General features: G+C 61.8%; 62 protein-coding genes (1 of these 62 running past the window's edge). 41 read left to right on the top strand and 21 right to left on the bottom strand.

The genetic code is table 11. The annotated features are described in order from the left end of the window. The 4 genes from TR61_RS05140 to TR61_RS05125 all read left to right on the top strand — a co-directional run. Nucleotides 1–80, top strand: partial view of a F0F1 ATP synthase subunit C gene (locus TR61_RS05140; protein ID WP_050928673.1) — the 3' end only. The gene continues 157 nt to the left of window position 1, outside the view; only the last 80 of its 237 coding nucleotides appear in the window; its start codon lies off the left edge, out of view; the stop codon is at nt 78–80. Between the two features lie 87 nt (nt 81–167). Then, nucleotides 168–695: a F0F1 ATP synthase subunit B' gene (locus TR61_RS05135; RefSeq protein WP_050928670.1), complete on the top strand. Its 528-nt coding sequence runs from the start codon at nt 168–170 to the stop codon at nt 693–695. Nucleotides 696–700: 5 nt separating this feature from the next. Further along, nucleotides 701–1,258, top strand: coding sequence for a F0F1 ATP synthase subunit B (locus TR61_RS05130; protein WP_050928668.1), 558 nt, complete (start codon nt 701–703; stop codon nt 1,256–1,258). Between the two features lie 150 nt (nt 1,259–1,408). Then, complete coding sequence (locus TR61_RS05125) at nt 1,409–1,801, top strand: DUF805 domain-containing protein (RefSeq protein ID WP_050928665.1); 393 nt, start codon at nt 1,409–1,411, stop codon at nt 1,799–1,801. A gap of 3 nt (nt 1,802–1,804) precedes the next feature. Here the strand turns inward: TR61_RS05125 and TR61_RS05120 are convergent, their stop codons facing one another. After that, nucleotides 1,805–2,572, bottom strand: a complete 768-nt coding sequence (locus tag TR61_RS05120) for a FadR/GntR family transcriptional regulator (protein ID WP_050928663.1) — start codon at nt 2,570–2,572, stop codon at nt 1,805–1,807. Nucleotides 2,573–2,677: 105 nt separating this feature from the next. Between TR61_RS05120 and TR61_RS05115 the strand changes: the two genes are divergently transcribed. The 3 genes from TR61_RS05115 (at nt 2,678) to TR61_RS05105 (ending at nt 7,082) form a co-directional block, all read left to right on the top strand. Next, entirely contained in the window at nt 2,678–3,070 is a 393-nt protein-coding gene (locus TR61_RS05115; protein WP_082181853.1) for a hypothetical protein, read from the top strand. 129 nt (nt 3,071–3,199) lie between these two features. Further along, complete coding sequence (smc, locus tag TR61_RS05110) at nt 3,200–6,655, top strand: chromosome segregation protein SMC (RefSeq protein ID WP_050928661.1); 3,456 nt, start codon at nt 3,200–3,202, stop codon at nt 6,653–6,655. 82 nt (nt 6,656–6,737) lie between these two features. Then, the gene (locus TR61_RS05105; protein ID WP_245626823.1) at nt 6,738–7,082 is read left to right on the top strand and encodes a hypothetical protein; all 345 of its coding nucleotides are present in this window, start codon (nt 6,738–6,740) and stop codon (nt 7,080–7,082) included. 308 nt (nt 7,083–7,390) lie between these two features. On the opposite strand, the gene TR61_RS05100 is transcribed toward TR61_RS05105, so the two are convergent. The 3 genes from TR61_RS05100 to TR61_RS05090 all read right to left on the bottom strand — a co-directional run bounded on the left by TR61_RS05100 (nt 7,391) and on the right by TR61_RS05090 (nt 10,465). Next, the gene (locus TR61_RS05100) at nt 7,391–8,533 is read right to left on the bottom strand and encodes a lytic murein transglycosylase (RefSeq protein ID WP_050928780.1); all 1,143 of its coding nucleotides are present in this window, start codon (nt 8,531–8,533) and stop codon (nt 7,391–7,393) included. 76 nt (nt 8,534–8,609) lie between these two features. Continuing rightward, nucleotides 8,610–9,515 (bottom strand): adenosylcobinamide-phosphate synthase CbiB, encoded by a 906-nt coding sequence (gene cbiB, locus TR61_RS05095; RefSeq protein ID WP_050928657.1) that lies wholly within the window; start codon nt 9,513–9,515, stop codon nt 8,610–8,612. Next, a complete protein-coding gene (locus TR61_RS05090; RefSeq protein ID WP_050928654.1) occupies nt 9,512–10,465 on the bottom strand; it encodes a threonine-phosphate decarboxylase in 954 nt (317 codons plus the stop codon). The genes cbiB and TR61_RS05090 overlap by 4 nt, the downstream gene beginning before the upstream one ends. A gap of 170 nt (nt 10,466–10,635) precedes the next feature. Between TR61_RS05090 and TR61_RS05085 the strand changes: the two genes are divergently transcribed. Beyond that, the gene (locus TR61_RS05085; RefSeq protein ID WP_050928652.1) at nt 10,636–10,995 is read left to right on the top strand and encodes a response regulator transcription factor; all 360 of its coding nucleotides are present in this window, start codon (nt 10,636–10,638) and stop codon (nt 10,993–10,995) included. On the opposite strand, the gene TR61_RS05080 is transcribed toward TR61_RS05085, so the two are convergent. After that, nucleotides 10,992–11,966 carry a glutathione S-transferase family protein gene (locus tag TR61_RS05080; RefSeq protein WP_050928650.1) on the bottom strand — a complete coding sequence of 325 codons (975 nt, stop codon included), beginning with the start codon at nt 11,964–11,966 and terminating at the stop codon, nt 10,992–10,994. The two genes, TR61_RS05085 and TR61_RS05080, sit on opposite strands and share 4 nt — an antisense overlap. Before the next feature lie 189 nt (nt 11,967–12,155). Between TR61_RS05080 and TR61_RS05075 the strand changes: the two genes are divergently transcribed. Next, nucleotides 12,156–12,506: a hypothetical protein gene (locus TR61_RS05075; RefSeq protein WP_050928778.1), complete on the top strand. Its 351-nt coding sequence runs from the start codon at nt 12,156–12,158 to the stop codon at nt 12,504–12,506. A gap of 293 nt (nt 12,507–12,799) precedes the next feature. Continuing rightward, nucleotides 12,800–13,252 carry a hypothetical protein gene (locus TR61_RS05070; protein WP_157440825.1) on the top strand — a complete coding sequence of 151 codons (453 nt, stop codon included), beginning with the start codon at nt 12,800–12,802 and terminating at the stop codon, nt 13,250–13,252. Between the two features lie 192 nt (nt 13,253–13,444). Here TR61_RS05070 and TR61_RS05065 read toward each other — a convergent pair whose 3' ends face one another. Continuing rightward, nucleotides 13,445–14,617 carry a MalY/PatB family protein gene (locus tag TR61_RS05065; RefSeq protein WP_050928646.1) on the bottom strand — a complete coding sequence of 391 codons (1,173 nt, stop codon included), beginning with the start codon at nt 14,615–14,617 and terminating at the stop codon, nt 13,445–13,447. Between the two features lie 100 nt (nt 14,618–14,717). On the opposite strand from TR61_RS05065, the gene def (TR61_RS05060) reads away from it, so the two are divergent. Genes def (TR61_RS05060) through TR61_RS05040 form a run of 5 tightly spaced genes read left to right on the top strand, consistent with a single transcriptional unit; the run spans nt 14,718 to nt 17,376 of the window. Then, complete coding sequence (gene def / locus TR61_RS05060) at nt 14,718–15,236, top strand: peptide deformylase (RefSeq protein WP_050928643.1); 519 nt, start codon at nt 14,718–14,720, stop codon at nt 15,234–15,236. Beyond that, complete coding sequence (gene def / locus TR61_RS05055; protein ID WP_050928641.1) at nt 15,233–15,727, top strand: peptide deformylase; 495 nt, start codon at nt 15,233–15,235, stop codon at nt 15,725–15,727. Before def (TR61_RS05060) ends, def (TR61_RS05055) begins: the two co-directional genes overlap by 4 nt. Beyond that, nucleotides 15,724–16,221, top strand: coding sequence for a peptide deformylase (def, locus tag TR61_RS05050; RefSeq protein WP_050928639.1), 498 nt, complete (start codon nt 15,724–15,726; stop codon nt 16,219–16,221). Before def (TR61_RS05055) ends, def (TR61_RS05050) begins: the two co-directional genes overlap by 4 nt. Before the next feature lie 2 nt (nt 16,222–16,223). Continuing rightward, nucleotides 16,224–17,135 carry a methionyl-tRNA formyltransferase gene (gene fmt, locus TR61_RS05045; RefSeq protein ID WP_050928637.1) on the top strand — a complete coding sequence of 304 codons (912 nt, stop codon included), beginning with the start codon at nt 16,224–16,226 and terminating at the stop codon, nt 17,133–17,135. A 4-nt stretch (nt 17,136–17,139) separates the two neighbouring features. Next, nucleotides 17,140–17,376 (top strand): hypothetical protein, encoded by a 237-nt coding sequence (locus TR61_RS05040; protein ID WP_050928634.1) that lies wholly within the window; start codon nt 17,140–17,142, stop codon nt 17,374–17,376. 94 nt (nt 17,377–17,470) lie between these two features. Here TR61_RS05040 and rnhA read toward each other — a convergent pair whose 3' ends face one another. Genes rnhA through ispH form a run of 4 tightly spaced genes read right to left on the bottom strand, consistent with a single transcriptional unit; the run spans nt 17,471 to nt 19,970 of the window. Continuing rightward, nucleotides 17,471–17,938 carry a ribonuclease HI gene (gene rnhA, locus TR61_RS05035; protein WP_050928630.1) on the bottom strand — a complete coding sequence of 156 codons (468 nt, stop codon included), beginning with the start codon at nt 17,936–17,938 and terminating at the stop codon, nt 17,471–17,473. Then, a complete protein-coding gene (locus tag TR61_RS05030) occupies nt 17,931–18,530 on the bottom strand; it encodes a class I SAM-dependent DNA methyltransferase (RefSeq protein WP_050928627.1) in 600 nt (199 codons plus the stop codon). The genes rnhA and TR61_RS05030 overlap by 8 nt, the downstream gene beginning before the upstream one ends. After that, nucleotides 18,527–18,979: a DUF3429 domain-containing protein gene (locus TR61_RS05025; protein WP_050928625.1), complete on the bottom strand. Its 453-nt coding sequence runs from the start codon at nt 18,977–18,979 to the stop codon at nt 18,527–18,529. The genes TR61_RS05030 and TR61_RS05025 overlap by 4 nt, the downstream gene beginning before the upstream one ends. A gap of 40 nt (nt 18,980–19,019) precedes the next feature. Then, nucleotides 19,020–19,970, bottom strand: coding sequence for a 4-hydroxy-3-methylbut-2-enyl diphosphate reductase (ispH, locus tag TR61_RS05020; RefSeq protein ID WP_050928623.1), 951 nt, complete (start codon nt 19,968–19,970; stop codon nt 19,020–19,022). A 178-nt stretch (nt 19,971–20,148) separates the two neighbouring features. Between ispH and TR61_RS05015 the strand changes: the two genes are divergently transcribed. Continuing rightward, nucleotides 20,149–20,961: a cobalamin B12-binding domain-containing protein gene (locus TR61_RS05015; protein WP_050928620.1), complete on the top strand. Its 813-nt coding sequence runs from the start codon at nt 20,149–20,151 to the stop codon at nt 20,959–20,961. On the opposite strand, the gene TR61_RS05010 is transcribed toward TR61_RS05015, so the two are convergent. After that, nucleotides 20,958–21,527 (bottom strand): LabA-like NYN domain-containing protein, encoded by a 570-nt coding sequence (locus TR61_RS05010; protein WP_050928618.1) that lies wholly within the window; start codon nt 21,525–21,527, stop codon nt 20,958–20,960. The two genes, TR61_RS05015 and TR61_RS05010, sit on opposite strands and share 4 nt — an antisense overlap. Nucleotides 21,528–21,663: 136 nt before the next feature. On the opposite strand from TR61_RS05010, the gene folK reads away from it, so the two are divergent. The 14 genes from folK (at nt 21,664) to recO (ending at nt 32,995) form a co-directional block, all read left to right on the top strand. After that, complete coding sequence (folK, locus tag TR61_RS05005) at nt 21,664–22,233, top strand: 2-amino-4-hydroxy-6-hydroxymethyldihydropteridine diphosphokinase (RefSeq protein ID WP_050928615.1); 570 nt, start codon at nt 21,664–21,666, stop codon at nt 22,231–22,233. A 127-nt stretch (nt 22,234–22,360) separates the two neighbouring features. Beyond that, on the top strand, nt 22,361–22,714 hold the full coding sequence (gene rpoZ / locus TR61_RS05000; RefSeq protein ID WP_050928614.1) for a DNA-directed RNA polymerase subunit omega: 354 nt from the start codon (nt 22,361–22,363) through the stop codon (nt 22,712–22,714). 19 nt (nt 22,715–22,733) lie between these two features. Continuing rightward, nucleotides 22,734–24,866 (top strand): RelA/SpoT family protein, encoded by a 2,133-nt coding sequence (locus TR61_RS04995; RefSeq protein ID WP_050928612.1) that lies wholly within the window; start codon nt 22,734–22,736, stop codon nt 24,864–24,866. 32 nt (nt 24,867–24,898) lie between these two features. Beyond that, entirely contained in the window at nt 24,899–25,564 is a 666-nt protein-coding gene (locus TR61_RS04990) for a DUF2062 domain-containing protein (protein ID WP_050928610.1), read from the top strand. A 35-nt stretch (nt 25,565–25,599) separates the two neighbouring features. After that, entirely contained in the window at nt 25,600–26,349 is a 750-nt protein-coding gene (locus tag TR61_RS04985) for a pyridoxine 5'-phosphate synthase (RefSeq protein ID WP_050928608.1), read from the top strand. Further along, on the top strand, nt 26,349–26,774 hold the full coding sequence (locus TR61_RS04980) for an ABZJ_00895 family protein (protein ID WP_050928606.1): 426 nt from the start codon (nt 26,349–26,351) through the stop codon (nt 26,772–26,774). The genes TR61_RS04985 and TR61_RS04980 overlap by 1 nt, the downstream gene beginning before the upstream one ends. Further along, nucleotides 26,767–27,396, top strand: a complete 630-nt coding sequence (locus TR61_RS04975; protein ID WP_050928605.1) for a LysE family translocator — start codon at nt 26,767–26,769, stop codon at nt 27,394–27,396. The genes TR61_RS04980 and TR61_RS04975 overlap by 8 nt, the downstream gene beginning before the upstream one ends. Further along, nucleotides 27,377–28,852: an alpha/beta fold hydrolase gene (locus tag TR61_RS04970; RefSeq protein WP_245626822.1), complete on the top strand. Its 1,476-nt coding sequence runs from the start codon at nt 27,377–27,379 to the stop codon at nt 28,850–28,852. Before TR61_RS04975 ends, TR61_RS04970 begins: the two co-directional genes overlap by 20 nt. 12 nt (nt 28,853–28,864) lie before the next feature. Next, a complete protein-coding gene (gene acpS, locus TR61_RS04965) occupies nt 28,865–29,308 on the top strand; it encodes a holo-ACP synthase (protein ID WP_050928601.1) in 444 nt (147 codons plus the stop codon). Between the two features lie 33 nt (nt 29,309–29,341). Further along, the gene (lepB, locus tag TR61_RS04960; RefSeq protein WP_050928599.1) at nt 29,342–30,178 is read left to right on the top strand and encodes a signal peptidase I; all 837 of its coding nucleotides are present in this window, start codon (nt 29,342–29,344) and stop codon (nt 30,176–30,178) included. Then, nucleotides 30,175–30,852 carry a ribonuclease III gene (gene rnc, locus TR61_RS04955; RefSeq protein ID WP_050928597.1) on the top strand — a complete coding sequence of 226 codons (678 nt, stop codon included), beginning with the start codon at nt 30,175–30,177 and terminating at the stop codon, nt 30,850–30,852. Before lepB ends, rnc begins: the two co-directional genes overlap by 4 nt. A gap of 73 nt (nt 30,853–30,925) precedes the next feature. Continuing rightward, entirely contained in the window at nt 30,926–31,834 is a 909-nt protein-coding gene (gene era, locus TR61_RS04950; protein WP_050928595.1) for a GTPase Era, read from the top strand. Next, entirely contained in the window at nt 31,831–32,160 is a 330-nt protein-coding gene (locus TR61_RS04945) for a DUF1491 family protein (RefSeq protein ID WP_050928593.1), read from the top strand. Before era ends, TR61_RS04945 begins: the two co-directional genes overlap by 4 nt. A 109-nt stretch (nt 32,161–32,269) precedes the next feature. Further along, entirely contained in the window at nt 32,270–32,995 is a 726-nt protein-coding gene (gene recO / locus TR61_RS04940) for a DNA repair protein RecO (RefSeq protein WP_050928591.1), read from the top strand. A 6-nt stretch (nt 32,996–33,001) separates the two neighbouring features. Here recO and TR61_RS04935 read toward each other — a convergent pair whose 3' ends face one another. After that, entirely contained in the window at nt 33,002–34,027 is a 1,026-nt protein-coding gene (locus TR61_RS04935; protein ID WP_050928589.1) for an SDR family oxidoreductase, read from the bottom strand. A gap of 134 nt (nt 34,028–34,161) precedes the next feature. Further along, entirely contained in the window at nt 34,162–35,850 is a 1,689-nt protein-coding gene (locus TR61_RS04930) for an acyl-CoA dehydrogenase family protein (RefSeq protein WP_050928776.1), read from the bottom strand. A 147-nt stretch (nt 35,851–35,997) separates the two neighbouring features. Between TR61_RS04930 and TR61_RS04925 the strand changes: the two genes are divergently transcribed. After that, complete coding sequence (locus TR61_RS04925) at nt 35,998–36,765, top strand: sulfite exporter TauE/SafE family protein (protein ID WP_050928586.1); 768 nt, start codon at nt 35,998–36,000, stop codon at nt 36,763–36,765. Between the two features lie 62 nt (nt 36,766–36,827). On the opposite strand, the gene TR61_RS04920 is transcribed toward TR61_RS04925, so the two are convergent. Beyond that, nucleotides 36,828–38,426 (bottom strand): phosphoenolpyruvate carboxykinase, encoded by a 1,599-nt coding sequence (locus tag TR61_RS04920; RefSeq protein ID WP_050928584.1) that lies wholly within the window; start codon nt 38,424–38,426, stop codon nt 36,828–36,830. A gap of 351 nt (nt 38,427–38,777) precedes the next feature. Here TR61_RS04920 and TR61_RS04915 point away from each other — a divergent pair, with 351 nt between their 5' ends. From TR61_RS04915 to TR61_RS04885, 7 genes are read left to right on the top strand one after another with little or no spacing between them, the layout of a single operon-like run. Further along, nucleotides 38,778–39,479: a response regulator transcription factor gene (locus tag TR61_RS04915; RefSeq protein ID WP_050928581.1), complete on the top strand. Its 702-nt coding sequence runs from the start codon at nt 38,778–38,780 to the stop codon at nt 39,477–39,479. A gap of 32 nt (nt 39,480–39,511) precedes the next feature. Beyond that, the gene (locus TR61_RS04910; protein WP_425394197.1) at nt 39,512–41,218 is read left to right on the top strand and encodes an ATP-binding protein; all 1,707 of its coding nucleotides are present in this window, start codon (nt 39,512–39,514) and stop codon (nt 41,216–41,218) included. 6 nt (nt 41,219–41,224) lie between these two features. Continuing rightward, nucleotides 41,225–41,674 (top strand): HPr kinase/phosphorylase, encoded by a 450-nt coding sequence (locus TR61_RS04905; protein ID WP_050928577.1) that lies wholly within the window; start codon nt 41,225–41,227, stop codon nt 41,672–41,674. Further along, nucleotides 41,659–42,582 carry an RNase adapter RapZ gene (gene rapZ / locus TR61_RS04900; RefSeq protein ID WP_050928575.1) on the top strand — a complete coding sequence of 308 codons (924 nt, stop codon included), beginning with the start codon at nt 41,659–41,661 and terminating at the stop codon, nt 42,580–42,582. Before TR61_RS04905 ends, rapZ begins: the two co-directional genes overlap by 16 nt. Continuing rightward, on the top strand, nt 42,579–42,971 hold the full coding sequence (locus tag TR61_RS04895; RefSeq protein WP_050928573.1) for a PTS sugar transporter subunit IIA: 393 nt from the start codon (nt 42,579–42,581) through the stop codon (nt 42,969–42,971). Before rapZ ends, TR61_RS04895 begins: the two co-directional genes overlap by 4 nt. Nucleotides 42,972–43,002: 31 nt before the next feature. Next, a complete protein-coding gene (locus tag TR61_RS04890) occupies nt 43,003–43,272 on the top strand; it encodes an HPr family phosphocarrier protein (RefSeq protein WP_050928571.1) in 270 nt (89 codons plus the stop codon). Nucleotides 43,273–43,307: 35 nt separating this feature from the next. Beyond that, a complete protein-coding gene (locus TR61_RS04885) occupies nt 43,308–44,222 on the top strand; it encodes a lysophospholipid acyltransferase family protein (RefSeq protein ID WP_050928773.1) in 915 nt (304 codons plus the stop codon). 12 nt (nt 44,223–44,234) lie between these two features. On the opposite strand, the gene TR61_RS04880 is transcribed toward TR61_RS04885, so the two are convergent. Then, a complete protein-coding gene (locus tag TR61_RS04880; protein ID WP_050928569.1) occupies nt 44,235–45,116 on the bottom strand; it encodes a 3-hydroxybutyryl-CoA dehydrogenase in 882 nt (293 codons plus the stop codon). Between the two features lie 157 nt (nt 45,117–45,273). On the opposite strand from TR61_RS04880, the gene TR61_RS04875 reads away from it, so the two are divergent. Then, nucleotides 45,274–46,077 carry a DUF6473 family protein gene (locus TR61_RS04875; protein WP_050928567.1) on the top strand — a complete coding sequence of 268 codons (804 nt, stop codon included), beginning with the start codon at nt 45,274–45,276 and terminating at the stop codon, nt 46,075–46,077. A gap of 59 nt (nt 46,078–46,136) precedes the next feature. Here TR61_RS04875 and TR61_RS04870 read toward each other — a convergent pair whose 3' ends face one another. The 6 genes from TR61_RS04870 to TR61_RS04845 all read right to left on the bottom strand — a co-directional run bounded on the left by TR61_RS04870 (nt 46,137) and on the right by TR61_RS04845 (nt 50,381). Further along, nucleotides 46,137–47,066: an electron transfer flavoprotein subunit alpha/FixB family protein gene (locus tag TR61_RS04870; protein ID WP_050928565.1), complete on the bottom strand. Its 930-nt coding sequence runs from the start codon at nt 47,064–47,066 to the stop codon at nt 46,137–46,139. Beyond that, nucleotides 47,066–47,824 carry an electron transfer flavoprotein subunit beta/FixA family protein gene (locus TR61_RS04865; RefSeq protein ID WP_050928563.1) on the bottom strand — a complete coding sequence of 253 codons (759 nt, stop codon included), beginning with the start codon at nt 47,822–47,824 and terminating at the stop codon, nt 47,066–47,068. The genes TR61_RS04870 and TR61_RS04865 overlap by 1 nt, the downstream gene beginning before the upstream one ends. A 174-nt stretch (nt 47,825–47,998) precedes the next feature. Further along, nucleotides 47,999–48,571: a cob(I)yrinic acid a,c-diamide adenosyltransferase gene (locus tag TR61_RS04860; RefSeq protein WP_050928561.1), complete on the bottom strand. Its 573-nt coding sequence runs from the start codon at nt 48,569–48,571 to the stop codon at nt 47,999–48,001. A gap of 11 nt (nt 48,572–48,582) precedes the next feature. Further along, complete coding sequence (locus tag TR61_RS04855; RefSeq protein ID WP_050928559.1) at nt 48,583–48,777, bottom strand: twin transmembrane helix small protein; 195 nt, start codon at nt 48,775–48,777, stop codon at nt 48,583–48,585. A 76-nt stretch (nt 48,778–48,853) separates the two neighbouring features. After that, nucleotides 48,854–49,687 (bottom strand): SDR family NAD(P)-dependent oxidoreductase, encoded by an 834-nt coding sequence (locus TR61_RS04850; protein ID WP_050928557.1) that lies wholly within the window; start codon nt 49,685–49,687, stop codon nt 48,854–48,856. 61 nt (nt 49,688–49,748) lie between these two features. After that, nucleotides 49,749–50,381, bottom strand: a complete 633-nt coding sequence (locus TR61_RS04845) for an SH3 domain-containing protein (RefSeq protein ID WP_050928556.1) — start codon at nt 50,379–50,381, stop codon at nt 49,749–49,751. 199 nt (nt 50,382–50,580) lie between these two features. On the opposite strand from TR61_RS04845, the gene TR61_RS04840 reads away from it, so the two are divergent. Together TR61_RS04840 and TR61_RS04835 are read left to right on the top strand one after the other, a co-directional pair. Next, nucleotides 50,581–52,917: a DNA topoisomerase IV subunit A gene (locus tag TR61_RS04840; RefSeq protein WP_050928554.1), complete on the top strand. Its 2,337-nt coding sequence runs from the start codon at nt 50,581–50,583 to the stop codon at nt 52,915–52,917. Nucleotides 52,918–53,029: 112 nt separating this feature from the next. Then, nucleotides 53,030–53,653 (top strand): hypothetical protein, encoded by a 624-nt coding sequence (locus tag TR61_RS04835; protein ID WP_216595365.1) that lies wholly within the window; start codon nt 53,030–53,032, stop codon nt 53,651–53,653. The last annotated feature ends 139 nt before the right edge of the window (nt 53,654–53,792 follow it).

The following is a 53,792-nucleotide window of genomic DNA, read 5'->3' as shown; positions in this document are numbered from 1 at the left end:
TCTTCATCGGCATCGCCTTTGCAGAAGCTCTGGGCATCTTCGCATTCCTGGTCGCTCTGCTTCTGATGTTCGCCGTCTAAGACCCTTCGGAAGTATCATCCTTACGGTCGGGCGGTGCGCATAACGCGGACCGCCCGGTGTAATGGCCCCTTCCCAAGGAGGACGACATGGCAACCGAGGCAACAGACGTTGTGGAAAAAGCCGGTCCCGGCATGCCGCAACTGGATTTCTCGACCTTTCCCAACCAGATCTTCTGGCTGGTCCTGACGCTGATCGCGATCTATCTGATCCTGTCGCGTGTGGCCCTGCCGCGGATCGGGGCCGTGCTGGCGGAACGCCAAGGCACGATCACGAATGATATCGCCAAGGCCGAAGAGCTGAAGCAGCAGGCGGTGGAGGCCGAAGAGGCCTATAACCGCGCGCTGGCCGAAGCCCGTGCCGAGGCACAGCGCATCGCCGCAGAGGCCCGCGCCGAGATCCAGGCGGATCTGGACGCAGCCATCGCCAAGGCGGATGCGGAAATCGCAGCCAAGGCCGCTGAATCGGAGAAGGCCATCGCCGACATCCGCGCAGGCGCCCTGGAAAGCGTGCGCGACGTGGCCAAGGACACGGCCGCGGAAATCGTCGCAGCGCTGGGCGGCAAGGCTGATGCCAAGACCGTCGCAGCAGCGGTCGACGCACGGGTAAAGGGGTAAGAGACATGCGGAACATTCTGGCTCTGACCCTGGTTTTCGCAGCAGGCCCCGCGCTTGCAGCCGAAGGCCCCTTCCTGTCGCTGGCCAACACGGATTTCGTGGTTCTGATCGCATTCATCCTGTTCATCGGCATCCTGTTCTATTTCAAGGTGCCGGGGATGATCGGCGGCATGCTGGACAAGCGCGCCGAAGGCATCCAGTCGGAACTGGACGAAGCCCGCGCCCTGCGCGAGGAAGCCCAGACCCTGCTGGCGTCCTATGAGCGCAAGCAGAAAGAGATGCAGGAACAGGCCGACAACATCGTCGCCGCCGCCAAGACCGAAGCCGCAGCCGCGGCGGAGAAGGCGAAAGAGGATCTGAAAACCTCGATCGCGCGTCGCATGGCTGCGGCCGAAGATCAGATCGCCTCGGCCGAGGCATCGGCGGTGCGCGAAGTGCGTGATCAGGCGATCACCGTGGCGATTGCCGCCGCGCGCGAGGTTATCGCAAAAGACCTGACCGCGGCAGATGGCAACAAGCTGATCGACGCTGCCATTGGCGAGGTCGATGCCAAACTGCACTAAGGCACGGCACATAACTGACAAAACAACCCCGGGGGCCTTGCCGCCGGGGTTTTTCTTTGCCCGTCGCGGCGCACCCCTTCAAACTGGCTCAAGGGGCTGGCAACATCCTGATGCGCGCCACGATGCAGCACAATTCGAAAGGGAAAGCCGATGAAACAAGCGGTCACACGGGTCTGGTCACGCTATGCGGTGTTCACCGGCCGGGCCAGCCGCCCGGAATTCTGGTGGTGGGTGCTGTTTGTCTTCATCCTCATGGCGCTATCCCGCGCGCTGGATGCGTGGATCGTGGTGCCCGCATTGGGCATCATACCCGGCCCCGGCGGATCCGCGCAGCCCCTGTCGGCACTGGTGTCGCTTGTGTTGCTGTTGCCTGCGATCGGAGTGGCCGTGCGCCGTCTGCACGATAGCAACCGGTCGGGATGGTGGTTTCTGCTGGTCCTGATCCCGGTGATCGGATCGCTGGTTCTGATCTATTTCTATGTCCAGCCCAGCGATAAGGGGCGCAACGGCTATGGTGAGCCCGATCCGCTGCCCGAAGAGTGACGCTTACTTCTGCAACTCCTGCTGCAGCCGTTTGCGCGCGACCCCCTCGTTCTTTTCGGATTTCTGCTTGTCGGCCAGCGCCTGCCAGACATAGCCCAGATGCACCTCGACCGCCGCGCGGGCGGCTGCGGGATCACGCGCCTGCAGTGCATCATTGATCGCCCGGTGCTGGTCCAGAAGCGCCTCGCGGGTGGTGTGCTGCTTGAACATGACCTGCCGGTTATAGAACACGCCTTCGCGCAGCAGATCGAACATCGACCGCATCATGTGCAGCATGACGATATTGTGGCTGGCTTCGATGATCGCGGTGTGAAACTGCGCATCCAGCGCCGCGTCCTGTTCCGCGTTCCGTTTGGCCTGGGCGGCGACCATCTTGTCGAAGATCACCTGGATCACCTTCAGATCGCTGTCCGACGCCATGCGCGCAGCGCGTTCTGCCGCCAGCCCCTCCATATCCTTGCGGAAGGACAGGTAATCGAACACCGCGTCGTCATGGGTGGCAAAGAGCCGGGTCAGCGCCGGAGAAAAGGCGGAACCCAGCACCTCGGCCACGTAGATGCCTGAACCGGCGCGGGTGGCCAGCAGACCCTGCTCCTGCAGTTCCGCCACCGCATCGCGCAGCGACGGGCGCGACACGCCCAGCCGTTCAGACAGCTCCCGTTCCGAGGGCAGACGCTCCCCCGGTCTGAGGATGCCCCGCAGGATCAGCCCCTCGATCTGGCGGACCACAGAGGTGGAAAGTTTCTCGGCTTGTACGGGTTCGAACGGCATGGGACCTCATTCAGTTGGTCAAAATATATGACCAGTTGAGGGTTGCCGCAAATCTTTCCATATGGGGCGCAACGCTTTGTTAACCGTGATCGGACAGGTTTCGGCATGCGATTGCATCTTGGTCTTCTCTGTCTGCTGCTTGCCGCCTGCAACACGCCCGGCCCCGGCTTTCGCGGTGTGGCCGCACAGCGCGTGACCGTTGATGGCAGCACCTTTGATGTCCGCGTGCGTGGAAAACTGGCCGAGGCGATCCGCATCAATCCGCAATACGCGCCCCGGCTTGGCCCTATCGAAGGGCGGGCGGCCAAGGCGATGGCGCAGGTCAGCGGCTGCAAGGTGAAGAAGGTCTCCGGCGATCAGGCGCAGCTTCTGGGCCAACTGGATTGCGGCGGGCGCACGGTGATCTGGTACCCCGGCCCGCCCATTACGCTGTATTGCGACGCGATCGGTGGCGTGGATCACCTGGCTTATCTTGATCTGGATTGCACGGTGGAATAGGCGGGCAAGTCGTCAATATCTTGTGGATAACCCATGGTCATTGACCAGATACAGCGGCGGAACCGTTGACAGGCCCCCATATCTGCCCCCACGCTGGTGGTTCAAACGGAATCAAAAGGGGCCGTTCCGGTGCGGTTTTCCAAACTCAGGCTGACAGGCTTCAAAAGCTTTGTCGATCCGACCGATCTGATCATTTCAGATGGGCTGACCGGCGTTGTGGGCCCCAATGGCTGCGGGAAATCGAACCTTCTGGAGGCCCTGCGCTGGGTGATGGGCGAAAACCGCCCCACCGCCATGCGCGGCGGCGGGATGGAAGACGTGATCTTCGCCGGTGCCGCCACCCGGCCCGCGCGCAACTTTGCCGAAGTGTCCCTGCATATCGACAATTCCGACCGGCTGGCGCCTGCGGGGTTCAACGACAGCGACACGCTTGAGATTGTCCGCCGGATCACGCGGGATGTGGGCAGTGCCTACAAGACCAATGGCAAGGATGTGCGCGCACGGGATGTGCAGATGCTGTTTGCCGATGCCTCCACCGGTGCGCATTCGCCCGCGCTGGTGCGGCAGGGCCAGATCAGCGAGTTGATCAACGCCAAGCCCAAGGCGCGCAGGCGCATTCTTGAAGAAGCGGCAGGGATCAGCGGCCTCTATCAGCGCCGGCACGAGGCCGAGCTGAAACTGAAAGGCGCCGAAAGCAACCTGACCCGCGTGGATGACGTGATCGAACAGCTGGCCAACCAGCTGCAGCAACTGGCCCGTCAGGCACGGCAGGCCGCGCGTTATCGCGAGATCGGAGAGGCGCTGCGGTCCTCCGAAGGCATGTTGCTCTATCGCCGCTGGCGCGAGGCCGACGAGGCGCGCTTGGCCGCGGACGAGCGGCTGAAGACCCGCACGACCGAAGCCGCCCAGGCTGAAGCGGCGGCGCGCCAGGCCAGTGCTGCGCGCACCAAGGCTGATGAGGCCCTTCCGCCCCTGCGGGAGGAAGAGGCGATCGCCGCAGCGGTGCTTCAACGCCTGATCGTGCAGCGCGACCGGCTGAATGACGAGGAAACCCGCGCCCGCGACATGATCGGCACCTTGCAAGGCCGGATCGAACAGCTGGCCAAGGATATCGACCGCGAAGGCGGGTTGAACCGCGACGCTGGCGAAACCATCGAACGGCTGGAATGGGAGGCCAAAGAACTGGCCAAGGCCGCCGATGGGCATGATGCGCGTTTGGCCGCCGCCGCGGAGGCTGCGCATGAGGCCGCCGTCACCCTGCAGAACCGCGAAACGCATCTGAGCCAGGTGACCGAAGACGTGGCGCGCCTGGCCGCCCGGCACCAATCGGCACAGCGCCTGTTGGATGACAGCCGCAAGACCCTGGAGAAATCCGAGGCCGAGGCCGAAAAGGCCCGCGCCGCCGTCACCGATGCCGAAGCTGCCTTGCGCAAGGCGACCGAAGATCAGACGCGCGCCGAAGCGGCCGAGGTCGAGGCGCAGGCGCTGGCCCAACGCGCGGACGAGGCACTGAACGCCGCCGATGCCGCCCGGACGGAAACCCAGACGCGCGAAGCAGACGCCCGCGCCCAACGCTCCGAAGCCGAAGGAGAGATGGGCGCGCTCAGGGCCGAGGTGTCGGCGCTGGCCAAGCTGGTGCAGCGCGATGCCTCGGAAGACGGGCAGGTGCTGGATCACCTCACGGTGCAGCCGGGATATGAAAAGGCTTTGGGCGCGGCGCTGGCCGATGATCTGCGCGCGCCAATGGTGGATGCGGACGGTCCGTCGGGCTGGGCCGATCTGCCGGCCTATGACCAGCATCAGCCCCTGCCGGATGGCGTGCAACAACTGGCGGCTTTCGTGGATGTGCCCGCCGTTCTGGTGCGCCGGATCACACAAATCGGGCTGGTCGATGCCGATGACGGCCCGCGCCTGCAGCCCCTTCTGAAACCCGGTCAGCGGCTGGTGTCGGTGGATGGCGACCTGTGGCGCTGGGACGGCTATCGCGCCTGGGCCGAAGATGCGCCGTCGGCTGCCGCGCTGCGGCTGGAGCAGTTGAACCGCCTCGAAGCGCTGAAACAGGAGATGGAGCGCGTGGGCGCCCGCGCCGATGCCGCGCGACTGGCCCATGAGGCGCTGACCCGCCGCCTGGCCGAATTGACCGAGGCCGACCGGGCCGCCCGTCAGGCCCGCCGCGAAGCTGATGCGCAGGTGGCCGATGCGGGCCGCGCCCTGAGCCGAGCCGAGGCCGACCGTAACCTGGCCGAGGGCCGGCTTGAGACGATGAACCTGGCCGTCACACGCCACAAGGAAGACGCCACCGCCGCCCGCCTGCAACTGCGCGAGGCCGAAAAGGCCGCGGCCGAGCTCGGTGATCTGGATGCCGCCCGGGCCGAGGTGGAAGATATCAAGATCACGGTCGAAGCCGCGCGGATGACCATGATGGCCAAACGCTCTGCCCATGACGAGCTGCGCCGCGAGGGCGAAGCGCGGGTCAGCCGGTCTCAGCAGGTCACGAAAGAGATCAGCGGCTGGAAACACCGTCTGGAAACCGCCGAAAAGCGGATCGCCGAACTGACGTCCCGCAAGGAACAATCCGAAGAAGAACTGGTCACGGCCAGCGCCGCGCCGGATCGGATCGCATCGGAACGGGATGCCCTGGCCGGAGAGATCACGCAGGCCGAGGCTCGCAAGGCCGAAGCATCGAATGCCCTGTCCGAAGGGGAGGCCGCACAGCGCGCCGCCCTGCAGGCGGAACGCGATGCCGAACGCACCGCCTCCGAAGCGCGGGAAGCGCGCGCGCGTGCCGAGGCCCTGGCCGATGCGGCAAAGGAAACCGTGGCGGCGGCGGCGGAACGGATTGCGGACGATCAGCAACTGACCCCCAACCAGTTGCTGACCCAGCTTGACGTGAACCCCGACGACATGCCCGGCGCCGATCATCTGGAGGCCGAAGTCAGCCGCCTGAAACGCCAGCGCGACGCCCTGGGCGCGGTGAACCTTCGGGCCGAGGAAGACGCGAAAGAGGTTCAGGAAGAACACGACACCCTGCTGCAGGAAAAGACCGACCTGGAAGAGGCGATCAAGACCCTGCGCAGCGGCATCGCCAGCCTGAACCGCGAAGGCCGCGAACGGCTGCTGACCGCTTTCGAACAGGTGAACAGCAACTTTGCGATGTTGTTCAAGCACCTCTTCGGCGGCGGGGAGGCCAATCTGGTCATGGTCGAAAGCGACGACCCGCTGGATGCCGGGCTTGAGATCATGTGCCAGCCACCGGGCAAGAAACTGTCTACGCTCAGCCTGCTGTCGGGTGGTGAACAGACCCTGACCGCGCTGGCGCTGATCTTTGCCGTGTTCCTGGCCAATCCCGCACCGATCTGTGTGCTGGACGAGGTTGACGCGCCTTTGGACGACGCCAATGTGACGCGTTTCTGCGATCTGCTGGACGAAATGTGCCGCCAGACCGAAACGCGCTTCCTAATCATCACGCACCACGCCGTCACGATGAGCCGGATGGACCGCCTGTTCGGTGTGACGATGGCCGAACAGGGCGTGTCGCAGCTGGTCTCGGTCGATCTGAAGAAGGCCGAGGCGTTGGTCGCATGATCCCGGCATTGTGTTGTGACAGCGGCGCGCGTCCTGTTAGGCTGCCTTTATGAAATACACATGGATATGGGCCGTTCCGGTCATGTTGGCGTCGGCTGTGATGGCACAGGACTGGAACCTGCGCGACAGCGATATGGTGCTGGATGACGCAGGCCTGGCCCAGATCGCTGATGGCGGATCGCTGACCTATTATGACGATGGTGTCTCGCAGTTTTCGGCGGGTGGGGCCTATTCCTACACATATGCCAACAATGGTGGTACGGCTTTCGGGCGGTTCCGGATAGAGGGCGACGGACGGATCTGCATCGATTACCGCAACGGGTTCTCGCGTTGTGACATGTATGTGCGCAATGATGGCCGGCTGGTTCTGCTGACCGAAAAAGGCGAGCGCTTCCCAGTCAAGATCGAGCTGAGCGTGCGCCCCTGACCGCCCCGTTTGCCGTTCATTAACCTTGTTTCAACGCGGGCCTGTCACACCGCTTCTGCCGCAACCCGTTGCGGTGGAAGGAGGTGATGAACCTGAACCAGAACTCCTTTTGGAAATGGATGGTTTTCCTGACGGCGGCAACGCTGGTCGTTGAAATCATCCGGTTCTTGTCGGGCATTTGAAGGCCCTCACGGAAAGGCCCCGCAGAGAGGCAACTCTGCGGGGCCGACTTTCGGTGATGAACACTGAAAGAATCCTTTTGGAATGTTCATAATATAGGAAATTCCTTACAAACCGTAAAGACACCGCTATAGCCGGTTCAACAGCTCGGCCGTCGGCCACGCATCCACAGCCAGGCCCAGCCGCGCCTGTTCCGCGCGCACGGCTGCGCGCGTGCCGGCGCCCAGGATGCCGTCGATATCGCCCACGTCATGGCCGCGTGCCTGCAATTTCCGCTGCAGCGCTTTCATCTGGTCGGAGTTCAGCCCCGGGTCCGGGTTGCCCGCGTCATAGACCGGCGCGCCTTCCAGCCGGGTCGCGAAATAGGCGGCCGTCAGCACATAGGTAAAGCTTTGGTTCCATTCGAAATAAACGCTGAAATTCGGATAGGCCAGAAAGGTCGGCCCCTTGCGGCCCTGCGGGATGATGATCGACGCAGGCAGGTCTGACCGGGCAAAGGCCCCGTCGCGTGGGGTAACGCCAAGGGCGGCCCATTCGCTGGCGGTTTTCGTGGTCTCAAGCCCCGTCAGGCTCCACTCCAGATCGTCGGGCAGGCTCACCTCCTGCAACCACGGCTCGCCTGCGCGCCAGCCCAGATGTTGCAGCATCTTGCCGCCCGACATCAGCGCATCCTGGGGCGAGGTCTTCAGATACACATGCCCGTCGCCATCCCCATCGACGCCGTTTTCCAGAATATCCTTGGGCAGCATCTGCACCATCCCGATTTCCCCGGCCCAGGCGCCGGTGGTGCGCGCCGGGTCGAAATCGCCGTTCTTGAAAAGCTCAAGTGCTGCAAAGATTTGCGGGCGGAACAGCTCGGGCCGGCGGCAATCATGGCTCAGTGTGACCAGCGCGTTCAGCGTGTTGAAATCGCCCTGAAACGCGCCGTAATCCGTCTCAAACGCCCAGAACGCCAGAAGCACCCCGCGCGACACACCGAACTCCCGTTCGATCCGGGCGAAGGTCTCGCCATAGCGCTCGGCGTTCTGCCGTCCGCGATTGATCCGGTCCTGCGAGATCAGGCGGCGGGAAAAGTCGATGAAGGGCCGCTGGAACACGCCCTGCGCCCGGTCCGCGTTCAGCACCTTCTGTTCGATCCGGGCCGAGGCAAAGAACCGATCCACCGCGGCGGGGTCATGGCCCAGCGACAGGGCCTCGTCCTTCAGGCCCGACAGGAAACTGGAAAAGGATCCGCCACAGGCGGCCTGCAGCGGCGTGGCCAGGCAGGTCATGACGGCAAGGGCAGGAGGGATCAGGCGCAAGGGTTGGTCCTTTCTGTCGGCACGTCCGGCGCAGACTATCGGCCCGTCAGAAAAGCGCAATCACCACCGTGGCGGCAAGCATCGCGCCCCAGGCACGCCACAAGGCTTTCACGGCCCTGTCGATGGCGTCGGGGCCAATGTCATGGGCACCGTCCTCGAACACGAAGGGTAATTCACGCCTTTCCCCGTCATAGACGCGCGGCCCCGCCAGCGCGACGCCCAGCACACGCGCCATGGCGGCTTCGGGCCAGCCTGCATTGGGGGAACGGTGCAGCCGCGCATCGTCGCGGATCGCGCCCCAACTGGTGAACAACCGCGAGGTGACCGCGATCAGCAGCGCCGTCAGCCGTGCCGGGATCCAGTTCAGCACATCGTCAAGCCGCGCGGCGGCCCAGCCGAATTCCTCGTATTTCGCGGTGCGATAGCCGATCATGCTGTCGGCGGTGTTGATCACCTTATAGGCCAGAATGCCCGGCAGGCCCCCGATCAGGAACCAGAAGGCGGGTGCCACGACGCCGTCCGACAGGTTTTCGGCCGCGCTTTCAATGGCGGCGCGGGCGATGTCGGGTGTCTCCATCTGGCTGGTTTCCCGGCTGACGATGCGCGTCACCATCATGCGCCCATCCTCCACCGACAGCCGCAACGCATCGGCCACCGCCTGCACATGCTGCACCAGCGACCGCTGCGCCAGAAGGATGGCGGCAACCACGCATTCCACCAGCGGTCCGATCAGCGACAGAAACCAGCCCAGCACGATTGCCCCGGCCAGCAAGATCAGCACCGTCTTGATCCCACCCGGCCGCGGGTCATAGCCCTGATTGTACCGTTCGTCACACCATCTGACCGCCCGGCCCATCAGAACCGCCGGATGCGGCAGGCGCGACCAAAGCCACCGGGGTTCTCCCACCGCGGCATCCAGCAGAAGGGCGGCAGAAAGGATCGCTGCGCTCATATCGCGGTCTCCAGTTGGGCGCGTTTGTCTGGCGCGGGCAGGCCCAGCCGGATCAGCGTTTTCGAATAGGGGAAGATGCGCGTCCAGATATGGCCGCGTGCCAGCCGCTCCTGCATCGCAGCAGCATCTTCGACCGCATACAGGCCAAACAGATCCGTACCGCCCACCGGCTGCGCTCCCATCCGGGTCATCACCCGATCCAGCCACGCGCGATCCTCCGAGAGCCGCGCGCGCGTGGCGTCAGCCCAGGTCAGATCCACCAAAGCCCGCGTCCCAATCCGCAGCGCAGGCCCCGAAACAGGCCATGGCCCCAGCATCTGCGCCAGCGCGGCGATGGCCTCCGGATCGCCAATGGCAAAGCCAAGGCGCAGCCCGGCAAGGCCCCAGAATTTGCCAAAGCTTTTCAGGATCACCATGCCCGGTCGTGTCGCCTGCGCGATCAGGCTGCGATCCGGGCAGATATCGCAAAAGCTTTCGTCGATCACGGTCAGATCACCTGTGATATCGGCGACCGAGAACAAATGCCCATCCGGGTTGTTCGGATGCACCATCACCCGCGCCTCTGTCGGGCCGGTATCGGTCACCTCCCAGCCCGCGGCGGCAAAGGCAGCGGCATGTTCGTTATAGGTGGGCATGGTGATCTGCACCCGCGCGGCAGGGCGTAGCAAGGGCAGCCGCGCGATCAGCGCAGACGCCCCTGGCGCGGCCAGGATCGCCGCCCCCTCCGGCACCTGCCAAAAGCGGCGCGCGGCCTCAAGCAGGGCGTCCTGCGCGCTTGCATCGGGCAGACGGGTCCAATCCGTGTCCGTTAGCCCCTTCACCGGATAGGGCACCGGGTTGATCCCCGTCGACAGGTCCAGCCAATCCCCCGACCTTCCGCCAAACCGGGCCATTGCGGCATCCAGATTGCCGCCGTGGTCGCGGGGCATGTCCGGGCTGGATGGCTGCATTTTGGGCGGTCCTTCCTGAGGAATTGGCGACTTCCCGCCGGTTGTGGGGGTATTTTTCCGGGATGTTAAGACCTGTCTCGCAGGCGTTAAGGATTTGTTAATCAATTCTGAACAAACCGTTAACAGGGAACAATATCAGGAGCGCCCGCCAGTGCTCCGAAAGTTAGAAAATGAATGTATTGATCGTAGAAAGCCAGACCGAGCTTGGCCATCTCTGGCGCCGTCATTTGGAACGGCAAGGAGCCAGCGTCACCTTGGTGCCCAGTCAGGACACCGCTATCGGCGCGCTTTACGAGCGCAATTTCGATATCATCGTTCTGGATCTGGTGCTGGAGGATGGCAGCGCCCTTGCTGTGGCCGATTTCGCCAGCTACCGCGCGCCGGACGCGCGGGTGATCTTTGTCACCAACACCACCTTCTTTTCCGACGGATCGATCTTTGCCCACAGCCCGAATGCCTGTGCCTTCGTGCAAAGCTCATCCCCGCCCGAGGATCTGGCGGCGATGGTCGAACATTACGGGGCACATTAACCGCGGTTGTGCGGCGCCGTGTAATCCAGAACCGGGTTGATCGGGATGATCCGGTGCGGATTGATGCTTTCGTGGCTGTAATGGTAATGCCGCACGATGTGATCCAGGTTCACGGTATCTGCCACGCCCGGCCACTGATACAGCTCGCGCGTATAGGCCCAGAGGTTGGGGTAATCCACGATCCGGCGGCGGTTGCATTTGAAATGCAGGTGATAGACCGGGTCGAACCGGATCAGCGTGGTAAACAGCCGCCAATCGGCTTCGGTGATCCGGTCGCCCATCAGGTAACGGTTCTCTGACAGCCGTTCTTCCAGCCAGTCGAGACTGTCGAACAGCGCATGCACAGCTTCGTCATAGGCGTCCTGGCTGGTGGCGAAACCGGATTTGTAGACACCGTTGTTCACAGTGGAGTAGATGCGTGCGTTCACCTCTTCGATGGCGTCGCGCATCTCTTCGGGCCAGTAATCGTCGGTATTGCCGGTGATCCCGTCAAAGGCGCTGTTCAGCATGCGGATGATCTCGGCGCTTTCGTTGGATACGATGGTTTCCTGTGTCTTGTCCCACAGGATCGGCACCGTCACGCGGCCGGAATATTTGGGATCGGCGCGGGTATAGATCTGATGGGCGAAGTCCGATCCGTACAAAGGATCGCCATCAGCGCCGTGGTTATCGGTGGCAAAGGTCCAGCCCTTGTCCAGCATGTCGGGATGCACCGCCGCGACGGTGATATGATCCTCAAGCCCCTTCAGCTTGCGGAAGATCAGCGTGCGATGGGCCCAGGGGCAGGCATAGGACACATAAAGATGATATCGCCCGCTTTCCGCCTTGAACCCCGGTTGACCCGACGGCCCCGGCCCGCCATCGGCGGTGATCCAGTTGCGAAACTGGGATTCCGAACGGACGAATTTCCCGCCGGTCGATTTGGTGTCGTACCATTGGTCATGCCATTCGCCGTCTACCAGTAAGCCCATCTGTCTTCTCCGTCCTTTTTCCGTGGGCTTAACATAAGCCCGTGTCCTGCGGGGCCTAGTCCCAGCCATCGCGCAACGGGTCTGCATACGTGCACAATGTGCAACAATCTCGGAGCGCCAGTGATCTTGTCATTTGATTTTTAAGGGAATCAGCGCATCTTAATGTCTGCTATCGGACGCGAGGCTGCCATGACCACCTTCCTTCCCAAAGATGTCCAGAACGATCTGGACGCGGCACGGATTGCCGGCCTCAAGAAAACATCCCGCCTGCGGATCGAAGCGGGTGGGGGGCAACATCGCGTGCTGCGCCGCTGGGCCACCGGCTTCGCGGTGGAAGCCGGGGTCGTTCCGATGCTGCGTGGTCTGGTCGATCTGTACGACGGTGCAAACCACCTTGCCCAATGCCTCATCATCGCGTCGGAGGAGGAGGCGGGCGAGATGCGCTATGAATTCAAGCGCGCGACCGAAGCCCATGACAAGGCCCCCCTGGATTTCTATCGCGCACCGGACGCGCCCATCGCGCTGCTTGGGAAAACCTGACGAAAAGGGCGCGCCGCCCGCCCTTTTGCAGTAAACATCGCGGTTTCCAATAGAACGCCGTTTGCGGCCAAGCTTTGCGGCTTGGATACCCCCGAAGATGTCTTTGAAAGGTCGTCACGCGCGGCGGCAACTATGCTGGACAAAGCTGACCTGACCCGCACGCCGGTCTGAAGACTGCTCTACCAACTGAACGGCTGCTATTCTTTCGCGAAACTCCAAACTTTTGCGGTAAGTCAAAACGGTTTCGCGCCAAGAGATGTATCCTGTTTCAAATGCTGAAGAAGGGGGAGTTTATGTCTCTGTTTAATCTAAGAATTTTCGTAACTATGCTCGTATTTGTCGGGCTTACTTCGGCAGCAAGCGCCGGCGGCGAGTTTCTTGATGGATGCCTGGCATTAAAAGGCAACGAACAACTTTTCAAAAAAACGACTGTGAAGTGGGAGGCCGAGCAGCGAGGAGAAACCGTAATCGCATACGCAACGATAAACGTTGAGGGCAAGGCAACTGTCTGTGGCATGCACATGAACAAAGGGGCAGTGCCTCAGGCCGAATTAAGGCGCATGCTCTCCAAAAGCGAGATAAAATCCGGCAAGCAAACGATGGTACGCAATCTCTCGTACTTCACGAACGCCTGTAACGAGGTTGGCTGCAAACTTTGTGCACCATGCTACATGACAACCCTGAACTGGAAGCCAGCCTATGCTCGGCCGAAATTTGTCCCAGGCGTAGACGATCCCGCCCAATGACGCTTAACCGAATGTCCGCTTCGGCCCGATTCCGTGCAAGTTCGTAGAAGCGTTATCAGACTTGGATTCCACGCGGCGATCCGCGGTTCTGCCGGCCTGAGTTTCCAGATGCCAAATGTGCGGTAAAGGGAAGCCGCCCGACCCCCTGATTTCGATAAAATTTGACCAATTGTTTCGCGCGCGAAACATTTTCTATTGCAGGTCCGAGAAGGCTTTGGCCAGCCGTTCCACCGCGTCCTCGATCCGTGCGCGGGGGGTTGCGATGTTGAAGCGCAGGAAATCCTCGCCCCCCTTGCCGAAAGACGGGCCATGGTTCACCGCGATCCGCGCGTCTTGCTGCACCCGCCGCGTGAACTCGGCCATCTCCATGCCGGTGCCGGAAAAATCGACCCAGGCCAGATAGGTCGCCTCAAGCGGCATGGAGGCCAGGCCGGGGATCGCATTCACGCCCGCGTCAAACAGCTTGCGATTGCCATCCAGATACTGAACCAGCGCGTCCACCCATTCGGCGCCCTCAGGGGAATAGGCCGCTGTCGCCATGAACAGGCCAAAGGAATTGGGCGACAAGCCCAGCGCCGCCATGCGCGCGCCGAAGCGGGCGCGCAGGTCGGGGTCTTCGATGATCACGTTGCCCGAATGGCTGCCCGCGATGTTGAAAGTCTTGGTGGTGGCGGTCATCATCACCAGCCGGTCGGTGATCGACGTATCGACCGTGGCCATCGGGATATGGGTGTGGCCCGGCATCACCAGATCATGGTGGATCTCGTCCGACACAAGGATCAGGTCATGGCGTTTGACGAAATCGGCGATCTGCTGAAGCTCGTCCCGGCTCCAGACGCGCCCCCCCGGATTGTGGGGGGAGCACAGGATGAACATGCTTTCCTTGCCGGTCATCTGCGCGTTCCAGCTGTCGGTATCCAGAAGGTAACGCCCGCCTTCGTTGATCATCTGGCATTCGACCACCTCGCGCCCGGCTGCGCGGATCACCTTGGCAAAGGCGTGATAGACCGGGGTCATCAGCACGATCCCGTCACCCGGCTGGGAATAGGCATCCACACACAGCGCCGTGCCGTTCACCAGTCCGTGGGTCGTGAAAATCCAGTCGGGCTGGATCTCCCAGCCGTGGCGGGTGGACATCCACCACTGGATCGCCGCGCGGTATTTGCTGTCATCCCCGAAATACCCGTAAATCCCGTGGTCGATCATCTCGCGGAGGGCGTCCTGCACCACCTCTGGCGGGCGGAAATCCATGTCGGCGACCCACATGGCGATGCCGTCGTCCTGCGGCACGCCATAAAGCTCTTCCATCATGTCCCACTTCACGCAGTGGCTTCCGCGGCGGTCGATGATCTCGTCAAAATTCATGGGGCTGTCTCCGGGCGCTGTTCGCAGGGCAAGCTAACGCGCTGGCGGGCGGGCGCAAGGGGCGTTGCGATATGGCGGATTAGGGCCTAAATCACCATCCATGAAACGTTCGATCCTGATCCACCCCGATCCGCGGCTGAAAACGCTGTGCAAACCCGTCGATGACCTGTCGGACGAGCTGCGCCAGCTTGCCGATGACATGCTTGAGACGATGTATGCCGCACCGGGCATCGGATTGGCCGCGCCGCAGGTGGGGGAACTGGATCGCCTGATCGTGCTGGATTGCGTGAAGCAGGACGACGCGCCGCCGCGCCCGCTGATCATGTTCAACCCGGTTGTGGTGGCGTCCTCGGACGACACCAATGTCTATGAGGAAGGCTGCCTGTCGATCCCCGATCAATATGCCGAAGTGACCCGCCCCAGAGAGGTAGAGGTCGCCTGGATCGACCGCGATGGAAATGCCCAGCAGGAAGTGTTCGACGGGCTGTGGGCCACCTGCGTCCAGCACGAGATAGACCATCTGGATGGCAAGCTGTTCATCGATTACCTCAAACCGCTCAAGCGCCAGCTGATCACGCGCAAGATGCAGAAGCTGAAACGCGAGCGGGCGCGCGCATGAGCCTGCGCGAGATCGTCAAATGGCCCGATCCGCGTCTGAGCACGCCATGTGATCCCGTGGAGGAGATCACCGACGCGATCCGCACCCAGGCCGAAGACATGCTTGAGACGATGTATGCCGCGCCGGGCCGGGGTCTGGCCGCGCCACAGATCGGGGTGATGAACCGCGTTTTCGTTACCGATGTCAGCTGGAAAGAGGGCACGCCCGATCCGCAGGTTTTCATCAATCCGGACATTCTTGAGGCCAGCGAGACAGTGGCCGAAGCCGACGAAGGCTGCCTGTCGATCCCCGGCATCACAACGCGCGTGACGCGGCCCGACCGGGTGCATCTGGTCTGGACCTCTCTGGAGGGCGCGCGGGTCAGTCAGGTGTTCACCGGCTTCGCCGCGGCCTGCGTCCAGCATGAACTGGATCACCTGAACGGCATCGTCACGCTGGACCGCCTGTCATCCGAAGCGCGGGTGGAGGCCGAAAGGGCCTATACCGCATGACCGTGCGCCCCTGTCTGCCCTGGCCCGACAAGCGCCTGCGCACGCCTGCCGCGCCGGTGGAAGAGATTACCGACGAGATCCGTGCGATCTGGCAGGACATGATCGACACGATGGAGGCGATGCCCGGCGTCGGCCTTGCCGCGCCCCAGATCGGGGTGATGCTGCGCCTTGCGGTTGTCGATGGATCGGACACGCGGGGGCGGGCGGTGCGGCTGGCCAACCCCGAGATCCTGCAGGCCTCGCCCGAGATGCGCGAACATGAGGAAGCCTCGCCCAACCTGCCGGGCGTGTCGGCGAAACTGAAGCGGCCCCGGGTCGTGACCGTGCGCTATCTGGATGAAAACGGGGTGATGACCCGGCGCGATTTCACTGATCTGGAAGCCACCAGCGTGCAGCATCAGATCGACCATCTGAACGGCAGAATGTATTTCGACAACCTGTCCAAGATGAAGCGCGACATGCTGCTGCGCCGCGCGCGAAAGGTGAAGGGCTGAGCATGCGGATCGTCTTCATGGGAACGCCTGATTTTTCGGTTCCGGTGCTTGAGGCGCTGGTGGCGGCCGGCCATGAGATCGCCTGCGTCTATTGCCAGCCGCCGCGCCCGGCGGGTCGTGGCAAGAAGGATCGCCCGACGCCCGTGCATCAACGGGCCGAGGCGCTGGGATTGCCGGTGCGGCACCCGACCTCTCTGAAACCGGCGGAGGAACAGGCGGCCTTCGCCGCGCTGGGCGCAGAGGTCGCCGTGGTCGTCGCCTATGGCCTGCTGCTGCCGCGCGCCATTCTGGATGCGCCCGCGCGCGGATGCCTGAACATCCATGCCAGCCTTCTGCCGCGCTGGCGCGGGGCCGCGCCCATCCACCGCGCGATCATGGCGGGCGATGAGCGAACCGGCGTCTGCATCATGCAAATGGAGGAAGGTCTGGATACCGGCCCCGTTTTGTTGCGCAGCGAAACATCCATCGGCGCAGAGGAGACGACGGCAGATTTGCACCACCGCCTGTCGCAGATGGGCGCGGCGCTGATCGTGCAGGCGCTGGCCAGGCTGGATGACCTGACGCCGGAGCCTCAGCCGGAGGAGGGCGTGACATACGCCCACAAGATCGACAAGGCCGAGGCGCGGGTGGACTGGACGCAGCCGGCGGTGGACGTTGACCGGCAGATCCGGGGCCTGTCGCCGTTTCCCGGTGCCTGGACCCTGTTGGACGGCGAGCGGATCAAGCTGTTGGCAAGCCGTCTTGCGGACGGATCGGGCCAGCCGGGAGAGGTGCTGGACGATGGGTTGCGCGTGGCCTGCGGCAGCGGCGCGATAGAGCTTCTGCGCTTGCAGCGCGCGGGCAAGGCTGCGCAGGATAGGGACACGTTTCTGCGCGGGCATCCCGTGCCGAAGGGCGCAACGTTCGAAGGGTAGGCAGATGTTTCTGACATTGATGGGTACGGTCGTGATCGCGGGCATCATCGGCTATGCCTCGGAAAAGACGGGCTGGACCCGGAACGGCATCATCCAATCGATCATCATCTGCGTGGGCGGTGCGTTCCTGTTTTACTTTGTCCGCATCATGTTCGGGATCAGCTTTGGCAGTCCGGGACTGAATGCCGTGATATCCTCCATCGGCGCGCTGATCATCGTTCCGTTCCATTGGCGGCGGTAGCGCCCGGTTTGAGGCGCGTCGGTGCCTGGGGCAGGCGCTGTGTTCCGTATTTTTAGCAAGAAGAAGCAGCGGGACCGTGCAGTTGAGCTGACGGTCAGCTTGATTTGGCCTTTGGTTTGAAAGGGGCCATGCCGGCCCGTGCGAGTTCATCGGCGCGTTCGTTTTCAGGATGGCCCGCATGGCCTTTGACCCATTCCCAGGTCACGTCATGTCGGGTCTGAGCCTCATCCAGGCGTTGCCAGAGCTCAACATTCTTGACGGGTTTCTTGTTCGCGGTCTTCCAGCCATTGCGCTTCCAGCCGTGGATCCATCCGGTGACCCCGTTTTTCACGTATTGGCTGTCTGTGACGATGGTGATGCTGGAGGGTCGGGCCAGCGCTTCCAGCGCGTTGATGGCGGCCAGAAGCTCCATGCGGTTGTTGGTGGTCTCGGCCTCTCCACCGTTCAGCTCGCGTTCTTTCAGGATGGTGTCGCCGTCCTTGGCGCGCATCAGCACGCCCCAGCCGCCCGGGCCGGGATTGCCGGAGCAGGCCCCGTCGGTATAGGCGAAAAGCTCAGGCATTCTTGCGGGCTTGCATGACGATCCAGGGGTCGTCGGTGCCGGCAAAGCCGACGCCGGACCCGGTCCAGTGGGTGACGGGCGTGAGGCCCACGTCGGTCAGAAGACCGGTCAGTTCGTCTTGCATGACGAAGGTATAGCGGCGGCCGAGGCGGTCGCGTGTCGAGGAGTGCCCGAGTTTCATGCCGATATGGAAAATGCCGCCCGGTCTGAGCGCTGTGGCGATGGCCTGCAGGTGATTGGGCAGTGCGGCGCGTTCCGCGTGCAGAAGCGAGAAGTTGGCCCAGATCCCGTCATAGATGCCGGTGCCGGTGAGCGCGCTGAAGGTTTCCTGCCGCGCGGTGACGCCTTCGTGGCGCGCGGCCATGTCGATCATCGACGCGCTGGCATCGGTGGCGGTGACGCGGTGCCCGGCCTGCGCGAAATAGGCCGCTGCCGTGCCCGGGCCGCAACCCAGATCAAGGATGTCAGCCGTTTCGGGCAGATGCGACAGGAAGCTGTCGGCTTGCGGTTGTGGCGCGGCTTCCTTGCCGATCCGGTCCGCGTAATCGGCTGCGCGCGCGTCGTAGACGGCGATGGTTTCCGGGTCGATCACAGGAACACTCCCACAGCGAGGCAGGCCACGACGATGCTGGTCAGAAGCACGCGCAGGCGCATCCACCATGCGGGTGTCAGGCCCCAGGTGGAGAAGGCGTAATCCAGGATCAGCAGGCCCAGGAAGCCGAAGATCAGGTTGGTGCCCGCGCTGACCGGGCCGCCTCCTGTCATGAAGAAGGCCCAGAGTGCCGGAAGGACCGACAGGGCATAACCGGTGGCCGCCCGTGCGCCGTCGGTCTTCGTGGCAAAGCCCCAGAGCACGCCGGACATGAAGCTGAGAATGACGGAGCCATAGAAAAGCTGCACATACGGCCCGACAAAGCGTGGGCCAAAGGTGCCAGCCCCCCAATTGGCCAGCGGCGCATAAAGATAGGTTGCCGCGCCCCAGAGAAAGGGGATCAGGCCGGCCAGGCCAAGGATCAGCGGGGCGGTGGGAATACGCGTCATTGGATGGGTCATCCGGTTCAGGGCTTGGCGGCTGCAGGGCTCAGGCGGGTTCGCGCAGCACGCGGGGCACTTTGAATTCGACGTTTTCGACGGCGGTTTCCACCTGCTCGACAGTCACGTCATATTTGTCGCGGAAGGCGTCGATCACCTCGTTCACCAGGTTTTCCGGGGCGGACGCTCCGGCGGTGATCCCGATGCTGGAGATACCTTCAAGCGCGCGCCAGTCGATGTCAGAGGCGCGTTGCACCAGCTGGGCATAATCGCAGCCCGCGCGCGCACCGACTTCGACCAGGCGTTTGGAATTCGACGAATTGGGCGCGCCCACCACAAGCATGGCGTCGGCCTTGGGGGCCATGGCCTTGACGGCCTCCTGCCGGTTCGTGGTGGCGTAGCAGATATCTTCCTTGTGGGGGCCCACGATATTGGGGAAGCGCGCTTGCAGTGCGGCAACGATATCGGCGGTGTCATCCACGCTGAGCGTGGTCTGGGTGACGAAGGCCAGCTTGTCGGGATCGCGGACCTCGACCGTGGCCACGTCTTCGACGGTTTCGACAAGCAGCACCTCACCGGCGGGCAGTTGGCCCATTGTGCCCACGGTTTCGGGGTGGCCTTCATGGCCGATCATGATCATCTGCAACCCGCGTTCGTGGTGGCGCTGGGCTTCGATATGGACCTTCGACACCAGCGGGCAGGTGGCGTCCACATAGATCATTTCACGCGCGGCGGCGGCGGCGGGAACGGATTTGGGCACCCCATGAGCAGAAAAGATCACCGGGCGGTCATCGGGGCATTGGTCAAGCTCTTCGACGAAAACCGCGCCTTTGTCGCGCAGCCCGTCCACGACGTATTTGTTGTGCACGATCTCGTGGCGGACATAGACCGGCGCGCCCCATTTCTCGAGCGCCATTTCAACGATCTTGATGGCGCGGTCGACGCCAGCGCAGAACCCGCGCGGCGCGGCCAGATAGACGGTGAGGGGCGGTTTGGTCATGGGCGTCTCCTTGGGGTCAAGAGGTAAGGCCTAAGCGTCCGATCGTCCAGTCCGGTTGCGCAGCAGGCAAAGCCCTTTGCGGGAATTGGGACATCTGGGATGCATTAAATGTATATCTTCGTATACTGCCCGGACGGAGGACGTGATTCTGAACCAGGCGAGGGGACGGAGCAGCCTGATGACGGAAGACAAAAGGCCGAAGCAGACCTGGCTGGCGCAGCCTGATCTGGCCACTCTGAAACAGGTTTTGTCGGTTTCGGCGATCCGTAACCTTGCGCATGAGGTGATCACGCGTCTGAACGAGCGCGACACGCATGACTGGACCGCGCCACAGAACGAGGTGCGCAAGCTGACGCATCTGCTCTGTGCGAAATACCCCTTCGCGGCCAATCGGATGATTGATCAGCTGATCGATGCCGGTGTGCCGGTCGAGCGGGTCTACCAGAATTACCTGGCGGAGGCCGCGCGGCAGCTGGGGACACGCTGGCAGCGCAACGAGGTCAGCTTTGAAGAGGTGGGGCTGGCCACGACCCGGATCTACATCATCCTGGATGCGCTGCGCCGAAAGTCACCGCCGCCGATCGCCACGCAAAGCCCCAAGATCGCTTTTGCCGCCATTCCCGGGGAAAAGCATGTTCTGGGGGTAAAGATGGCCGTCGATGTCTTCCGCAGGGAGGGCTGGGATGTGGTGCATCTGATCGACCTGGATCACGATCAGATCGTGAAGGCCGCACAGGATGTCGATATCGTTCTGGTGGGTCTGTCGGCCTCGGGGCGCAGGACGCGCGCGGCGCTGTTGCGGCTGGTGGTTGCGCTGCGCGTGGCCAGGCCCGATCTCAAGATCCTGTTGAGCGGTGAAATTGCCAAGAGCGAACCTGACTTCCTGTCTCAGGTCGGCATTGATGCCGTCGTCAAAGACGTCGAAACGGCGCTGGAGGTTGTCCAGCGCCTTCTGAAAAACGTTCCCAAGCCCCGGAAGATGGGGCGTTAGCCGTTTGCGGCGACGGCCGAGTCGTCGACATCGGTATCCCGAGGGGGACGGCCGATGACCTCTTTCAGGTCGCTCAGTTCGATGAAATTGTCGGCCTGGCGGCGCAGCTCGTCCGAGATCATGGGCGGCTGGCTGCGAATGGTCGACACGACCGACACGCGCACGCCCTGACGCTGCAGGCTTTCCACCAGCGGGCGGAAATCGCCGTCGCCTGAAAACAGCACGATATGATCGACGCGGGGGGCCAGTTCCATGGCATCGACGGCAAGTTCGATATCCATGTTCCCTTTGACTTTCCGGCGGCCCATGCTGTCGGTGTATTCCTTGGCGGGCTTGGTCACCATGGTGAAGCCGTTGTAGTGCAGCCAGTCGACCAGGGGCCGGATCGGAGAATATTCATCATTCTCCAGCAAGGCTGTGTAGTAGAACGCCCTCAGAAGCTTGCCACGACGCATGAATTCCTGCCGCAGAAGCTTGTAGTCGATGTCGAACCCCAGCGCTTTCGCAGCGGCATACAAGTTCGAACCATCGATGAACAGCGCAAGCCGTTCGTCCTTGTAAAACATCTAAACTTTCCTTCCGATAGGGAGGCGCGCAAGAGTATCCGTGAGTGTTTTGGGGACAGGCGCGCACCCAGTTCCGATAAAATAGAGCGCATTGAGTGTATCACAACCCGGTCAAACAGGCGATGGTAGGTCAGGAGTGAACGAAATTGTGTCAATTGCGCTGGTTGCCCTAGGGTCAAATCTGCCAGATCCAGAGGGTGACCCTACGTCAAATCTGAAGCGGGCGCTGATGGAGATGGCGTCTGAGGGGCTGGTGATTCGGTCGGTCAGCCGATTCTTTGAAACGCCGTGTTTCCCGGCAGGGGCTGGTCCGGATTACGTGAATGCGGCCGTGAGCGTCGGTAGCAGCCTTGATCCGCGCGGCATTCTGGAGGCGCTGCACCGGGTCGAGGCACGCATGGGCCGCACGCGGGACACGCGCTGGGGGATGCGGACGCTGGATCTGGATCTGATCGCGGTGGGTGATGCGGTACTGCCCGATGCGGAAACGGTGCAAAGCTGGATGGATCTGCCGGCAGAGGAACAGAAGCTGCGCGCGCCCGATGCGCTGGTTTTGCCCCATCCGCGGCTGGCGGATCGGGCCTTTGTGCTGACGCCGCTTGCCGATATCGCGCCCGATTGGCGCCATCCGCTGTCCGGTCTGAGCGTGCGCGAGATGCTGGCCGCGCTGCCGGATGCGGACCGGCGCGAGGTGCGCGCGATCTGAACGGGCCGAAAGCGCTGCAATTATTGGCCCATTTGGGTGTCGGGGACGTCAGATCGCGGGTTGTCAAGCATCGTCTTTGCCATTAGATAAGCGCTTTCTGGACCAGAATGATGATTGGAGTTCCCCGATGGCCCGCGTGACGGTTGAAGATTGCGTCGACAAAGTTCCCAACCGGTTCGAGTTGGTGATGCTCTCTGCGCACCGCGCACGTGAGATTTCGGCCGGTGCCGCGATCACCGTGGATCGCGACAACGACAAGAACCCCGTCGTTGCGCTGCGCGAGATCGCCGAAGAAACGCAAAGCGCCGATGAGCTGCGCGAGCGTTTGATCGAATCGAACCAGACCCAGATCGAAGTCGACGAGCCAGAAGAAGACCAGATGGCGCTTCTGATGGGTGCTGAATCCGACAAGCCCGCCGATGACGACATGTCGGAAGAGAAACTCCTGCGCGCGCTGATGGAGGCGCAAGGGCAGGGCTAACACCTCGGGTAAGGACCGCATGATCACTGCTGATGACCTGATCGCGCTGGTCCGCGCCTACAACCCCAAGACAAACGCTGAACGCATTGCCGCGGCCTATGAATTTGGCCGCGAGATGCATGAGGGGCAGTTCCGCCATTCTGGGGAGCCCTATTTCTCGCACCCCGTCGCGGTGGCGGCCATCCTGACCGAACAGCGGCTGGATGATGCGGCGATCATCACCGCGCTTTTGCATGATACGATCGAAGACACCAAGGCGTCATACTCGGAAGTGACCAAGCGCTTTGGCGACGAGGTCGCCATGCTGGTCGATGGCGTGACCAAGCTGACCAATCTGCAGCTGTCCAGCCACGAGACCAAGCAGGCCGAGAACTTCCGCAAGCTGTTCATGGCGATGTCGAAGGATCTGCGGGTGATCCTGGTCAAGCTGGCGGACCGTCTGCACAACATGCGCACGATCAAGGCGATGCGCCCCGACAAACAGGCCCAGAAGGCCCGGGAGACGATGGATATCTATGCGCCGCTGGCGGGCCGCATGGGGATGCAGTGGATGCGCGAGGAGCTTGAGGATTTGTCCTTCCGCGTGCTGAACCCGGAAGGCCGTCAATCCATCATCCGCCGCTTCATCACGCTGCAGAAGGAAAGCGGCGACATCATTCACCGCATCACCAGCGATATGCGCGCCGAACTGGCCAAATCGGGCATCGAGGCCGAGGTGTTCGGTCGTGCCAAGAAACCCTATTCGATCTGGCGCAAGATGCAGGAAAAGGATCAGGGTTTCTCGCGCCTGTCCGATATCTATGGCTTCCGGATCATCACCGACACGGAAGAGGATTGTTACCGCACCCTGGGCGCGATCCACCGCCGCTGGCGCGCGGTTCCGGGGCGGTTCAAGGATTACATCAGCCAGCCCAAATCAAACGGATACCGGTCGATCCACACCACCGTGTCAGGCCGCGACGGTAAACGGGTGGAGGTGCAGATCCGCACCCGGCAGATGCATGACGTGGCCGAAACCGGGGTGGCGGCGCATTGGTCGTACCGCGATGGTGTGCGGTCGGAGAACCCCTTTGCGGTGGACCCGGCCAAATGGATCGCATCCCTGAACGAGCAGTTCGAGGGGGAGGATGATCACGACGAATTCCTCGAAGCGGTCAAGCTGGAGATGTATTCCGACCAGGTCTTCTGCTTCACGCCCAAGGGGGATGTGGTCAAGCTGCCCCGTGGCGCGACGCCGATTGATTTCGCCTATGCGATCCACACGCGCATCGGCTCGGCCATTGTGGGGGCCAAGGTGGATGGGTTGCGCGTGCCCTTGTGGACGCGGCTGAAGAACGGGCAGTCGGTGGATATCATCACCGCCGAAGGTCAGACCCCGCAGGCAAGCTGGCTTGAGATTGCCACAACCGGAAAGGCCAAGACGGCGATCCGCCGATCCCTCCGGGAAGTAGACCGCGAACGCTTCATCAAGCTGGGGCAGGAACTGGCCCGTGCGGCTTTCGAACATGTGGGCCGCAAGGCCACCGACAAGGCGCTGGATACAGCCGCCAAGCATCTGCGGCTGGACAATCGCGATGTTCTGCTGGCCCGGTTGGGCAGTGCCGAGATCACCGGCCATGATGTCGTGCAGGCGGTTTACCCCGAACTTGCGCCCGATGAGGGCGACCAGATCTCGCCGCGCCGGGCGGTGATCGGTCTGCAGGCAGGTCAGTCTTTTGAACGCGCGCCCTGCTGTCAGCCCCTGCCGGGCGAACGGATCGTGGGCATCACCTTCCGTGGCAAGGGTGTTGTGGTCCATGCGATTGATTGCGACCGGCTGGGTGAATACGAAGATCAGCCCGACCGCTGGGTCGATCTGCATTGGCATGCGGGCACCCATCCGCCGATCTATAGTGCGACACTGGACCTGACGATTGGCAATGACGCCGGGGTACTGGGGCGTATTTGCACATTGATCGGCGAGAAGAAGGCCAATATCTCGAACTTGAACTTTGTCGACCGGAAGCCAGATTTTTACCGGCTTCTGATTGATGTTGAACTGAGAGATATCGAACAGCTTCATTCGCTGATGCTGGCTTTGGAAGCCGAAAGCGATGTGGCTGCTTTGGAACGGCACCGGGATATGGCCCCGCCCCGCGCGGTCGCGGAGTAAGCAGGGCCCAAGGCACGAGAAGGTAATCAGACTTGGTATTCAAACGCCGAGATCGTCGATCCGTGCTGCGGGTGATTGGGGAGGCGCTGTATCCCCGGGGCGGTTGGACGCGCGCGTTCCATTACGTCAAGCACCGGGTGCGGCGGCTGCCCGACAGCCCCGAGCGGATCGCGCGCGGCATCTGGGCCGGCGTCTTCGTGACCTTCACGCCCTTTTACACAATGCATTTCGTGGTGGCGGCGCTGATCGCGCGGCTTTTGCAGGGCAACATCCTGGCCTCTCTCATGGCCACCTTCTTTGGCAATCCGCTGACCTATGTGCCGATTGGCGTTGTGTCCTTGCAGACCGGGCACTGGCTGCTGGGGACCGAATTCGAAGCCAGCGACAAATCCTTTGGCGGAAAATTCGCCGATGCCGGCCGGGATCTGCATCACAATTTCATGACGCTGTTCAACGACCAGGTGCCCGACTGGCACGGTTTGTCGGTGTTTTATGACGAGGTGTTCTTTCCCTATCTTGTTGGCGGTCTGATCCCCGGCGTGATTTGCGCGTCTGTTTGTTATTACCTGAGTGTGCCCCTGATCCGCGCCTATCAGCACCGCCGCAAGGGCGCGATCAAGGCCAAGCTGGCCGCGATCAAACAGAAAGCGGCCGAGAAAAAGGCCAGCAAGGCTGACGGCAAGCGCAAAGCGGACTAGGTTTTGATCAAATTCTGACGTTTGGAGATTCGCCCATGTCCGGCCCCACCCATCTGCGCCTTGGCGTGAACATCGACCACGTGGCCACCGTGCGCAATGCGCGCGGCGGTGACACGCCCGATCCGCTGCGCGCCGCGAAGCTGGCCGAGGAGGCGGGCGCCGAGGGCATCACCGCGCATTTGCGGGAGGATCGCCGCCATATCTCGGACGCGGATATCGAAGGGTTGATGGATATTCTGACCGTGCCGCTGAATTTCGAGATGGCCGCGACCACTGAGATGCAGGCCATCGCGTTGCGCCACAAGCCGCATGCGGTCTGCATCGTGCCCGAAAAGCGGGAGGAACGGACAACCGAAGGCGGGCTGGAAGTGGCGCGCGAAGAAAACAGACTGGCCCATTTCATCGCGCCCCTGCGCGAGGCAGGCTGCCGGGTGTCGATCTTCATCGCCGCCGACAAGCGCCAGATCGAGGCCGCGCACCGGATCGGCGCGCAGGTGATCGAGCTCCATTCCGGCGCCTATTGCGACGCCCATCACGAGGGCCGGTTGGACGACCGCGACCGCGAGCTTGAGGCGATGCGCGAGATGTCGGCCTTTGCCCATGATCTGGGGCTTGAGGTGCATGTGGGGCATGGATTGACCTATGAAACCGTGCAGCCCGTCGCGGCCTTCCCCGAGGTGCGGGAGCTGAATATCGGTCACTTCCTGATCGGAGAGGCGATCTTCCGCGGGCTGCAACCGGCGATCCACGAGATGCGCCGCCTGATGGATGAGGCGCGGGCGTGATGGAGCAAAGCGGATACATTCGTTTTGCCGCCTGGTATGTCGGCGTCTCGATTGGCTTGCCGATCTTTCTGATGATCTTGCTGCAACTGACCGGCCTTGATTTGCGCTCGGCGTTTTCCTTTGTCTTCCCGATGATGATCTCGGCGGTGATGGCGGGCACGCATTACGCGCGCAGAATGGGTCGCGTGCCGACAAGCGGGGAAGCATGGGCCATCTCGGTGCGCTTGATGGCGCTTGGTTTTGCGCTGAGCGTCGGGATTATCCTTGCCCTCTTTCCTGTGACGGGCAGTTTGATCCCGACGTTGAGCCCGCTGACATGGGCAGGGGTCGCTGCATTCGTGTTGTTGGTGTTTCTGGCCTTGGCGCGGGTGTTCTTTGCGCTTGGGGCCAAGAACCATATCGACAAAGGGGCGTCGCGTGGGTGATGCGGCTGCGCTGCTGACAATGGCGGCGGCCTTCTTCGTGGTCGCTGTTGCGCCCGGTCCGGCGACATTGGGCTGTGCCTCCGTCGCGATGGCGCATGGGCGGCGCGCGGGGCTGAGCTTTGGAATGGGGCTTGGCGCGGCGCTGTTCTTTTGGGGCGTCCTTGCGGCGCTGGGGCTGGGCGCGGTGATTGCGACCAGTGCGCAGGTCATGCTGTGGCTAAAGGTTCTTGGTGCGCTTTATCTCTTTTGGCTGGCATGGAAAGCCGGGCGCTCCGCGTGGCGGGGTGAGATCAGCACTGCGGCAGAGGTGCGGTCGGGGCGATGGGTGTGGCGGGGCGTTTTGCTGAATCTGTCCAACCCGAAAGCCGTGTTTGCATGGTTGGCTACGCTGTCCCTGGGTCTAGGGCCTGAGGCCACCGCGCTGTCAGTTTCGCTTGCCACGCTGGTCTGCGGGGCAATTGGCTTTGTCGTCTATCTGCCTTGGGTATTGGGGTTCTCTCATCCGAAGGTAATGGCGGGGTATCGCAAGGTCCATCGTTGGGTCGATGCCATTGTCGCGACACTTTTTGCGGCCGCTGGTCTTGGCTTTGTTCGCTCCGCGCTTGCCCGCGCGCCTGCCTGATATGCGCGCATCGGGTGTTTTCCTGACGATTTGCCTGTTGGCCATTGGCGCGGCTTTGTACGTGCTGGAAAGCGCGCGCGCCGGGGTTGAGATCACGCAGACGCATGTGGGCGACAGCCCAGTCACGATATATGACGGCGATGGTCCCAACGTGGTTGTGGCCCATGGCTTTGCCGGGTCGCGGCAGATGATGCAGGGCTATGCCCTGACGCTGGCGCGGGCCGGGTATCGCGTGCTGGCTTTCGATTTCGAAGGGCACGGGCGGCATCCGGTGCCGATGTCTGGGGATGTGACCTCGCTCGATGGTACGACGCGGCTTCTGGTGGAGCAGACTTTGTCGGTGGTCGATGCGGCGGGACCGGGGCCTGTGGCGCTGCTGGGTCATTCGATGGCGACCGATATCCTGATCCGCGCCGCGGATGCCGCGCCTCAGTGGATCGGGCCTGTGGTGGTGATCTCTGCCTTCAGCCAGGCGGTCGATGCGACGCAGCCGCCTGACATGCTGATGATCACCGGCGCGTGGGAGGGCGGCTTGCGCGCCTTTGCCCGCAAGGCCGTGGCCATGGTGGACCCCGAGGCGGGCGAGGGCGATCTGGCCACGGCCGGAGAGGTGCGCCGCAAGACGGTTGTCGCGCCTTTGGCGGAACATGTGGGTGTGCTTCACAGCCGTCTGGGCCGGGCCGAGGCGGTTTCCTGGCTGAACACGGCCTATGGGCGGGAGGGGCAGGTGCCGGTGCCCGCGACCGGGCCGGTGACTTTGGGTCTGCTGATCGCGATTGTCGCGCTGGCGCGACCCTTGTCGCGGCTGTTGCCATACGCGCCTGATCCGGCGCGGCGGGCTCTGTCACGGGCGCAGGTCGCGGTGCTGCTGGTGGTGCCTGCCTTGGTGGCCCCGCCGCTGGCCGTGCTGGTCGATCCGCATGCGCTGCCGGTTCTGGTGGCCGATCATCTGGCGGTGCATCTGGGGCTTTTTGGCTTGATCCAACTGGCTTTGCTGTGGGGCTTCGGGGTGGGGTTTGGCCGCCTGTCCCTGCCCGGCGTGCTGGCGATCCTGATCTGGGGGCTTGGCCTGTTCGGGCTGGCGCTGGATCGTTATGCGGCGAATTTCCTGCCGATCCCCGAACGCATGGTGATCATGGCCGCGCTTTCACTTGGTGCCGTGCCCTTCATGCTGGCCGATGCGATCGTGACCGATGGCGGGCGCGCGGCGCTGTCGCGGCGGGTGCTGGCGCGGGTGGCGTTCCTGGCCTCGCTTGGGTTTGCGGTGGCGCTGGACTTCGAGGGGCTGTTCTTCCTGATCATGATTGCCCCGGTGATCGTTCTGTTTTACGCCCTGTTCGGTCTGGTGGGCCGCTGGGTTGCACAGCGACAGGGCGCGGTGGCGGCGGGCGTGGGCCTTGGCATATGCCTGGCGTGGTCGCTGGGCGTGAGTTTTCCCATGTTCGCCAGCGGATAGGAAAGGACAGGCATGATTTTGGGCGTCGGCACCGATCTGGCCAATATCGACAGGATCCAGGGCACATTGGACCGCTTTGGCGACCGGTTTCGCAACCGTGTCTTTACCGAAACCGAGCAGCGCAAGGCCGAACGCCGCCGCGATGTGGCTGGCACCTATGCCAAGCGCTGGGCGGCGAAAGAGGCGTGTTCCAAAGCGCTGGGCACCGGTCTGCGCATGGGGATTTCCTGGAAGGACATGGCGGTCAGCAATCTGCCCACGGGGCAGCCGGTGATGCATGTGACGGGCTGGGCCGCAGAACGGCTGCGCGAGATGACGCCGGAAGGTTATACTGCCATCATCCACGTGACGCTGACTGACGATCACCCTTGGGCGCAGGCCTTCGTGGTGATCGAGGCGCGACCTGACGATGAGGCCACCCCCACCTTGACTTACCCCGGCGCGGCCCGCATGTAGCCCCGAAACGTCCCAATCCAGACGGAGAGCCTTATGGCCGCCAAAGAAAAGTCCTCGGGCTTTATTGTCGAAACGATCAAGACCATCGTCTATGCCATGCTGATTGCAGGCGTGTTCCGCACGCTGTTCTTCCAGCCCTTCTGGATCCCGTCAGGGTCAATGAAGGAAACGCTGCTGGTGGGGGATTTCCTGTTCGTGAACAAGATGGCCTATGGGTATTCCTATGCCTCATGTCCGAACCTGCGCATTCCGGCGGTGGGGATCGACATTGATGCCGAGGATCTGTGCGGCTTTCTGGGTGGCGACAACACGCGGATCTGGGGCGATGAGCCGGAACGGGGCGACGTGGTCGTCTTCCGCCATCCGGTGACGGGCCGGGATTTCATCAAGCGGGTCGTGGGTCTGCCGGGTGAGCGTATCCAGATGATCAACTCGGTGCTGCATATCAACGGGGAGCCGGTGCAACTGGAAGATGCCGGGGTCTTTACCGAGGTGGTGGAGTTGCAGGGCCCCAGCCGTGTGACCCCGCGCTGTGAAAACGGCATCGTCGGGCGCGGTGGCGTTTGTGAGAAATCCCGCCAGATCGAGACGTTGCCCAACGGGCGCAGCCACAGCATTCTGAACATCGGTTTGCAGAGCTCGGACAACACGCCAGTCTTTGAAGTGCCCGAGGGGCATTACTTTTTCGTTGGCGACAACCGGGACAATTCCTCGGACAGCCGGTTCTCGACCCGTGCGAATGGGGTGGGCTTCGTGCCTTATGAGGATATCGTAGGCCGGGCGGACCGGATCCTGTTTTCATCCGCGGGGTCGTCGCTGTTTTCCTTCTGGACCTGGCGCAGCGACCGGTACTTCAAGAGGATCGAGTGAAGCTGTCGGCCGAACTCAGGGCGTTTCAGGATCGGATCGGGCACCGGTTCGCCGATCCCGCCTTGCTGGTTCGCGCGGTCACGCATTCTTCGGTCGGGACGCCCAATCGGGAAGACAACCAGCGGCTGGAATTTCTGGGTGACCGGGTGCTGGGGCTGGTGATGTCCGAGGCGCTTCTGGAAGAGGATCGCGCGGCCAGCGAAGGACAACTGGCGCCCCGGTTCAACGCGCTGGTGCGCAAGGAAACCTGTGCCGATGTTGCCCGCGAGATTGATCTGGGTGCGGTGCTGCGGCTGGGCCGGTCCGAGATGCTGTCGGGCGGGCGGCGCAAGCAGGCCTTGCTGGGGGACGCGATGGAGGCGGTGATCGCTGCCGTTTATCGTGACGCCGGGTTCGAGGCTGCGCGCGATATGGTGCTGCGGCTGTGGGGCAAGCGGATCGGGCAGGTCGAGGCCGATGCCCGCGACGCAAAGACCGCACTGCAGGAATGGGCCCAGGCGCGCGGCATGCAGCCGCCGCGCTATGTCGAGCTGTCGCGCGACGGGCCGGATCATGCGCCCGTCTTCACCATCGCGGCCCGGCTGGAAAACGGCGAAGAGGCGCGGGCCAGGGCCGGATCCAAGCGGCAGGCTGAACAGGCGGCGGCGCAGGCGCTTCTGTCGCAGGTGGAATAATCGCGCGGCGGGATGGCGGGGTTCGTTGAAATCCGCTACATCGCCGGGATGAAAGACCAAGAGTGACACCCCAATGACCACACGTGCCGGATTTGTTGCCCTGATCGGGGAGCCCAATGCAGGGAAATCCACGCTGATGAACCGCATGGTCGGCGCGAAAGTGTCGATCGTGACCCATAAGGTGCAGACAACCCGCGCGCGCATTCGTGGCGTTGCAATGGCGGGGGAGAGCCAGATCGTGTTCGTGGACACGCCCGGCCTGTTCCGGCCGCGCCGGCGGCTGGACCGCGCCATGGTGGCTGCGGCCTGGGGCGGGGCGGCGGACGCGGATATCGTGATGTTGCTGGTAGAGGCGCATCGCGGCGTCACACCAGGTGTGGAGCGCATTCTGGAAGGTCTGGGCGAGGTGGCGCAGGGCCGCACGGTTGGCCTGATCATCAACAAGATCGACAAGGTACAGTCCGATGTTCTACTGGGCCTGTCGAAGGATCTGAACGAACGGTTTCCCTTTGCGCGGACCTTCATGATCTCGGCCGAGCGGGGGCACGGGGTGGAGGACCTGCGCGACTGGCTGGCGGGTGAAGTGCCCGAGGGCCCGTGGCTGTACCCCGAAGATCAGATCGCCGATCTGCCGCTGCGAATGATCGCGGCGGAGATGACGCGGGAGAAGCTGACGCTGCGGCTGCATCAGGAACTGCCCTATCAGTTGACCGTCGAGACGGAGAATTGGGAAGAGCGCAAGGACGGCTCGGCCCGGATTGATCAGGTCATCTATGTGATGCGCGACGGCCACAAGGGCATCGTGCTGGGCAGGAAGGGCGAGACGATCAAGGCCGTCAGCACGGCAGCCCGGCATGAACTGGAAGAGTTTCTGGGGCGCAAGGTGCATCTGTTTTTGCAGGTCAAGGTGCGGCCCAACTGGCTGGAAGAGGCGGAACGGTATTCCGAGATGGGCCTGGATTTCAAAGACGGGAATACATGAGCCGTCTGACCGCACGTTTCTGGGTGGATGCCTATCTGGCGCGGCTGCGGCTGGCCGATATTCCGGGATTTGTCGTGGCACATGGCGATGACACGGGCGGTGCGGTGCTGGTCAAGCTGAACACGCTTGACGGACGCGCGGTGGCGTTCCAGCGATCCTTCGATTTGATGACCGGGGAGCGCGCCTGGGTCGTTCTGGCCGAGGGCAAGGAGACCGCCGTGGACGAGGCGGTCACACGCCAGCGCGGGTTCGATCCCGATCTGTGGGTGATCGAGGTGGAAGACCGCGCGGGCAGGCATTTGCTGGACGAGGACGGGCTGTCCTGATCCGTTGGCCGGTGTGCCTGTGGCAACTGCCGGGGTGGGGTATTTTCAGCCAGAAAGAAGCAGCAGGGCGGCTCTTGTCATTTGCGGGCGGCGCGCTGATCTTGGGCGCATGGATTGGCGTGGTCAGGGGATATTGCTGTCGGTGCGGCGGCATGGCGAAAGCTCGGCCATTATTGATGTGTTCACCGAAGAGCAGGGGCGGCATGCAGGGGTCGTGCGCGGTGGCACCAGCCGGAAGATCGCGCCCATTCTGCAGCCGGGCGCGCAGCTGGATCTGAGCTGGCGCGCGCGGCTGGAGGATCATATCGGCACCTATCAGGTGGAGTTGCTGCGCAGCCGGGCGGCTGCGGCGATGGGCGGGCGGTTGGCCCTTGCGGGGCTGAACGCGGTGACGGCGCTTGTCGGGTTTTCTCTGCCCGAACGTGAAAGCCATCCGCGTCTTTATCGCCAGACCGAGCAGCTTCTGGATTTGCTGGGGCAGGACGAGATCTGGCCGTTGGCATATTTGCGGTGGGAGCAGCGGTTGCTTGAGGAAACGGGCTTTGGCCTGGACCTGAGCCGATGCGCTGTGACCGGCGCGCAGGACGGGTTGGTTTTTGTCTCGCCCAAGTCGGGGCGCGCGGTCTCAATGGCTGGGGCGGGGGAGTGGGCGGACAGGATGCTGCCCCTGCCGCCCTGTCTGCTGGGCGAGAGCCCGGAGACAGATCAGGAAACCTTGCAGGCGCTGGAAACGACCGGCTATTTTCTGGAGACCAAACTGGCACCCGCGCTGGGCCACAAGCCGCTGCCGGAGGCGCGGGCGCGTCTGATCGCGGAGGTCCGGCGGCTGCTTTAGCGGCGCTTACACCAGATCGCGTTCGACCAGATAGGCGCCCGCTTCGCGAATGGCATCTTCCACATTGCGGAAGGAGATCCCGAGGATCTTTTCGGCCTGCGCACCGGAGGCCACATCCTTGCGCCCCAGTGTGGGTACGATCGTGCGGATGGACGGGTCGAACAGCGCCAGAAAGCGGATCAGCGCGTTGGGGGCCAGCCGTGTGGGGATCTTGCGGCTGGGGTGCTGCGCCTTGAGGATCAGGCCGAAATCCTGGAACCACAAGTATCTGTCGGCGCCAATGAAGCGTTTGCCGATGCTTTCGGGACGCTCCATTGCGCGGATATGCATGAGTGCGATGTCGCGGACATCGACGCAGGTGAAGCCGAAGCGTGGCAGAAGCGGGTCCTTGCCCTTCAGCAGGCGTTCGATGACCTGGATCGAGGTTCCGAAATTGTCGTCCAGCGGCGCGCCTTGCACGAAGGACGGGTTGATCATGGTGATCTGCATGTCAGGTGCGTCCGAGGCGTGCCAGTCCCAGACGGCTTTTTCGGCCATAGTTTTGGATTTGACGTAAGCTGTTGCGGCGGGATGGGTCACATCGGTCCAGTCGTTTTCGGTAAACTGGGTCTGGCCCGGCGCGGGATCTTTTGTGACGACGGCGGCGGTGGATGACGTCATGATCACGCGCGTTACACCAGCGGCACGGGCGGCTTTGACGGCGCGCAAAGCACCATCCACCGCGGGGCGGATCAGGTCGTTTTCATCGCGGGGCTGGGAGAGCGGAAAAGGCGAGGCCGTGTGCATCACGACATCGACGCCTTCCATCGCCTTGTCCCATCCGTCATCGGAGGAAAGATCGAGCGGCACGACGCTGAGCCGGTCCAGCGCAGACGGATCTGACAGTCGTGGCCCGAGCGCATCGCGCAATTCGCCCTCGCGCGAGAGGGAACGCGCGGATCCCTTCACGGTATAGCCCGCGTCAAGCAACTGCAGGACAAGATGTTTGGCGATGTATCCGGTCGCGCCGGTGACAAGGACTGTTTTGGACATGCGGGTCTTCCTTGGGTTGTTGGCCATCACATTGGCCTGATGGCCGTCGGGATCAAGGGCATGGTTTGCTTTGTAGGCTGTAAAGCAAAAAACCGGGCCGCTGGGGCCCGGTTTTCGTGCGGAGTTCGGGACGTTCAGGCCAGTAAGCGGCGGGCGATGACCTGGGCCTGAATCTCGGCCGCGCCTTCGAAGATGTTGAGGATGCGGGCATCGCACAGAACGCGGCTGATTTTGTATTCCAGCGCGAAGCCGTTGCCGCCATGGATCTGCAACCCGTTATCGGCAGCGGCCCATGCCACGCGGGCGCCCAGCAGCTTGGCCATGCCGGCCTCGAGGTCGCAGCGGCGGCCTTCGTCTTTCTCGAACGCGCTGAAATAGGTCAGCTGGCGGGCGACCATGATTTCCACCGCCATCATCGCCAGCTTGTTGGCCACGCGGGGGAAGTTGATCAGGGACTTGCCGAATTGCTTGCGGTCCTCGGCATATTGCATCGAGATATCAAGCGCCGATTGCGCCACGCCGATGGCGCGGGCGGCGGTCTGGATGCGGGCGGATTCGAAGGTTTCCATCAGCTGTTTGAAGCCTTTGCCTTCTTCGCCGCCCAGAAGGTTTTCGGCCTTCACGTGGAAGTTATCGAAGCCCAGCTCGTATTCCTTCATGCCGCGATAGCCCAGCACTTCGATCTCACCGCCGGTCATGCCTTCGGTAGGGAATGGGGCCTCGTCCGTGCCGGGGGTCTTTTCGGCCAGGAACATCGACAGACCTTTGTAATCAGAGGTCTCTGGATCGGTGCGCGCTAGCAGCGTCATCACATGGGTGCGCGCGGCGTGGGTGATCCAGGTTTTGTTGCCGGTGATTTTGTAATCGCCGTTCTCATCCTTGACCGCGCGGGTGCGCAGGCTGCCCAAGTCAGAACCGGTGTTCGGTTCGGTAAACACAGCCGTTGGCAAGGTCTCCGCGCTGGCGATCCGGGGCAGCCATTTTTCCTTCTGCTCATCCGTGCCGCCTGCGATGATGAGTTCCGCCGCGATTTCCGAGCGTGTGCCCAGAGAACCCACGCCGATATAGCCACGCGAGAGTTCTTCCGAGACGACGCACATGGACGCTTTCGACAGGCCGAAACCGCCATATTCTTCGGGGATGGTCAGACCGAAGACGCCCATTTCGGCCAGTTCTTCGATCACTTCCATCGGGATCAGTTCGTCGTTCAGGTGCCACTCATGGGCAAAGGGCTCGACCTTTTCGACCGCGTAGCGGCGGAATTGGTCGCGGATCATCTCAAGCTCTTCATCGAGACCGGATGCGCCGAACATGGTGTTGGCTTTCTGATCCTGCATCAGTTCGACCAGGCGCAGGCGCGCGGCCTGGGTGTTGCCCGATTGGGTCAGCGTCATCACCTCGGGTGCCATCAGGGCGCGCATGTCGTCCTGACCCAGGCCCATATCCTGCAGGCGCAGGATTTCGCCCTGGTTCATCTGGATGCCGCCATAGATCTGCCAGAGGTATTCGCCAAAGGCGATCTGGTGGATCAGCTGTTCCATTTCGCCGAATTTGCCCTGGGCGTTCAGTGCTTCGGCCCATTTCTGCATCTGGCGCAGGGATTCCAGATAGGTGGCCAGCCAGGCAAGACCGTGCGTGGCGGTCTGTGCGGCTTCGACCTGTGCGCCCGAGATGCGGCCATCCACGGTGACCGCGTCGCGGACCGTGGCCTTAGCGGTCTCGAACACCTGTTCCACGGGGGCGATCGCGCCGCCGGTCAGTGTCAGCAGATCGGGGAGGATGACCGGTTTGGTCATGCCAATATCCTGTCCGTCATGGGCCATCTGATTCATCCTTTTTTCCAGTCCGCTTGGTCCTAATCATTTCGCAGGTGCAGCGCAACAAAAATACCTTTCGCTGCGCCACTTTGTTCTAAAATTGCGCGTTGAAATTTTCAGGTGCAGCGCTAACCCAAGGTGGTAAGAGGGGCCATGACCTCTCTTTTCCCCTACCTTAGCCCTGATCAGCTTGCCTTTGCCTTCAGTATCGCCGTGATCGCTGGGCTGGTCAAAGGTATCGTCGGGTTCGCGATGCCTATGATCCTGGTTTCCGGGCTGGGCACGTTTTTACCGCCGGAATTGGCGCTTGTGGGGCTGATTTTGCCGACTGTGGTCACGAATGGCTTGCAGGCGCTACGCAATGGCGGGCGGGCTGCGCTGGCGTCGATTTACCGGTTTCGGTGGTTCATGGGAATCGGCGGGCTGTTCCTGATCGCCAGTGCGCAGCTGTTTCGATTGCTGTCGGGGCCGTCGCTGTATCTGCTGATCGGGATACCCGTGACCGTGTTCGCCGTGCTGCAGCTGCGCGGTTGGCAATTGCGGCTGCGGGGGCAAAGCCGCAGGGCGGACATCAGCATTGGAACGATAGCCGGCGCGATTGGCGGTGTGTCAGGTGTCTGGGGGCCGCCGACGGTGGCTTACCTGACCGCGCTGAATACGCCCAAGGCTGAACAGATGCGCGTGCAGGGTGTCATTTATGGGCTGGGCGCGGTGGCGCTATTGTTCAGCCATATCGGATCGGGCGTGATGACGGCAGAAGTCGCGCCGTTCTCTCTGGTTCTGGTGGTGCCAGCGGTTGTGGGCATGTGGCTGGGGCGGATGGTGCAGGACCGCATTGATCAGGCGGCCTTCCGGCGCGCGACACTTATGGTTCTACTGATTGCCGGGCTGAACCTGGTGCGCCGGGGCTTGGGATTCTGAACATGAAAAGCCCCGCGCCTTGTGGGGCTGCGGGGCTTTTACAGATCGTATGAATGGCCGGATCAGCCGATCGCGGCGGCTTTCACGTCGTCGTCGATGTAAGGCACGTATTGTTCGAAATTGTCGGCGAACATCTGCACCAGTTTCGCGGCCTGCGCATCATAGGCTGCCTTGTCGTCCCAGGTGCGGCGCGGATCCAGAAGCAGCTCGGGCACGCCGGGCACGTCTTCGGGAACATCGAAGCCGAAATTCGGATCCTTGCGGAAGGTGGCATCGGCCAGTGTGCCGTCCAGTGCCGCGGTCAGCAGGGCCCGAGTGGCCTTGATCGGCATCCGGTTGCCCACGCCATAAGCGCCGCCGGTCCAGCCGGTGTTCACCAGCCAGCAGGTCGCGCCGTGCTGGGCGATCTTTTCGCGCAGCAGGTTGCCATAAACCTCAGGACGGCGCGGCATGAAAGGCGCACCAAAGCAGGTCGAGAACGTAGGCTGAGGTTCGGTCACGCCACGCTCTGTCCCCGCGACTTTCGCTGTGAAGCCTGACAGGAAGTGATACATCGCCTGCGCCGGCGTCAGACGCGCGATCGGGGGCAGCACGCCAAACGCATCGCAGGTCAGCATGATGATGTTCTTGGGGTGCCCGCCCAGAGCCGTCGAAGACGCGTTCGAGATGTATTCCAGCGGATAGGCGCAGCGCATATTCGCTGTCAGGCTGTCATCTTCGAAATCCAGCTCGAATGTTTCTTCGTCGAAGACCATGTTTTCGATGATGGTGCCGAATTTCGTGGTTGTGGCATAGATCTCGGGTTCGGCCTCGGGCGAGAGGGAGATCGTCTTGGCATAGCAGCCGCCTTCGAAGTTGAAGGTGCCGCGGTCGGACCAGCCATGTTCGTCGTCGCCGATCAGAACGCGTTCGGGATCGGCCGACAGGGTGGTCTTGCCGGTGCCCGACAGGCCGAAGAAGACGGCGGTGTCCACAGGGTTGCCCGGCGCGTGGTTGGCCGAGCAGTGCATCGGCATGATGCCTTTCTCGGGCAGCAGGTAGTTCAGCAGGGTGAAGACTGACTTCTTGTTCTCGCCCGCATACTCGGTGCCGCCGATCAGGATCATCTTCTTGTCGAAGTTCATCGCGATCACGGTTTCGGAACGGCAGTCATGCTTGGCCGGATCCGCCTGGAAGCTGGGGCAGTTGATCACGGTGAAATCTGCGATGAAGTCATCAAGCTCAGACCGGTCCGGGCGGCGCAGCAGGTGACGGATGAACAGGCCGTGCCAGGCCAGTTCGGTAACCATGCGCACGTTGATCGAATGGGCCGGGTCCGCACCGCCTACCAGATCCTGCACGAAGTAATCGCCGCCTTTCATATGCTCCAGCATATCGGCATAGAGAGCATCGAACCCTGCGGGGCTCATTTCGGCGTTGTTTTCCCACCAGATGCTGTCGGCAACACTGTCGGTCTTGACCACGTGCTTGTCCTTGGGGGACCGTCCGGTGAATTTGCCGGTCGTCACGAGGAACGCGCCGCCTTTGCCCAATGTGCCTTCGCCGCGTTTCAGAGCGGTTTCGACCAGCGCGGGCTCCATCAGGTTGTAATAGACATTGCCCAGCCCGGTGATGCCCTGGTCTTCAAGCTGGAATTGCGGGTTTACCCGTCCGAATGTCATATGCGTGTGTCTCCTGTGGTTGAACGAGCCGCGCGGCGGCCTTGTCTCAACGCGTGATAGTCGAACTGACCAACAGGGTGTGATCAGCGTCAGTGTGCGAGCCGCTCTTAGCATGACGTTTTGGGGCATGAACAGGACGGTTTGGCGCAGTTAGCGCCACCAAATCGCGGTTAGCGCAACCATCCACCGACACCGCGCGGCGGCAAGGCAGATTTCACAAACTGGAAAGAAATTTGTGGCCCAATCACCACCTATCGACACCCGATTCGCAGTTAAGGATTGATTCGGTCACTCAAAAAGGCGATGAATAATGAAAAAAGCAGGTCAAAGAGCAGTATAAGGGCACATGGAATGTCTAGAATTGCATTGGTGGACGACGACAGGAATATCCTGACGTCGGTGTCGATGACTCTCGAAGCCGAAGGCTTCGAGGTTGAGACGTATAACGACGGGCAGGCCGCTCTCGATGCGTTTAACAAGAAGCTCCCGGACATGGCTGTCCTGGACATCAAGATGCCGCGCATGGACGGTATGGATCTGCTGCAGCGTTTGCGACAGAAGACCACCATGCCGGTCATTTTCCTGACTTCGAAAGATGACGAGATTGACGAGGTTCTGGGCCTGCGCATGGGCGCGGACGATTATGTCAAGAAGCCCTTCTCGCAACGTCTGCTGGTCGAACGGATCCGCGCGCTGTTGCGCCGTCAGGAAGCTGTCGATGGCGATATCGTGGGCGACACCCCCGAAACCAAGGTGATGGAACGTGGGCATCTGCGCATGGACCCGCTGCGTCATGCGGTGACGTGGAAAGACCGGGATGTTTCGTTGACGGTGACGGAATTCCTGCTGCTGCAAGCCCTTGCGCAACGCCCGGGTTTTGTCAAAAGCCGCGACCAGCTGATGGACGTGGCCTATGACGATCAGGTCTATGTGGATGATCGGACCATCGACAGCCATATCAAGCGGTTGCGCAAGAAAATGCGCAGCGTCGACGATGAATTTTCGGCCATTGAGACCCTCTACGGGATTGGCTACCGGTACAACGAGGAATAGTGCCCAGAACGGGCAAATCGGAAAGGACGTTTGTGCGCGACACAAGCCCCCCTCGGATGGATCGCAGCGGTGACGTTGTTCTAGGCGACGACTGGGTCGCGCCGGACAGCACCGTTGAGCGTGAGATGCAGAATAACCGCGCCCGGCGCGGTTATTTGTCTTTGAAAAGCTCGCCCCTCACGCGGCGCATCATCATGTTCAACCTGATTGCGCTGAACGTGCTGGCGGCAGGTATCCTGTATCTGAGCGCGGCGCGTGACAGTTTCGTGGAACAGCGCAGCGCAACCTTACTGAGTGATGCGGCGCTGATCTCGGACGTGCTGGAGGTTGCACTGCCTGCGGGTGCGCCAGTCAACCTGGCATCAGGCGACGGTATTGACGTGCAGGCCACCCTGGAAGGACTTACCTTGCAGCGCGGGTTGCAGGCGTTTGTGTTCGATGCGTCGGGCAATCCGATCGCCGGCGTCAAGGGCGGTGGCATGGGCGCGGGAATTGACGGCCTGTTTGACACCGACACGGGGCCGACCTTCATTATCGATGGGCTGACGGCGCTTTGGACCATGTTTGGCTCGATCGTACCAACGGATCCGGTTGAGCCGGCGCCGCTGACAGAACAGTTGGCCACACTGGTTGAACCGACGGTGACTGGCGGATTGCAGATCCGGACCAATCTTGACAGTGCCGAGGGCGCGGTTTTCGCCGCGACCAGTCCGATCCTGCAAAGTTCAACGCCCATCGGCATTGTCGCCGTGGTGAGCCCTGCCGGTGAGATCGAGGCCATCGTCCGCGCCGAGCGGGAGCGGATGCTGCAAATGTTCATCATCGCCACGCTGGTGTCGATCGGGCTGAGCCTTGTTCTGGCCTCTACCATCGCCAACCCGCTGTCGGATCTGGCCGAAGCTGCCGAACTGGGCCGCGACCGCGACGCGCGCAAGATGCGCCACAGCCGCATCCGCATTCCCGACCTGACCGCGCGCCCCGATGAGATCGGCCGCCTGTCCGGCGCGCTGCGCGGCATGGTGTCGGCGCTTTACAACCGGATCGAGGGGAACGAGCAATTCGCGGCGGATGTTGCCCATGAAATCAAGAACCCGCTGGCCAGCCTGCGCAGCGCCGTGGGTACGTTGCGCATGGTCAAACGCGACGATCAGCGGGAAAAACTGCTGGATGTGATCGAGCATGATGTGCGCCGGCTGGACCGTCTGGTCAGCGATATCTCCAACGCCTCCCGGCTTGATAGCGAGCTGGTGAAGGAGGAGGAAGAAGAGTTCGACCTCCTCCAGATGCTGGACAATCTCAACCAGTATCTGGGCGAAGACGCCCGCTCGAAAGGGATCGAATACATTACCGATCTGCCTGCCAATCCGATCATGGTGAACGGGCTGGAGGCACGTCTGGCGCAGGTTTTCGTGAACCTGATCACCAATGCGATTTCCTTCTGCGAGGATGGCGATGCGATCCGGGTCTGGGCGCGCAAACGCGAGAACCGGGTTCTGGTGGTGGTGGAAGACACCGGCCCCGGCATCCCCGACCAGGCGCTGACGAAAATTTTCAAGCGGTTTTATTCGCAGCGCCCGGAAGAGCATTTCGGGAACAACTCCGGACTGGGCCTGGCGATCTCCAAACAGATTGTCGAAGCCCATGGCGGTGTGATCTGGGCCGAGAACATTCGCCCGACCGACGCCGACATCACATCAGAGCCTTTGGGCGCGCGGTTTGTTGTGGGCCTTCCGGTCTGACGCGCCATGAGCGCGGCGCATATCCGGCCTGAACCCGATCTGATCATCCATGCCAGCTGTGTCGCCCTTGAGGGTCGCGCGGTGCTGATCCGTGGTGCCGCAGGTCGGGGCAAATCCGCGCTTGCGCTTGAGATGATCCACCGCCGTGCAGAGCTGGTCGCCGATGACCGGACCTGTCTGATCAGGCGGACCGGCGCGGTTATTGCTTATGCCCCGCAGGCGATCCTGGGTGCGATCGAGGCGCGCTTTGTCGGCATCCTGCAAGCCAGGATCGCCCCGCCCAGCCCCATCGTATTGATCGTCGATTTGGACCACCAAGAGACCGAACGTCTGCCCCAAGCGCGAAGCTGCGACCTTTTGGGGCAGGAATTGCCTTTGCTTCACGGCTCTGCCGCGCCACATTTCGCGGCAGCACTCATGCAATATCTGTCGTCAGGCCCATGGACCCCAAGTTGAACCCACCTTCCCGCCCGTCCGCTGCACGGCTGGTTCTTGTCACCGGGCCCTCCGGCGCCGGGCGCTCCACCGCCATCGCAGTGCTGGAAGACCTGGGGTTTGAAAGCATCGACAATATCCCGATGCGGCTGTTGCCCAGCCTTCTGGACAGCAAACATGCCGATGATCGCGCCATGGCCTTGGGGATCGACGTACGCAACCGCGATTTTTCGGTTGCCGGGTTGATCGAAGTGATCGACCGGTTAAGCGCTGAACGCGGCAATGACCTGTCGGTGCTGTATCTGGACTGCAATGCCGAGGTTCTGATCCGCCGCTTTTCCGAAACCCGCAGGCGGCACCCGCTGGCACCCGCCGAAAGCCCCGCGATCGGTGTCGATAAGGAGCTGGAACTGCTGCAACCGATCCGCGCCCGCTCTGACACGCTGATCGACACGTCCGAGATGAACGTGCACCAGCTGCGCGAAGAGATCGAGCAGTGGTATGGCGTGGATGGGAAACGTGAGCTTGCGATCTCGGTCCAGTCGTTTTCCTACAAGCGGGGGTTGCCGCGGGGCATCGACATGGTCTTTGACTGCAGGTTTCTGGCAAATCCCTATTGGAACCCCGAGCTGCGTGCACTAGATGGCCGGGATGCTGCCGTGCAGGCGCATGTGGCCGGCGACCCGCGCTTTGCTGCTTTCTTCGATCAGGTGTCCGGTTTGATGAACCTTCTCTTGCCGGCCTATCTGGAGGAGGGCAAGTCGCATCTGTCTGTTGCCTTTGGCTGCACGGGCGGGCAACACAGATCGGTGACGCTGGCCGAGGCTTTGGGGGCCGAGCTTGCAAAGGCGGGTCGTCAGGTGTCTATACGGCACCGGGAACTGGAGCGTCGGAACACCGGCGCGGAAATGGGAAAGAGACCGGATTGATCGGGATTGTGATTGTCGCACATGGGGGGCTGGCCAGAGAGTATCTGGCAGCGGTCGAACATGTGGTCGGCAAGCAGCCCGGCATCAAGGCGATTTCCATCGAGGCCGACCATGACCGCGGCGCCAAGGAGATCGAGATCTGCGAGGCTGCGAACGCGGTGGATACCGGCGATGGCGTGGTTGTTGTCACGGACATTTTTGGCGGTTCGCCATCCAACCTGTCGATGCTGGCCTGCCGGCCGGAAAACCGACGGATCATGTATGGGGCCAATCTGCCGATGCTGATCAAACTGGCCAAAAGCCGCCAAAAGCCTTTGGGCGACGCTGTACGCGCCGCGCTGGAGGCTGGTAAGAAATACATCGACAGCCAGAACATAAGCGCCCATTGAGCGGCGCAGGGGACAGAAAGACACAACCATCATGGTGCGCCGGACACTGAATATCATCAATGAAAAGGGGCTTCACGCCCGCGCATCGGCCAAGCTGGTCGAGGTTGTGGAAGGGTTTGACGCCAGCGCCGAAGTATCCCGGGATGGCTTGTCTGCGTCCGGCGACAGTATTATGGGATTGCTGATGCTGGCGGCCGCCAAAGGGACAAGTATTGACGTAGAGACGTCAGGGCCCGATGCTGAAGCACTTGCTGACGCGCTTGAGGCTTTGGTGGCAGATAAGTTTGGCGAAGGCTACTGAACGCGCATGGGGATGGCGCGCACGGGGTGACAAACGTGGTAGACACGGCGCAAAACGGCGACACGCAGAGGTCCGCTGCTGGTCAGGCGAAACCTGACAGTGAAACCATTGAGGTCTATGACCGCAGGTCGCTGACCTATGCAAATTCCTTTGATGATGCCTGGACTGCGAATGCGATCAAGGCGATCGAGTGGATGACGGGGAAACTGACCATCCTGCGCATGGTCAACAAGTTCGAAAAGCAGAACGCGAATTATCGCGGCCAGCACTTCTGGCGCGGTGCGCTGAACACGATGGGAATCGACCTTCTGACGCCGCCGGAGCAGTTGGAAAACATCCCCAAGGATGGCCCCGTGGTTGTCGTGGCGAACCACCCCCATGGGATGGTCGACGGGATGATCTTTGCCGATCTGATTGGGCGCGTGCGGCTGGATTACCGTATTCTGACCCGCTCGGTCCTGACAGGGCTGGATGAGGCGGCAACGTCTTTCATGATCCCGGTGCCCTTTCCGCATGACCCCGAGGCCCAGAAAAAGATGGTCGAGATGCGATCCGCGGCCATGGCCCATCTGGGCGAAGGCGGTGTTGTCGCGCTGTTTCCGTCCGGCGTTGTGATGTCGTCGGACACATGGTTCGGCCCGGCGATTGAACGGGAGTGGAACGTCTTCACCGCAAAGATGATCCGCCGGTCGGGTGCGCGGGTCGTGCCGATTTTCTTCCCCGGGTCGAATTCGCGAGCTTATCAGATCGCCAACCGGATCTCTCCGATCCTGCGGCAGGGGTTGTTGCTGCATGAGATCGTGCGGTCCTGCCACAAACCGCAGGCCCCGATTGTCGGAAAACCGCTGACCGAGGAACAGATGGCCCGGCTTGAGACCGATCCGCGCGGCTTCATGGCCTGGCTGCGCGCGCATACGATGTCATTGTCCGATAACCCTGACCACGTCTGAGAGGGCGCGCGATCAGCGCGTCGGCACCGGAACCTCTCCGCGATAGTCATAAAACCCGCGCTGGGTCTTGCGGCCCAGCCAGCCGGCTTCGACATATTTCGTCAAAAGCGGACAGGGGCGGTATTTGGTATCGGCCAGCCCGTCATGCAGCACGTTCATGATAGCAAGGCAGGTGTCCAGCCCGATGAAATCGGCCAGTTCCAGCGGCCCCATCGGGTGATTGGCGCCCAGCTTCATCGACTGGTCGATGGATTGGACCGACCCCACTCCTTCGTAAAGGGTATAGACGGCTTCGTTGATCATCGGCATCAGGATGCGGTTGACTATGAAGGCGGGGAAATCCTCGGCGCTGGCGGCGGTTTTGCCCAGCCGGTCGACCACGGCCTTGCAAGCGGCGAAAGTTTCTTCATCGGTGGCGATGCCGCGGATCAGCTCGACCAGCTGCATCACCGGAACCGGGTTCATGAAGTGAAAGCCCATGAACCGTTCCGGGCGGTCGGTGCGGCTGGCCAGACGCGTGATCGAGATAGACGAGGTGTTCGAGGTCAGGATCGTTTCGGGCTTCAGATGCGGCAGCAGGTCTTCGAAAATCGCCTGTTTGACGCTTTCGCGTTCGGTTGCCGCTTCGATCACCAGATCGGTCTGGCCCAATTCGGGCAGGGCCAGGGTGGTCTTGATCCGTGACAGGGCCTTTTCCATCGCCTCGTCGCTGATCTTGCCGCGGCTGGCCTGACGAGCCAGATTGCCCTTGATCAGTTCAATAGCGTTGTCCAGCGCATCCTGGCTGACATCGGTAAGCAGCACATCGTAGTCGGCCAGCGCCATCACATGAGCGATCCCGTTGCCCATCTGGCCTGCTCCGATCACACCGATTGTCCTGATATCCGTCGCCATCTGCGCCCCCATTTCAAAGTCACGCAACAATAGGCGCGCAGGCACGCCGCAGCAAGTGGCGCCGCGTTCCGAGAATTTGCAGAAAATCCGAAGCTTAGAGGTTTCGAAAGATATCGGCGCGATTGTGGGGCAAGGGTGAGAAATCAGGGTGACTCGGATGAGTTTTGCTGCCAGCCGGGCGGATGCGCTCGACTATGCGCCGTGCCAATATGGCACGTCGAAATTGATGTTTCGCGGGCCGAAGAAATCGACGGATGGTCCGTATATCGCGGTTCTGGGCGGGTCGGAGGTTTATGGCCGCTTTATCGAGCGGCCCTTTACCGATCTGGTTGAGGAGGCCTGCGGTCTGCCGGTGCTGAACCTGGGGCATCAGAATGCGGGGATTGACGCGTTTCTGTATGATCCGGACGTGATGTCTTTGGCCAAGGGGGCGCGTCTGACGGTGCTGCATGTCATGGCGGCGCAGAATATGTCGAACCGGTTTTATCGGGTTCATCCGCGCCGGAATGATCGCTTCCTTGGTCCGTCAAGCGTTTTGAAATCGCTTTATCACGAGGTGGATTTCACCGATTTCAGCTTCAACAAGCATATGCTGTCCACCTTGAGGATGGTCGGGGCGAACCGGTTCAACCTTTTGCGCGACGAACTGCAGCAGGCCTGGGCGGCCCGCATGCGGCTGATGTTGCAGACGATTGACGGGCCGGTTCTGCTGCTGTGGCTGCGGGAGGAAATGCCCAAGGGTTTGGGGGCAGAGCCGCTTTTCGTTGGTGCCGATATGGTAGCCGACCTGTCCAGCGCCACGTTGGGCGTGGTCGAGGTTGTGGCCAACCGGGCTGGCAGGAACTTGGCCGGGATGGTGCATGACCCGATGGACGCCGCAGTCGCGTCCGAGATGCTGGGTGTGGAAACCCATCAACAGATCGCCAAAGCGCTAAGCGCAGCCATCGCCGAACATATCTGAAGGACAAAAAAAGCCCCCGGCAGGCAGGCTGCCGGGGGCTTTATCTGGTTGCGCCGGTTTTAACCCAGCTTGTCTGTCAGCTCGGGCACGGCGTCGAAAAGGTCGGCAACAAGACCGTAATCGGCGACCTGGAAGATGGGCGCCTCTTCGTCCTTGTTGATCGCGACGATGATCTTCGAATCCTTCATGCCCGCCAGGTGCTGGATCGCACCAGAAATGCCGACGGCGATATAAAGCTCGGGCGCGACGACCTTGCCGGTCTGACCAACTTGCCAGTCGTTCGGAGCATAGCCCGAGTCAACAGCAGCGCGCGAGGCGCCAACAGCGGCACCCAGCTTGTCGGCCAGTTTTTCGATCATGGCGAAGTCTTCTTCCGACCCGACGCCACGGCCGCCCGAGACGACGATCCCGGCCGAGGTCAGTTCGGGACGATCGCTCTCAGCCACTTTGTCTTCGACCCATTCCGACAGCGCGGGGTTATCCGCGGCCGAAATGTTTTCGACGGAAGCCGAACCGCCGGTGCCTGCCGCGTCGAAGGTCGAGGTGCGGAAGGTGATGACCTTTTTCGCATCCGACGATTTGACAGTCTGGATGGCGTTACCGGCATAGATCGGGCGTTCGAAGGTCGAGCCGTCGACAACACCGGAGGCGTCCGAAATCACCATCACATCCAGCAGCGCTGCAACGCGCGGCATGATGTTCTTGGCATCCGTGGTGGCCGGGGCAACGATGTGTTCGTAATCGCCCGCCAGCGACGCGATCAGCGCGGCAGCCGGTTCGGCCAGACGTTTGCCGTAAAGCGCGTCTTCGGCGCACAGCACTTTGGCGACGCCGTCGATGGTGGCTGCCTGAGCGGCAGCATCGGCGCAGGTTGCGCCCACGGCCAGAACGGTCACATCACCCAGCGATTTGGCCGCGCTCACCGCTTTTGCGGTGGCATCCATGCTCAGTTCGCCATCATTGATTTCTGCGAGAAGAAGGACAGCCATTACACAGCCCCCGCTTCTTTGAGTTTCTCTACCAGCTCGTCGACCGAGCCAACCTTGATGCCTGCTTCGCGTGCCGCGGGCTCTTCGGTTTTGACGACTTCCAGACGCGGAGTGACATCCACGCCGTAATCGGCGGCGGTTTTCTCATCCAGCGGCTTTTTCTTGGCCTTCATGATGTTCGGCAGCGAGGCATAGCGCGGCTCGTTCAGGCGCAGGTCCACGGTGACGATGGTGGGCATGGTGACCTTGATCGTTTGCAGACCGCCGTCCACTTCGCGCGTGACCACGGCGTGATCGCCTTCGATGTCCAGTTTGGAGGCGAAGGTGGCCTGGCTCCAGCCCAGCAGGGCCGACAGCATCTGGCCGGTGGCGTTCATGTCATTGTCAATAGCCTGCTTGCCCGCCAGAACGAGGCCCGGCTGTTCCTCGTCGATGACGGCTTTGAGGATCTTGGCAACGGCCAGCGGTTCGATGTCCTGATGCACGTCGTCAGCGGCAACCACCAGGATCGCGCGGTCCGCGCCCATGGCCAGCGCCGTGCGAAGCGTTTCCTGAGCCTGCTTCACACCGATGGAGACGGCCACAACCTCTTCCGCCTTGCCTGCTTCTTTCAGGCGGATGGCCTCTTCGACGGCAATCTCGTCGAAGGGGTTCATCGACATTTTTACGTTTGCAAGATCAACGCCCGATCCGTCCGCTTTCACACGGACTTTCACGTTATAGTCGATCACGCGTTTGACAGGTACCAACACCTTCATAAGCGTCTTTCTCCTCACTAGGGCCCGATCGCTTTGTGAATCGGGTCTTGGGTTAGCTTGCGCATTTGATAACCATGCGATGGCGCGGGAAACAGGGTAAAATCGTCACCTTTCGGTCTGGAGACGTCGCGTAATTGACGTGAAGCCAGTTTACGTAAGGCAAGTTTTGCCGGTTCAGCGATTTGCCCCCGGCACCCACAGCACATCGTCCTTACCGCCGTTATTCGCGGTGCGCGCGGCGACGAAGAACCAATCGCTGAGACGGTTGAGATATTTGACCGCTTCGGGATTGACCGCTTCCATCGTGGCAAGCTCTACCGACAGCCGTTCGGCCCGACGCGCGACGGTGCGGCAGACATGAAGGGCCGCCGCCAGACGCGATCCGCCAGGCAGGATGAAACTGCGAAGCGCTTCCAGATTGGCGTTCATCGCGTCAATCTCGCTTTCCAGACGCGTTACCTGGGAGGCGATGATACGCAGGGGCGGGTATTCGGCCTCGGCATCTTTTTCCATGTCTGGGCGGCACAGATCCGCGCCCAGATCGAACAGGTCATTTTGGATGCGTTCAAGCTGGGCGTCCATGTCGCCGCTGGCCTCAAGCCGCGCCATGCCGACAAAGGCGTTTAACTCGTCCGTGGTGCCATAAGCGGTCACGCGCATGGCGTGTTTGGCAACCCGCGCCCCGTTTCCAAGGGCGGTTTCACCGGCGTCACCTGTTTTCGTGTAGATCTTGTTCAGTACGACCATCTGCGTTTTCCTCAGGATGCGCTGAAATAGACATAAGCCAGGATCAGGACGACTGCGATGAACTGGGCCACCAGCCGCAGGCGCATCATCTTGTTCCCGTATTTGTGGTTGAAGGCGCCGCCTTTGGCGAACCCGCCAATGCCGATCATCAGGACGATGACCACAGCCGTGACGGCCAGCAGAATGAGTATGAAAAGGGGATCCAACGATGCGCTCCCTGAATTGGCTTCCTGTGTCCGGGGTCATCTAGTCGTTTGAGGCAGAAAAGCGAACCGGTTTTCGTCAAATCCGCGTTGCGATGGCGTCAAGTGCACGATCTGGCAGGGTGCGATGCAGGATGGCAGCGATATGCGTGGCCCCCGTGATCCGGTAGCGTGGCCTTGGGTTGGGCGCTTCAAGTGCGCGGATAACCTTTGCGGTGACGGCAGAGGCGGGAAGTTCGAACAGGTCTTTCTTGCCGCTGCCTTCGTAAAGCCGTTTGACCAACCCATTTTCATACTGCGCACGGCGGGGGGAATTCTCCCAGTCGATCCAGCGTTCGAAGAAGGGGATGCCTTTTTCACGGAACATGGTGGTGATGGGCCCGGGTTCGATCAGAACCACGTGCACGCCGGTGCCGCGCATTTCGATCCTGAGCGTGTCGCTGATCGCCTCAAGCGCGCGTTTGGTGGCAGCATAGGCACCGCGCCAGGGGATATATGTGAAGCCCAGCGTCGAGGAACACTGCAGGATGCGCCCATGGCCCTGCGCACGCATGACGGGCAGAACCTGCCGGGTCAATTCGTGCCAGCCGAAGAAATTGGTTTCGAAGATTTCGCGCAGGCCTTGGGTCGGCAGATCCTCAACTGCGCCGAAGAAGCCGTGGGCCCCGTTGTTGAACAGCGCATCCAGCGTGCCGCCGGTGGCCTCCAGCACTTCGGCCAGACCTGAGGTGATGGTGGCTTCGTCGGTGTAATCAATCCGAGGACTGTCAAACCCCTGAGCGCGCAAAGCCTCGCAATCCGCTTCCCTCCGGCATGAGGCAAAGACGCGCCAGCCGCGCGTTTTCAGGGCATGTGCCGCGTCTTCGCCAATGCCCGAAGAACAGCCAGTGATCAAAATGGTCTTCTGACCCATGAAAAAAGCCCCGCAATTCGTGTCACGGGGCCGTTCTGGCGTGATTTCGAAGGATTGGCAATCAACCGGTGGGTTCGGTCAGCAGGTATTCCGCCATCCATCCGACGATGTCTTCATCGACTGCGCGCAGTTTCACCCAACCGGCACCGTCGGATTCGATGACTTCGACTTCGGTGCCCTGTGTCAAACTGGTCAGGACGTCGTAACCAGTGCCAGGGCCCGAGCGCATATTGACGCGCGATCCCGCCACTTCGCGCAGGTCCGCCTGCGGTTGGGGTTGCGTAATCATACGCGGCCGTGCTTCCGCTGGCGTCGCACCAAGCTGGGTCAGCGGCCGCGCAAACATCTCTCCGCTTTGTTCGAGTGAGATGAGTGTTGTGGGCACCGCACCCTGCGCAGATTCTTCACTGGCCAGAGCTGCGGTGGCGACGGTCACGTTCTGGTCGGTCACGGCGGCCCTGGTTACGACCGCGTCCGGCGCCTTGCTGAGTTTCACTTCTTCAACGGCCTTGGGAAGTTGGACCTGCTCTGGCTCGACGGAGGCGAGACGTGCCTGACGGTCGGAGTCTTTCTTGGCCTGCTCGGCCTTGGCCGCAGCCATCAGTTCGGCCTTTCGCGGAACGAAATTGTCACCTCCGCTAAGTTCATAAAACGCTAACGCCATGAAGGCGAAACAGACAATGATATACTTCACTTTTCTAAACCCCAGGGCAGACAACTGGTACGAGACAGGAACGCAATTTTTGCAGCTATGGTTCCCAAGGTACTCGAAAAACCGATTCGACGCCCGGTTTCACGGGGAAAAATTTCGTCAGCCTGTCGGTGTGGGAAAAATGACCGTTCGACGCGGCAGCCGCTTTACCTGATCAAATCCGCCGCGTATCACATCATCTATGACTGATTTGGTGGACGACCCCAATATCAACCCGTCTGAGGTGGCTGAACCGCTGCGCCGCGCGATTGGCGAGCGGTACCTGACCTATGCTCTGTCCACCATCATGCACCGCGCTTTGCCCGATGCGCGTGACGGTCTGAAGCCGGTTCACCGCCGAATCCTGTTTGCGATGCGCGAATTGCGCCTGTCGTCGAATGGCGGGTTCCGGAAGTCGGCCAAGATCTCGGGCGATGTGATGGGTAACTACCACCCGCATGGCGATGCCGCGATCTATGACGCGATGGCGCGGCTGGCGCAGGATTTCAACGTCCGTTACCCGCTGGTCGATGGTCAGGGGAATTTCGGCAATATCGACGGCGATAACCCTGCGGCGTCGCGTTACACCGAAGCGCGCATGACCATCGTGGCCGAGGCGCTGCTTGAAGGGTTGAACGAGAACGCCGTCGATTTCCGCGATAACTACGACGGCACGCTGACCGAACCCGTCGTTCTGCCGGCGCAGTTTCCAAACCTTCTGGCCAACGGTGCGTCGGGCATCGCGGTGGGCATGGCGACCAACATCCCGCCCCACAACATTGCCGAGCTTTGCGACGCCTGCCTGCATCTGATCAAGACGCCCGATGCGCGTGACGACACGCTTCTGAATTATGTGCCGGGCCCCGATTTTCCGACGGGCGGCATTCTTGTCGACAACCGCGAGACGATCGCGCAGGCCTACAAAACGGGGCGCGGATCGTTCCGCCTGCGCTGCCGGTACGAGGTCGAGGATCTGGGCCGCGGCCAGTGGCAGATCGTCGTCACCGAGATCCCCTATCAGGTTCAGAAATCCAAGCTGATCGAAAAGATCGCCGAGCTGATCCAGACCAAGAAAATCCCGATCCTGGGCGATGTGCGCGATGAAAGCGCGGATGATATCCGCCTGATCCTTGAGCCGAAGTCCAAGAACGTGGACGCGGAAGTTCTGATGGGCATGCTCTACCGCAACTCGGACCTTGAGGTGCGGTTTTCGCTGAACATGAACGTACTGATCGATGGGGTCACACCGAAGGTCTGCTCGATGAAGGAGGTGCTGCGCGCTTTCCTTGATTTCCGCCGTGAGGTGCTGATCCGGCGTTCGACCCACCGGATGGAAAAGATCGACCACCGCCTTGAGGTGCTGGAAGGCTTCATCGTCGCCTTCCTGAACCTTGATCGGGTGATCGACATCATCCGCTATGACGATGATCCGAAGGCCGCCTTGATGCGCGAAGACTGGTCGAAGCATCATGTGCGCGCCATGAACGAGGCCGATTATGTCTCGCCGGCGCCGGGCGAAGGCGAGTTGAGCGAGGTGCAGGTCGATGCGATCCTGAACATGCGCCTGCGCAGCCTGCGGCGGCTGGAAGAGCTGGAATTGCTGCGCGAACAGGCCGAGCTGATGGAAGAACGCGCTGGGCTTGAAGACTTGTTGGAAAGCGAAGCGCTGCAATGGGACAAGATCGCCGAACAGCTGAAAGAAACCAAAAAGCAGTTCGGCAAGGATTATGACGGCGGCGCGCGGCGCACCACGCTGGAAGAAGCGGGTGAGGTGGAAGACGTTCCGCTGGAAGCCATGATCGAGCGCGAACCCATCACGGTTGTCTGTTCGAAAATGGGCTGGATCCGCGCCATGACCGGCCATATCGACCTGACCCGCGAGCTGAAATTCAAGGATGGTGACGGCCCGCGTTTCATCTTCCATGCCGAAACCACCGACAAGCTGATCCTGTTTGGGTCGAATGGGCGGTTTTACACGCTCAGCGCGGCGAACCTGCCCGGCGGGCGCGGCATGGGCGAGCCGGTGCGCCTGATGGTCGATCTGCCGAACGAGGCCGAGATCATCGACCTGTTCATTCACAAGTCTGAAGGCAAGCTGATCGTGGCTTCGACCGCTGGAAACGGGTTCTTGGTGCCCGAGAGTGACGTTGTGGCCCAGACCCGCGCGGGCAAACAGGTTCTGAACGTCAAAGATGAAGACCGGGCGGCGGTGGTGCGTCCGGTGGAAGGCGATCACGTGGCCGTCGTGTCGCAAAACGGCAAGTTCCTGGTCTTCCCGCTGGCCGAGCTGCCCGAGATGGGGCGCGGCAAGGGCGTGCGACTTCAGAAATACAACATGGCGCGCGGCAAGCAGGGCTCGCTTGAGCTGGATGGCGGGTTGTCCGACCTGACGACCTTCGCCTGGGGAGACGGGCTGCGCTGGGGCATGGGCGGCGGCAAGACGCGGCATGAACCGGACATGTCCGAATGGCTGGGCAAGCGCGCCGGCGTCGGCAAACGTCCGCCGCATGGCTTTCCCAAGGATTACAAGTTCGGCTGATCTTATTGGGGGCTTTGGCCTGCGAAGGGTAGGAATGCCGCCAACGCCGTGTTCAGGGATTTGCACCTCCACCCGATTGTGGCTAACACTTTGAGAAACGAGATTGGGGGCCATGATGGCGCGACTTTTTGCATGGATTTCTGTTCTGGTCCTTCTGGCAGGCTGCGGCGCAAAAAGCGTCGAAGACAGTAAGGTGGCCGATCTGGGTGAATTTCGCCTGGCCCATAACATCGTCATCGCATCCAAGATGAAGGCCGTGCCCGGTTCGCGCGAGGCCACGGAAGAGGAATGGGTGACCTCGCTGACCAATGCGTTCGAGGAGCGCTTCAGCCGGTATGAGGGTGATCAGCTCTATCATTTCGGCGTGTCGGTGGAAGGCTATATGCTGGCCCCTCCGGGTATCCCTCTGGTCGCGTCGCCGAAATCTGCCTTGGTGATCAATATCACGATTTGGGATGATGCCGCGGCAAAAAAACTGAATGAAGAACCCCATCAGATGTTGATTTTCGAAGCGGCTGATGAAGGGGCGGTTATCGGCTCGGGTCTGGCCAATACGCGCGAAGAGCAACTGGAAAACCTGTCTTTCAACGCCGCGCGCCAGCTTGAGATCTGGCTGTCGCGTCAGCACGGGTCCTTGGGGTGGTTCGACGCCCGCGAACCGGCCGAGGGCGAGGAGACGTCCGACACCGAAACAGCCGCTGAAACGGATGTGGAGGAGGTGCAGGAAGAAAGCTGAGGCTTTCGCACCCGCCGGGCGCCATCAGACGCTTGATTTTCCTGATCAGACCAAATATGTCGCCCGCCCAGAGGAAACCGGGTGATTTAACCCATTTGACAAAAGGGCGCCAAGACAGATGGCAAAGGAAAAGTTTGAA

It is taken from the genome of Aestuariivita boseongensis (genome assembly GCF_001262635.1).
GTDB lineage: Bacteria > Pseudomonadota > Alphaproteobacteria > Rhodobacterales > Rhodobacteraceae > Aestuariivita > Aestuariivita boseongensis.
This window is presented reverse-complemented; position numbering and strand designations above follow the sequence as displayed.

What these genes read in the sequence shown, in the direction of transcription:
- TR61_RS04840 (WP_050928554.1), top strand. Translation starts at nt 50,581, where the DNA reads ATGACTGATTTGGTGGACGACCCCAATATCAACCCGTCTGAGGTGGCT.
- rapZ (WP_050928575.1), top strand. Translation starts at nt 41,659, where the DNA reads ATGGACCCCAAGTTGAACCCACCTTCCCGCCCGTCCGCTGCACGGCTG.
- lepB (WP_050928599.1), top strand. Translation starts at nt 29,342, where the DNA reads ATGGCCGCCAAAGAAAAGTCCTCGGGCTTTATTGTCGAAACGATCAAG.
- TR61_RS05085 (WP_050928652.1), top strand. Translation starts at nt 10,636, where the DNA reads ATGAATGTATTGATCGTAGAAAGCCAGACCGAGCTTGGCCATCTCTGG.
- TR61_RS05130 (WP_050928668.1), top strand. Translation starts at nt 701, where the DNA reads ATGCGGAACATTCTGGCTCTGACCCTGGTTTTCGCAGCAGGCCCCGCG.
- def (WP_050928639.1), top strand. Translation starts at nt 15,724, where the DNA reads ATGACCGTGCGCCCCTGTCTGCCCTGGCCCGACAAGCGCCTGCGCACG.
- era (WP_050928595.1), top strand. Translation starts at nt 30,926, where the DNA reads ATGACCACACGTGCCGGATTTGTTGCCCTGATCGGGGAGCCCAATGCA.
- rpoZ (WP_050928614.1), top strand. Translation starts at nt 22,361, where the DNA reads ATGGCCCGCGTGACGGTTGAAGATTGCGTCGACAAAGTTCCCAACCGG.
- TR61_RS04930 (WP_050928776.1), bottom strand. Translation starts at nt 35,850, where the DNA reads ATGGCCCATGACGGACAGGATATTGGCATGACCAAACCGGTCATCCTC.
- TR61_RS04905 (WP_050928577.1), top strand. Translation starts at nt 41,225, where the DNA reads ATGAGCGCGGCGCATATCCGGCCTGAACCCGATCTGATCATCCATGCC.
- TR61_RS05105 (WP_245626823.1), top strand. Translation starts at nt 6,738, where the DNA reads ATGTTGGCGTCGGCTGTGATGGCACAGGACTGGAACCTGCGCGACAGC.
- TR61_RS05135 (WP_050928670.1), top strand. Translation starts at nt 168, where the DNA reads ATGGCAACCGAGGCAACAGACGTTGTGGAAAAAGCCGGTCCCGGCATG.
- TR61_RS04920 (WP_050928584.1), bottom strand. Translation starts at nt 38,426, where the DNA reads ATGACATTCGGACGGGTAAACCCGCAATTCCAGCTTGAAGACCAGGGC.
- TR61_RS05090 (WP_050928654.1), bottom strand. Translation starts at nt 10,465, where the DNA reads ATGCAGCCATCCAGCCCGGACATGCCCCGCGACCACGGCGGCAATCTG.
- TR61_RS05040 (WP_050928634.1), top strand. Translation starts at nt 17,140, where the DNA reads ATGTTTCTGACATTGATGGGTACGGTCGTGATCGCGGGCATCATCGGC.
- TR61_RS05080 (WP_050928650.1), bottom strand. Translation starts at nt 11,966, where the DNA reads ATGGGCTTACTGGTAGACGGCGAATGGCATGACCAATGGTACGACACC.
- TR61_RS05010 (WP_050928618.1), bottom strand. Translation starts at nt 21,527, where the DNA reads ATGTTTTACAAGGACGAACGGCTTGCGCTGTTCATCGATGGTTCGAAC.
- rnhA (WP_050928630.1), bottom strand. Translation starts at nt 17,938, where the DNA reads ATGCCTGAGCTTTTCGCCTATACCGACGGGGCCTGCTCCGGCAATCCC.
- TR61_RS05125 (WP_050928665.1), top strand. Translation starts at nt 1,409, where the DNA reads ATGAAACAAGCGGTCACACGGGTCTGGTCACGCTATGCGGTGTTCACC.
- TR61_RS05075 (WP_050928778.1), top strand. Translation starts at nt 12,156, where the DNA reads ATGACCACCTTCCTTCCCAAAGATGTCCAGAACGATCTGGACGCGGCA.
- TR61_RS05100 (WP_050928780.1), bottom strand. Translation starts at nt 8,533, where the DNA reads ATGACCTGCCTGGCCACGCCGCTGCAGGCCGCCTGTGGCGGATCCTTT.
- TR61_RS05025 (WP_050928625.1), bottom strand. Translation starts at nt 18,979, where the DNA reads ATGACGCGTATTCCCACCGCCCCGCTGATCCTTGGCCTGGCCGGCCTG.
- TR61_RS04850 (WP_050928557.1), bottom strand. Translation starts at nt 49,687, where the DNA reads ATGGGTCAGAAGACCATTTTGATCACTGGCTGTTCTTCGGGCATTGGC.
- TR61_RS05065 (WP_050928646.1), bottom strand. Translation starts at nt 14,617, where the DNA reads ATGAATTTTGACGAGATCATCGACCGCCGCGGAAGCCACTGCGTGAAG.
- recO (WP_050928591.1), top strand. Translation starts at nt 32,270, where the DNA reads ATGGATTGGCGTGGTCAGGGGATATTGCTGTCGGTGCGGCGGCATGGC.
- def (WP_050928641.1), top strand. Translation starts at nt 15,233, where the DNA reads ATGAGCCTGCGCGAGATCGTCAAATGGCCCGATCCGCGTCTGAGCACG.
- TR61_RS04875 (WP_050928567.1), top strand. Translation starts at nt 45,274, where the DNA reads ATGAGTTTTGCTGCCAGCCGGGCGGATGCGCTCGACTATGCGCCGTGC.
- TR61_RS04985 (WP_050928608.1), top strand. Translation starts at nt 25,600, where the DNA reads ATGTCCGGCCCCACCCATCTGCGCCTTGGCGTGAACATCGACCACGTG.
- TR61_RS04995 (WP_050928612.1), top strand. Translation starts at nt 22,734, where the DNA reads ATGATCACTGCTGATGACCTGATCGCGCTGGTCCGCGCCTACAACCCC.
- TR61_RS04980 (WP_050928606.1), top strand. Translation starts at nt 26,349, where the DNA reads ATGGAGCAAAGCGGATACATTCGTTTTGCCGCCTGGTATGTCGGCGTC.
- TR61_RS04860 (WP_050928561.1), bottom strand. Translation starts at nt 48,571, where the DNA reads ATGGTCGTACTGAACAAGATCTACACGAAAACAGGTGACGCCGGTGAA.
- TR61_RS04890 (WP_050928571.1), top strand. Translation starts at nt 43,003, where the DNA reads ATGGTGCGCCGGACACTGAATATCATCAATGAAAAGGGGCTTCACGCC.
- TR61_RS05115 (WP_082181853.1), top strand. Translation starts at nt 2,678, where the DNA reads ATGCGATTGCATCTTGGTCTTCTCTGTCTGCTGCTTGCCGCCTGCAAC.
- ispH (WP_050928623.1), bottom strand. Translation starts at nt 19,970, where the DNA reads ATGACCAAACCGCCCCTCACCGTCTATCTGGCCGCGCCGCGCGGGTTC.
- TR61_RS04915 (WP_050928581.1), top strand. Translation starts at nt 38,778, where the DNA reads ATGTCTAGAATTGCATTGGTGGACGACGACAGGAATATCCTGACGTCG.
- TR61_RS04935 (WP_050928589.1), bottom strand. Translation starts at nt 34,027, where the DNA reads ATGTCCAAAACAGTCCTTGTCACCGGCGCGACCGGATACATCGCCAAA.
- acpS (WP_050928601.1), top strand. Translation starts at nt 28,865, where the DNA reads ATGATTTTGGGCGTCGGCACCGATCTGGCCAATATCGACAGGATCCAG.
- TR61_RS04925 (WP_050928586.1), top strand. Translation starts at nt 35,998, where the DNA reads ATGACCTCTCTTTTCCCCTACCTTAGCCCTGATCAGCTTGCCTTTGCC.
- TR61_RS04880 (WP_050928569.1), bottom strand. Translation starts at nt 45,116, where the DNA reads ATGGCGACGGATATCAGGACAATCGGTGTGATCGGAGCAGGCCAGATG.
- TR61_RS04865 (WP_050928563.1), bottom strand. Translation starts at nt 47,824, where the DNA reads ATGAAGGTGTTGGTACCTGTCAAACGCGTGATCGACTATAACGTGAAA.
- TR61_RS05070 (WP_157440825.1), top strand. Translation starts at nt 12,800, where the DNA reads ATGTCTCTGTTTAATCTAAGAATTTTCGTAACTATGCTCGTATTTGTC.
- TR61_RS04835 (WP_216595365.1), top strand. Translation starts at nt 53,030, where the DNA reads ATGATGGCGCGACTTTTTGCATGGATTTCTGTTCTGGTCCTTCTGGCA.
- cbiB (WP_050928657.1), bottom strand. Translation starts at nt 9,515, where the DNA reads ATGAGCGCAGCGATCCTTTCTGCCGCCCTTCTGCTGGATGCCGCGGTG.
- def (WP_050928643.1), top strand. Translation starts at nt 14,718, where the DNA reads ATGAAACGTTCGATCCTGATCCACCCCGATCCGCGGCTGAAAACGCTG.
- TR61_RS05015 (WP_050928620.1), top strand. Translation starts at nt 20,149, where the DNA reads ATGACGGAAGACAAAAGGCCGAAGCAGACCTGGCTGGCGCAGCCTGAT.
- TR61_RS05120 (WP_050928663.1), bottom strand. Translation starts at nt 2,572, where the DNA reads ATGCCGTTCGAACCCGTACAAGCCGAGAAACTTTCCACCTCTGTGGTC.
- TR61_RS04870 (WP_050928565.1), bottom strand. Translation starts at nt 47,066, where the DNA reads ATGGCTGTCCTTCTTCTCGCAGAAATCAATGATGGCGAACTGAGCATG.
- TR61_RS04945 (WP_050928593.1), top strand. Translation starts at nt 31,831, where the DNA reads ATGAGCCGTCTGACCGCACGTTTCTGGGTGGATGCCTATCTGGCGCGG.
- fmt (WP_050928637.1), top strand. Translation starts at nt 16,224, where the DNA reads ATGCGGATCGTCTTCATGGGAACGCCTGATTTTTCGGTTCCGGTGCTT.